Source organism: Mycobacterium sp. E802 (assembly GCF_001666875.1).
GTDB lineage: Bacteria > Actinomycetota > Actinomycetes > Mycobacteriales > Mycobacteriaceae > Mycobacterium.
In genome coordinates this window covers 1-56,876 of the sequence record NZ_LZJD01000067.1, presented here as the reverse complement: position 1 = coordinate 56,876, position 56,876 = coordinate 1, and the positions used below count along the sequence as shown (strand labels likewise).

Here is a 56,876-nt window from a genome sequence, read left to right as displayed (position 1 = left end):
TTGGAACTGACGGGACCGGATGGCACCGCGCTGACCTTTCTCAGCACCGTCACGACCTTCGGCACCGCACTGGACCTGACCGCCGCCGAACTGAGCATCGAGGCGTTCCTGCCCGCCGACGAGACGACCGCCGCCGCCGTGCGCACTGGTCTTACCACTTGACCTCTTACCAATAGCGGTGGCAGCATGGCCCCATGGCGCTACAACCGGTGAGCCGTCGCTCGGTACCGGAGGACGTTTTCGAACAGATCGTCACCGAGGTGCTCAGCGGACAGATGCAACCAGGTGAGCCGCTGCCCAGCGAACGTCGGCTGGCCGAGGTGCTGGGTGTCTCCCGGCCAGCGGTGCGCGAGGCCATCAAACGGCTGACCGAAGCCGGTTTGGTCGAGGTCCGGCAAGGTGACGCCACCACGGTGCGCGACTTCCGCAAGCACGCCGGCCTCGACCTGCTGCCCCGACTGTTGTTGCGTGCGGGTGAGCTCGACGTCAGTGTGGTACGCAGCATCTTGGAAACCCGATTGCACAACGGCCCCAAGGTCGCCGAGTTGGCGGCCCGCCGCGCCGGCCACGAACTGGTGGCCGCGCTCGGCGCGACGGTCGACGCCCTGGCGGCCGAGCCGGACGCCGTCGAACAACAACGCCATGCGCTGGCATTCTGGGATCAGGTGGTCGACGGAGCGGATTCAATCGCATTCCGCTTGATGTACAACACTCTTCGCCAAACTTACGAGCCGGCGCTGCCTGCCCTGGCCACCATGATGGCAGCCGAGGTCGGTCATGCCGAGGCATACCGGCGAGTTGTCGAGGCCATCGCGGCAGCGGACCCGGCGGCGGCTCGGGATGCCGCCGCGGACCTCTTGCAGCCGGCTACCGATGCGCTCCTGACTGCCCTCGACGCGTTGGAGGAAAACCGATGACGCGCAACGTCTTCACGCTCGGTGACGCGGCCCGGGAATTCATCAGGCACCCCTCCCCCTGGATGATCGGCGCCGCATTGGTCACCAGCGTCGGCGCGCGCTGCGCCGTGGGCGATTGGCAGATTTCCGACGCGCTGGTGCCGGTGGCGATGTTGGCGCTGTTCCCGTTCTTCGAATGGACCGTCCACGTGGCGATCCTGCATTGGCGGCCACGCACATTCGCCGGGGTGACCATTGACCCGCTGTTGGCCCGCGACCACCGCCGACACCACGTCAACCCGCGCGACATCGGCCTCATCTTCATTCCATGGCAGGCGTTGCTGTGGATCCTGCCGGTCGCGACAGCGCTCGCCCTACTTGCGTTCCCACGTCCGGGCCTCGGCCTGACGTTCCTGTCGGTCTTGACCGTACTCGGCGTGTGTTACGAATGGTGCCACTATCTGATCCACAGCGATTACACGCCGAAATCCGCGTTGTACCGCGCAGTTTGGCGCAATCACCGGCAGCACCATTACAAAAACGAGCACTACTGGTTCACGGTGACCACCGCCGGAACCGCTGACCGGGCGCTTGGAACCCACCCCGATCCGGCGACAGTGCCCACCTCACCGACGGCCAGGAACCTGCACGGGGCTACGCCTGCACGACGATAGGGTCGCCCAGGTGCACGTTGTTGAAGTACCAGTCGGCGTTGTCCGGGCTGAGGTTGATGCAGCCATGGCTGACGTTGGCATACCCCTGTGAGCCGACCGACCACGGCGCACCGTGTACATAGACGCCGCCCCAGGTCACCCGGACCGCGTCGTAGACGGTGAGCTTGTAGCCCTCGGGATCACTCAGCGGAATGCCGATCGTGCGTGAATCCATCACCACGACAGGCTCTTTGGACAACGCGGTGAAGGATCCGATCGGCGTCGGATGCTTCGGCTTGCCCATCGAGGCCGGCATCGTCCGGACCACCTCACCATCGATACTCACCGTGAACGTGTGCGCGTCGATGTCAGCCACGCCGAGCACCTGCGATCCGGTCTCGAAGCTGGTCTTGGCGCCGCCCGCGGACACCGAGATCGTCGAATGCGCGGGCCAGTACTGGTCGGGCTGCCACTGCATCACATCGTCACTGAGCCAGGTGAAGGTGCCCGTCGGAGTTTGGGGCGAACTGATCCGCAGGCTGCTCTGCGCAGCGGCGCGGTCGGTGACCGGGGCATCGAAGGTCACCGTCAGCGGCATCGCGACCCCGACCACCGACCCGGCGGCCGGCTCGATCGTGGCCCCGGGTTCGGGCGTGCTGACCGCGGCCGTTGCGACGGTGACCGTGCTCGCCGCAGCGAGGGTGGCGACACCGATCGCCGCAAACACTTTCAGTACCGACGCTCGAACGGTTCCGAATGACGACGATGGGGCGCTACGCATTACACCAGTGTAGGTGCTCTCCGAGACTGTCCCCTTGAGGCGCAGCGTGGCGGCGGCCGCCCGGGGTTCGTGGTAGCGCGAGGAGTTGCCCATGGTGAATTCATCGACGCATCAGGTCAGAACGTTTCACCGTGCGCTTCGGCAGGGGTTGACGGGCGCCCAGGAACACGTCAGGGCGCGACGGGAGGGGGCTCTTGGGGCGGCGGCTCAGCGGGTACCGGCTCCGGCGCCGGGGGTGCCGTTTGTGGTTCCGGAGCGACTACTTCCGGCGGCGGCGGGGCAGCGTCCGCCGGCGGCTCCGGCAACGGGGGCGGAGCGACCTCCGGTGCGGGTGGCATCTGGTCCGCAGGCAGCAGATCGGGCGCAGCGGGCACCGGTTCCAGCTCGGGGGGTGGTTCAGCGATGGTTTCGGGCGGCGGCGATTGCCACTCGGGAGGCACCGACTCCACGCCGGGTTCCGATGGCGCAGTCCACAACCCGGTGTCCTCGGGCAGCGCGGTACCGGATTGGTCCAGCACGTACTCGGGTTCCACAGCCTGCTGCTCCACCGGCTCGGACATCGGAGGCGGGTCCGGTGCCGGCGGCGCAGGGGCCGGGACGACAACCGCAGGTGTGGGAGGCACGGAGACCGAGTCGCCCGAGGTGCTCACGACCGGGCGGGTGGTCCGCTGGGGCGTCGGCTCGGCGCCCGGGACCAGCTGCTGACCGATCGCCACGGACAGCGACACCGCGAAGGCCACCACGCCGCCGACCAGGATCGCCAGCGGGGTCAAATGTGTTGCCGCCCAGCGCCGGCCGATCCCGATCACACCGTCGTCACCGAACACCGCACGTCGCTGCGCCGAGGCCAGTGCCGCTCCCCGGGCCAACGGCAAACCGGGTTCCGCCGGCGTGAACACCGGCACGGCAAGTGCGCGTTCCACTTTCGGCAGGACGGAATCGAGGTCCACCGCGGATCCCACCACGACCAACGCATCCGGACGGTGCTCGGCCTCGTCGAACATCACCGACAACCAGTCGGTCAGGCCGGCCACCGTCTCGATTCCACGACTGACCGTGGTCTGCACCTGGTCATCGCCGGTCACCGTCATCGCCTGCACGACATCGGGTTCCAGAACACACACGCCGGTCGTGCCGAATCCGACAATTCCGGCCACCCGCCGCGCAAGAGCATCGGTGGCCTGGGGCAACCGAACCGGAACCACCTCCGCGATCTCGGCCTCCGCCAACTTCGTCAGCAGCACCGCCGCCTCGGCACCCGCCCCGGTACTCCACGTGACACCGACGGCCGCCAACCGCTGACCACGCTCTGCGGCAGCCCGTTCGGCACGCCGCGCCGCAACCACAACCCGGTCGCAGATCTCGGCGGTTGCTGACGACGAATACCCACGGATATCGAAGGCATCGTGATCGACGGTCGCTCCGTCGGCCTCGCAGCCCTCCACCAGGACCAGGCCGACGGTGGACGGTGTCATCGAGACACCGAGCACCACCGCGTCCACATGCACCCCCTCGGAACCGTGGCCGTCGTCAGAATATTTCCGGTGACATTACCGGGTGGCAATATGCCGTTCGACCGCTGTGCCGTCAGCGCCTGCACTACCGGTCGCATCCAAATGTGCTGTGCCGCAAAACAGCCAGTACACGGACGGATAGCGGTTTGCCCCGTTGCATTGAACCGGCGACCCCCGGCCCGCGACGATTACCGACGCGTCAGATCTGACGATCCCGTAGATCGCCGCCGAGAATCTCGGCCAACAACGACGGCTCGATGTTGCCTCCCGAGACGATGGCGACAGCGGGACCCGGCGGTGCGCTCACCTTGCGATACCCGGCCAACGCCACCGCCCCGCTGGGTTCGGCAACCAGGTGGGCCCGGTGCGCCAGTTCGGCTACCGCGGAACGGATCTCACCTTCGGTCACGGTGATGACGTCGTCGATGACCCGCTGCAGGTGCGCGAACGTCAACGCCGACGGGGTGGCCCGCAACCCATCGGCAATCGTTCGATTCCGCTGCGCCGCAGTCCAACTCACCGGGTGGCCGGCGGCCAGGCCGGCCGCGGTGTCGGCGGCGAGTTCCGGCTCCACGCCGAACACCTTTGCCTGCGGACACAACGCCCGGATCGCGGTACCGACACCCGAGGCCAGGCCGCCACCGCTGATCGGGATGAAGACGGCCGCGACGGCCGGCAGGTCCTCGGCGATCTCCAGACCGATCGTGCCCTGCCCGGCGATGATGTCGGCATGGTCGAAGGGCGGCACGAGCACGCCACCGGTGCGCTCGACCAGTTCGGCTGCCACCGACTCCCGCTCACCCGACTCGCACAACACGACATTCGCCCCGTGGTCACGAGTGGCCTGAACTTTGACCGTCGGTGTTTCCGCCGGCATCACGATGTGCGCGGCCACCCCGAACACCGCGGCCGCATACGCCACTGCCTGGGCGTGATTACCGCTGGAGTAGGCCACCACTCCCCTGGCCCGTGTGCTGTGATCGATTCGGCCCAAGGCGTTGAACGCACCTCGAATCTTGAATGCGCCGATCGGTTGCAGGTTCTCCGGTTTGAGCCACAGCGGCCGTTGCGGATCACCCCAACGAGCGGGTAGCAGCGGGGTCCGCACGATGTCCGGCGCGATCCGGCGGGCGGCGGCGTCGATGTCGTCGATGGTCACCAACTTCACGTCCCCCAGTCTCTCCTGCGTTCGACGCCGGCGAAAGCCGAGACTGTGCCACGCCGCTACCGTGGAGCCCGTGAACGAGTAGCTGATCGGTCAGATTTTCCCAGCCGGATCGCCAGCCGCCCGACCATGGCGACCACGACCAACACCACCAGTGCCGACAACCATGGCCACGCCCCGTGCCGGTGCACCCACCCGGCGAACGCACCCTGCAACCGCCCGGCCGCCGTGATCACAGGATCAACGGGATCACCTGCGGCAGTGTACAACTCAATTTCGTACCAGCCGTAATAGGCGACGTAGGCGCCGACGGCGATCAGGAGCGCGCCACCGATTCGGTTGGCGTAGGGCACGAAGCGCCGCAACCGGTCGACGACCACGGCGCCCGCCAGCGCGGCACTGACCGCCAGCACCCCGACCACAAGCGCGAAACCCGCGGCGTACCCGGCGAACACCGCAAACCGGTGCCAGGCGGTGGTGGATTCCAGCGTGGCGCCGGTGACCGCCAGGAACGGGCCCACGGTGCACGACAACGACGCCAACGCGTACCCCACGCCGTAGCCGGCCATCGAACCCAGCCGGGCCGATGGTGCCCAGCCGGCCCGCTGTGTCACCGCACCAGGTAGCCACAGCCCGAACCGGCGGCCGGCAAGCAGCCAACCACCGAGCAGGACCAGCGCTACACCGATGACGAGCGTGACGTAGGGCAGATACCGTTGCACGGTGCCCGCGGCGGCGACCGTCAGCAGCCCGAACATGCCGAACACCGCGACGAAACCCGCCGTCATGACCATCGTGGCCACCAACGCCCGACTCACGGCGTTCACTGGACCGCCTGGCGAGGGGCCGCGTACCACCAAGACGAGATATCCGGGCAACAATGCGAACCCGCAGGGGTTGAGTGCGGCCACCAGTCCGGCGGCCAACGCCAACCCCACCAGGTTGTCTGCCACGTCCGGGGACTAGCTCTGCAGGGCCGCGACCCGATCGGCCAACTCCTGCTCGGGCATGGCCGATGTCGGGTTGTTGACGAACGTCGACGACCCGTCCGAACGGTAGAAGACATAGGCGGGCTGCCACGGCACGTGGTAGCGGGCCCAGATCGACCCGTCGGCGTCGTTGAGATTCGTGAAACCGAGATGGTATTTGTCGATGAAGCCCTGCATCGCCCCGACATCGGCGTGCGCCGCCACACCGACAAAGCTCACCTGCGGGTTCGCCGCGGCGACCTGACTCACCGACGGTGCCTCGGCATTGCAGAACGGACACCACGGCGTCCAGAACCACAACACCGCGGGTCGCCCGGCCAAGCTCGACCCGCTGAACGGGGCGCCTGACACGGTGGTGGCGGTGAACTGCAGGCGATCATCGGCGACCGCGGTCGGTGCGGTGACCAGTGCCAGCAGCATGGCGACCGTGCACAGCACGCCTGCCACGGCAGACTCGAGTCGCATCCTCATGGCATCGTCTCCTTCGCTCAGCACGCAGCGCACGTACGGCGCGTACGTGAGTTGACACGACCGTCGGCGCCTCTGGGTTCACCGGTGGGTGAGGTGCGGGCAAGCGCCCCTCTTGTGCCGGGTCGTCCCGCGGTCCAGAGTGAGAAAATGAGCGAGCAATGGATTCAAGGGTGCTTGGTCCAGCGGATCACGTTTCGTGAAGGCCTGGTGCTCAACCTCAACGACTACAACGAGCTGGTCATCTCGGTGCCACTCGAGCTGACCCTGCCGGCCACCGCGACCGATGAGTCCGAGGTCGTCTCGATCGACCCGCGGGCACTGCGCAACGAGGTGCGCCCGCTGTTCGATTTTGCCGGGCAACGCTGCACGCACGCCGACTGGGAGGACAACGGCAGCCTGCATCTGAGCTTTTCCGACGGTCACCGGATCGATGTCCGCCCCGACGAGCACCGAACGTCGTGGGAGCTGTACGGGAAGTATCACGGCTACGCCGCGTGCCTGGCCCACGGGCGGGTGCGCGTCGTGCGCCACGATCAAGACGATTTCGAACCGGGTGATGACGGCCAACCGACCCGAGAGAGCGGTTGACCGGCACCCGAGGAGGGCCGCCGAACACCGGCGTCAGTTCACGCCGACCCCGATGATCGGGATCCACACCCCGAACAGCCATACGCCCCACTGACGGAACCCATTGTCCCACACGGGGTTCAAGTTGTAGCCCCAGTAGTTCACGGTTCGCGGCAACGGACCGCCACGCCAGTGCAGCGGAGGTGGCGGACCCCAGCCCCACGGCGGTGGCCCGTTGCGGTCGTCCCACCAGTCGTGGCGATTGTTGGCCCACCAGGGCCCCTTGTCGTCCCAATGGTCACGTCGATGATCGAAGTCACGCCCCGGCGGACCACCATCGCAGAACGGGAAACAGTCATCGTGGGCGTGTTGCCCCGGCTTCAACGGAGCCGGCACGGTCGGCATGGTCGGCGTCGCCGCGGCCACCGGTGCCCCCGCACCCAACGCTCCCAGCGTCAACACCGCCGCCACAAACTTGGTCAGTTTCATTCCTGAACCTCCTGAGGTCGTGACCCCGGCGCCGGCCATCCCCCAATGGTCCGGCGCCGCAACGTTTGCCAACCCGCTTGGCTGCGCGTGGCGATACGTAGCACCCCGATGGGGTATCGCGATCGCCGATCCGGGCGTTACCCACTGCCCGGGCCGGTTGCGCTCTACGCTGGCTGAGGTGGGAATTGCAACGCGCGTCAACGGGGCCCCGCCGCCCGACGTATCTCGCGCCGACATCGACCTCGGTTCATGGCGGTTTTGGCGCAACGACGACGATGTCCGGGATGGGGCCTTTGCGACGCTACGGCGCGAAGCACCGATCTCATTTCACCCGGCCTGCGTCGAAGACGGTTTCCCGGAAAGCAATGGGCACTGGGCGGTGACCCGATATGACGACGTGTTCTACGCCAGCCGTCACCCCGATATCTTCAGCTCCGCGTCCGGTATCACGATCGGCGACCAAACCCCGGAGCTGGCCGAGTATTTCGGTTCGATGATCGCCATGGACGATCCCCGTCACACCCGGCTGCGCAACATCGTGCGCAGTGCATTCACTCCGCGGGTGGTGTCCCTGATCGAAGATTCGGTGCGTGACCGCGCCCGCCGGCTGGTGGCCGACATGGTGGCGCGAAATCCGGATCGCTGTGCCGATCTGGTCACCGAGTTCTCCGGGCCGCTTCCCCTACAGATCATCTGCGACATGATGGGTATCCCCGAGGCCGATCATCAACGAATCTTCCATTGGACCAACGTGATCCTGGGTTTCGGTGACCCGGACCTCAGCACCGACTTCGATGAGTTCGTCTCGGTCGCCATGGAGATCGGCGCGTATGCGACCGCACTCGCCGACGAGCGCCGCCGCGCACCGGCCGAGGACCTCACCACCAGCCTGGTGCAGGCCGAGGTGGACGGTGAGCGACTGACCTCGGCCGAGGTGGCCTCCTTCTTCATCCTGTTGGTGGTCGCCGGAAACGAGACCACCCGCAATGCGATCAGTCACGGGGTCTTGGCCTTGACGCGGTACCCCGAGCAGCGCGCGCTGTGGTGGTCACGTTTCGACGAGCTGGCACCGACCGCGGTGGAAGAGATCGTCCGCTGGGCGTCCCCGGTGAGTTACATGCGCCGGACGGTCACGCGCGACACCGTGCTCGGCGGGACGCCATTGCCGGTCGGCGCCAAGGTGACCTTGTGGTACGGATCGGCCAACCGGGACGAGTCGAAGTTCGCCGACCCATGGCTCTTCGACGTCACCCGCACACCCAACCCGCATCTCGGGTTCGGCGGTGGCGGAGCGCACTTCTGCCTGGGGGCGAACCTGGCGCGGCGAGAGATCACCGTGGCCTTCGAGGAGCTGCACCGCCGGCTACCCGACATCACGGTGACCGAGGAGCCCGACCGGTTGCTGTCGTCGTTCATCCACGGCATCAAGCGCATGCCGGTGGCCTGGGGGTAGGTCACCTGACGGTCAGCGTGCCGACCATCGCGGGGTGGTACAGGCAGTAGAACGCGTACTGGCCCGGCTTGTCCGGCGCAGTGAGCGTCGCGCGGCCCTTCCCGTCGACATGGACGTCGAACACCCCCTTGTCGCGGGACGTCACCGAATGTTCGACCTCGTCGTCGTTGACAATGGCGATGTGGGTGCCGGGGGCGACCGTGAGCGCCTTGCTGAAGCCCATTCCGGCGATCGTGATCGTCGGACCGCCCGGCGCGGGCTGGACGGTCGACTGCTGCGGCGCAGCATGGTCGGCTTGGCTGCACGCCACAGTGAGCCAGGCGCCCAGGCACGCCGCCACCACCAACATCGCAAGCCGATTCATCCCTGCCCCCTGCGTTGAGTCCCGACAGGCAATTATCGGTTCTCGGGGCGGGGCGAGGCAGCCGAATCTGCCGATCGGCCCACGAGGACCCCGCCGGCGAAGGCCGCCACGAGCACGCCGATGATCACCCAGGCCAGCACGCTGGAGCCACCGACCAGATCGCTGAGATTCGTCAGGATCAGTGTCAGCGCGCCCAGCAGTCCGACCAGGCCCAGCGCCGGGGCGATCCGGACCCGCCACAGCGACAGGCCATGCCGGTCACCACCGAAGTACACCAGCACCGCGACGCTGGTGGCGATCATCAGGAGCACCACCCCGACTGTGGTCGCACCGGCGAACCAGGTGTAGAACTGCGCGGCCGGATCCAGCCCGAACACCACAGCCGACACGACGCCGACCGCGACCACACCCGAGACCCACAAGGACGCCAGGTGCGGTGAGCCGTGTCGATCGTGCGGCCGGCTGAGCACCGCGGGCAGGACGTCGCGTTGCGACAGCGCGAACACGTACCGCGAGGCCACGTTGTGGAAGGCCAGGATGCAGGCGAACAGACTGGTGAAGTACAGCACCGTGATGAGGTCGGCGCCCGCGGCACCGATGTAGCGACGCGCGGTGTCGCCCAGGAAGGTGGCACCCGAATCCGTGGCCTGCGTGACGGCCTGTTCGTCGCCCCATCCGGAGATCAGCGCCCAGCTGGTGACGGCGTAGAACACGCCGATGAGGACCAATGCCAGGTACGTGGCGCGGGGAATGGTGTGCTCGGGCGTGCGGGCCTCGTCCCGGAAGATCGCGGTGGCTTCGAACCCGACATAGCTGATGATGGCGAACAACAGCCCGATGCCGAGCGACCCGGACAGGACCGCATCCGGATCGACGATGCCCGAAGACAATCCGTGGTCGCCGCCGCGTGCCACGATCACCAGATCGAGCACCAGCACGATCGCGATCTCGGCGGTGAGCAGGACTCCCAGCACGCGACTGGACAATTCGATGTTGCGGTAGCCCAGGTAGGTGGTCACTGCGAACGCCACCGCGGCGAACACCCACCACGGAAGGGCGGGGCCGCCGGCCAGTTCGAGGACACTGGCCCCGGCCGGGCCGAGCAGCCCGTATACGCCGGCCTCCAGCGCCACATAGCTCACCAGCGCGACGAACGCGATCCCGATGCCCGTGGGGAGTCCGAGCGACTGCCGAACATAGGAGAAGAAGGCACCGGCTTCCTCGACATACGGGGTCATCGCGGTGAACCCGACGGCGAACAGCAACAGCACCAGGGTCGCGGCGATGAAGGTAGCGGGAAATCCCGTTCCGTTACCCGAGGCGATACCCAACGGCACGACACCGCCGATCACCCCCAGCGGCGCCGCGGCCGCGACGACCATGAACACGATCGAGGTGACGCCGAGGCTGCCGCGAAGCTGCCGCCCGGTGGCAGACGGTGGCGAGCCCAATGACTCCGGGACTGTGGTGGTTTCGGACATGGGCGACCGTCCTTCAGACAGCGGGTGCGTGGATATGACCCGCGGACCATAGGGTCGCGTCGACCCGGCGCACCAGATCTCGCGTCACCGTGCGCAAAATTCGCCCGGCTACGTGCCGCCGAGGACGGCGAGCATGCCGGCGGCCGCCCGGGGCCAGGTGAACTGCTCGGCACGCCGCCGAGCACTGTGGCGCCGCTGCGTTTCGGGCCGGCTGATCACCGTGGTGACCGCGCGGGCGATGGCGTGCGCGTCGTTGTCCGCGGTGGCCCCGCTGTCGCTGGTGAGGATCTCGGCGAGCGCCGAGGTCCGGGACACCACCGCGGGCGTTCCGCAGGCCAGTGCTTCCAGCGCGGCCAGACCGAACGTCTCGTGCGGGCCCGGGGCAAGGGCGACGTCGGCCGAGGCCAGGATGGTCGCCACGGTGTCGCGGCAGCCGATGTACCCGGTGAACGCCACCGGCAGGCCGTCGGCATGGCGTTGCAGACGTGCCCGCAACGGCCCCTCGCCGACCACCACCAGACGGGCATCCACACCTGAATCCCGAAGGGCGGCGACGGTGTCGATGCTACGGTCGGCATGTTTTTCCACCGACAGCCGACCGCAGTGCACCAGCAGGGTCTGTTGCGGGGCGGCCCACCGGCTGCGCATCCGGACCGAGTGGCGTCGCGGGTGGAACTGTTCGAGGTCCACGCCCAGGGGCACCGTCGCGACATTGTCCGCGCCGATCCGGTCGAACTCCTCGCGTGCGAAGGCCGTCGTGCACACCACCGCGTCGTAGTTCGCCGCGCTGCGCCGATTGGCGAAGTCCGCGACGGCCCGGGCGGCCGACGTCGGCAGCACCTGACCGACCAACCGGTCCAGCCGTTCGTGCGAGATCATCACGGTGGCCACGTCACGGTCACGCCCCCACGGACCCAGCGACCGCAGGGTCAACCGGTCCGACACCTCGATGGCGTCGGGGCGCAGCCGCTGCAGCAGCGCGGTCACCGGCCCCGGAAGCACCGCCCGGTAACCGCCGGTGAACGGGATGAGCCTGGCGGGCAGCGAGATTCGTACGACGCCGCTGGGCAGCACGTGCCGGTCCGGATGCGCACCGGGCACGACGAGGAACACCTCGTGCCCCAACGCCCGGTACTCGGCGCCGAGCCGGTCGACCGCGGTGCGCAGACCGCCCGAGCGCGGGCCGTAGAAGTTGGCGACCTGGACAACCCGCATGCCCCCGATCACAACCGGGTTGCATGTGCGGTCAACAACGCCGTTGCCACCATGACCTGAACAGCCGCTGAACAACCACTGGACGATCAGACGAAATGCCGAATCGCCGCGGTGGAACCGCACGCGGCGGATACTCATCCGATGGGCGGCACACCGGACCCGGAGGCGCTGGCCGGACGCATCGCCGTGGTGGCCGGGGCCACCCGCGGCGCCGGCCGCGGGATCGCCGCGGCGCTCGGTGAAGCGGGCGCGACCGTGGTGTGCACCGGCCGGAGCAGCCGATGCGGAAGTCGCGACTCGGACTACGACCGGCCCGAAACCATCGAGGAAACAGCGGAATTGGTCTCGGAACTCGGTGGCACCGGTATCGCCGTGCAGGTCGACCATCTCGATGTGTCGCAGGTGCGCAAGCTGGCCGGGCGGCTCAAGGCCGATTACACCCACATTGACATCCTCGTCAACGACATCTGGGGCGCCGAGGTGCTCAAAGGACCCCCGGACACCTGGGGCCGGCCGATGTGGCAGCACGACCTCGACGACGGGTTACGGATGATGCGCCTGGGTTTGGACACCCATCTGATCACCTCGCACTCCCTGCTGCCGCTGCTCGCCGACCGACCCGGCGGGCTGCTGGTCGAGATCACCGACGGCACAACCGAATTCAATGCCGCCAACCCGCGCCTCTCGGTCTTCTACGATCTGGTCAAAAATGCGGTGAACCGGCTGGCCTTCAGCCATGGCTACGAGCTCGCGGCGTTCGGTGCCACCGCCGTGGCGGTCACACCGGGATGGCTGCGCTCGGAGATGATGCTCGACAACTATGGCGCCACCGAGGCCAACTGGCGGTGTGCGCTGGATCTGGCGCGCACCGACGGCTACCCGGCCGCACCGCCCGGTTTCGCCGAGTCGGAGTCGCCACGCTTCGTGGGACGCGGGGTTGCCGCGATGGCCGCCGATCCGGACCGGGCCCGCTGGAATCAGCGGTCGGTCAGCTCGTCGGCGTTGGCCCGCCACTACGGATTCACCGACCTCGACGGGCGGCTGCCCGACGTATGGCTGCCGCTGTAAGCGCACGTCAGCGCACAGCATCGGCACCGGTAGACATTTTTTCAAATCTGTTCACCGATTTCGTTGACACCGGCGCAAGCGGATTGTTCTATGGCTGAGTGAGCTTCGACACAATCATCCGGAACGGCCGCTGGTTCGACGGCAGCGGCGCCCCGTCGGCGCTGCGCACCATCGGTATTCGCGACGGGCACGTGGTGGCCATCTCCCCCGACGCCCTCGACGAGACGGACTGCCCACAGATCATCGACGCCACCGGCAAATGGGTGCTACCGGGGATGCTGGACATCCACACGCATTACGACGTCGAGGTGCTGAACGGCCCGTCATTGTCGGAGTCCCTGCGCCACGGCGTGACCACCGCGATGCTCGGCTCGTGCTCGTTGTCGACCGTCCACGTCGGTGGAGTCGACGCGGGTGATCTGTTCGGCCGGGTCGAGGCGATCCCACGCGACCAGGTCATCACCGCGGTCGACGAGCACAAGACCTGGACCAGTTGCGGCGAATACGTGTCGGCATTGGAGTCACTGCCGCTCGGGCCGAATCTGGCCGCCTTCATCGGGCATTCCGACATGCGCACCGCGGTGATGGGCCTGGACCGGGCCACCCGGAAAGACGAACGGCCCACCGCCGCCGAACAGGCCCGTATGGAGCAGATGCTGGCCGAGGCGCTGGACGCCGGGTTCGTCGGAATGTCGTCCCAGCAACTGCTTTTCGACAAGATCGACGGAGACACCTGCCGGTCGCGCACGCTGCCGTCGACCTACGCCCGCTCCCGCGAACTGCGCCGGCTCAAATCGATGCTGCGCCGCGCCGGCCGGGTGCTGCAGTCCGGGCCCGACATCCAGAATCCGCTCAACCTGGCCTCGCAGGTCGCCCAGTCGCTCGGGGTGTTCCGCAAGCCGCTCAAGACCAGCCTGCTCTCGGCCGCCGACGTCAAGGCCAACCCGTACGCGATCTGGATCATGGGACCGCTGGCCCGCGCGGCCAACGCGCTCGGTGGCAACTTCCGCTGGCAACATCTTCCCGTGCCGTTCGAGGTCTACGCCGACGGCATCGACCTGGTGGTGTTCGAGGAGTTCGGGTCCGGGGCGGCCGCACTGCACCTGCGCGACGAGGTGGAGCGCAACGCCCTCCTGCGCGACGAGTCCTACCGGCGCCGGTTCCGCAAGGACTACGACAGCAAGTTCGGTGTACGCGTGTGGCACCGCGACTTCTTCGACGCCGACATCGTGGCGTGCCCGGACGAGTCCGTGGTGGGCAAGTCGTTCGGCCAGGTCGGACAGGACCGCGGCGGGCTGCACCCCGTCGACGCCTTCCTGGACCTGGTGCTCGAGCACGGCACCGCGATCCGCTGGCGGACCACGATCTCCAACCACCGACCCGAAGTGCTCAAGAAGCTGGCGCGCGACCCGGGCATCCAGCTCGGCTTCTCCGATGCCGGTGCCCACCTGCGCAACATGGCCTTCTACAACATGGGGCTGCGGCTCCTGCGCCACGTCCGCGACGCCGAACGGGCGGGCAATCCGTTCATGTCGATCGAACGTGCGGTACACCGACTCACCGGTGAGCTCGCCGACTGGTACCGGATCGACGCCGGACACCTGCGCATCGGGGACCGTGCCGACGTCGTCGTCATCGACCCCGAGCGCCTCGACGACTCTCTCGACGCCTACGCCGAGGAGACCGTCGACCACTACGGCGGCCTGTCGCGCATGGTGAACCGCAACGACGAGACCGTGACCGCGGTACTCGTCGGCGGCCGTACGGTATTCGCCGACGGCGAGCTGACCGCCCTGGTGGGGCACCAACGTACCGGCCGGTTCCTACGAGCCGGCGATCGCGCGTCCGTCGAGAAAGGTCAATTGTCCAGTGCCCGTTGAGGAAACCGTGCGAAGCATGTGGAAAGCCCTGTCGGACCGAAACTGGGAGCTGCTCAAGACCTACCTGTCGGACGACTGCATCTACCTCGACATGCCGGTCGGGCCCGCCGCGGCCGCCAAAGGGCCCGAGGACATCGTCAAGCGCCTCAAGATCGGCTTGGAACCCCTGTCCTCCTATGAGAACTTCTCCGGCCTACTGGTTCACAACGGAGCCGATGCCATGTACGAGCACCACGAGCAATGGCATTGGCCCAGTGGGGAATCCGCGGTGCTGAAGTTCGTCACCGTACACCGGGTGGAAAACGGCAAGGTCACGCTGTGGAAGGACTACTGGGACATGAGCGCGCTGGCCGACCATGCCCCACCGGACTGGATGGAGAATTTCGCCACCGCCGACATGTCGTGGGTGTTCGACGCCACCGGGCTGGTCTGAGCGAGGCCGGCAGCCGGTCAGCCGATATCCCAGACCAGACAGAACGGGTGCCCGGCCGGATCCCGGAACACCCGGAAGTTGTTCTCGCCGACGGCATCGGTGACCCGCGTCGCACCCAGCGCCAGCACCGCGCGCTCGGCCGCGTTCGGATCATCGACCAGGATGTCGAGGTGAATCTGCTGTGACCCCCGCGGATCGGGAAACACCGGCGGCTCGTGCTGCGGTGACTGCTGGCAGGCCACCCGTCGGCCCTCCGGATCCGTCACCACCACCCAGGTCTCGTCCTCGGTGGTGATCTCGCCCCCGAGCAGCCCGGCATAGAACTCGGCCAGCGCCCGCGGATTTCGGGTGTCCAACACGGTGGAGCGGAGTCGTCCGATCATGACGGCTGGATTGCCGTGCCGACGGCTCGACAAACCGGCGCAGGTCAGAGGGTCAGCTTGCAGCTCTGGCCGATGTCGAGGGTGCGCAGCATCCGGCCCATGCCGAGCCACATCGCACACGACAGCGCCAGGTCGGTGAGCAACTCGGCGTCGAAGTGCTCGCCGGCCCGGTCCCAGAAGTCCTCGTCGTCCCGCAATTCGGTGTGGCCGGTGGCGAATCGGTGCGCGAACTCGGCGGCGATCCGCTCCTGGGCGGAATAGCCGGGCCAGGTCCGCCAGTCGGCGGCATGGTCGTAGAGATCCTCGTCCACCCCCGCCGCGGCGCCTTCCGAATCACGGGTGTTCTGGCACACCGTGCATTCGTTGTCGAGCGCGATCACCATCCGGGCCAGTTCGCGAACCCGTAGCGGCAGCCGACCCTTGGTGTACACCGCGTTGGTGAAGTTGGCCATCGCGGTGCCGATGTCAGGCGATGTGAGGATCCAGCCGGCCACGTCGTCGTCGGGGAAGTCTCCGATACGGCTCATGGCCGAATCGTACGCGCGGCCGACCATTTCTGGAACAAGTTCTAATTTGTTGTCTTCGCGCCGGCCAGCGCGGGGGTTCGCTCGTCGTCACCCCAGTCCCGCTGCACAACAACCCGGTGCGCGATGCGCTCGAGGGCGGCCTCGACCTGAGCCCGGTCCGGGCGACCTTCGAAAGACGGTGACTCCCCCAGTTTCTCGACGATTCTTCCCACCAGTGCGGCGGAAACTCCGTCGACCTGACGTAAGCCACTCTGGGTCAGCCACAGACTGTCACCAGTGCGCAGCACGTAACCGTCCTGAACCAGGCGGTTGAACGTCGGTTCCAGCACTTCGTAAGGTACGACGAGCCGATCGGCGATCTCGGTCAGGCGGGCGGAGCCGAACACCTGGCTGTGCCGGTAGATCTTGAGCAGTGCCCACAGTCCGGCCACATCGAGCTCACATCCCGGGCTCCCGGCGACGGTCCGCAATCGGATCTCGGGTGAGCTGCGCATCAACCGACTGATCACGGTCTCCAGCACCTGGTCCGCCGACTCCGCGCTGGGCATGCCGAAGCCTTCGCCCAGATCGGCCGCCAGCGTCGTCTCGGCCTCGAGCAGCGGCACCTCTTTGAGGAACAGGGCCACCACGAAACCCAGCAGGGCCACCGGCGCCGCGCACAGGAACACCAGATCTAGCGCGTCGGCATAGGCGTTGACGATCGGAGCGGCGACCTCTGGCGGCAGCTCGTGCAGGGCCTTGGGTGAGGCGCCCGCGACGGCCGGCGCGCCACTGTCAGCCAGCGCACCGGGCAGCCGGTCGGACAGGAACCCGGCAAACAGCGACCCGAAGATCGCCGCGCCGAACGAACTGCCGATCGTCCGGAAGAACGTCACGCCGGAGGTTGCCACGCCCAGATCGGCGAAACTCGACGTGTTCTGCACGATGAGGACCAGCACCTGCATGCACATGCCGATACCGGCGCCGAGGATCAACAGGTACAGCGACTGCAGCGGGATGGGCGTCGCGGCATTCATCCGGGACAGCAGCACGAAACCGACCAGCATGATCGCCGTTCCGGCGACCGGGTAGATCTTGTAACGCCCGGTGCGGCCCACCAGACTGCCGCTGACGGTCGAGGTGATCAGCAGCCCGAGCACCATCGGCATGGTCCGCAGACCGGACTCTGACGGCGAGACGCCGTCGACGAACTGCATGAAGGTCGGCATGAACGTCAGCGCACCGAGCATCGCGAACCCAACCACCAGCGACAGCACACAGCACATCGAGAACACGGGGTTTCGGAACAGCCGCATCGGCAGGATCGGCTCGGCGGCCCGCAGCTCCACCCGCACGAACATCGCCAGTGCCAGGACAGAACCGATGACCAACCCGATGATGACGGGTGACGTCCAGGCCAGCTCGCCGCCGAGACTGGTCGCCAAGGTGAGACCGGACGCGCCGATCCCGACCCAGACGATGCCGGCGTAATCGATGACCGGTCGGGCAGTCCGGACCGCCAGCGCCGGGATGGTGGCGGCCGAGACCACCAGGACGACAACCCCGACCGGGATGCTGAGCCAGAACGCCCACCGCCAGCCGAGGTGATCGGTGACGAACCCGCCCAGCAGTGGGCCGGCCACGGTGGTGACACCGAACACCGCCCCGAGCGCACCCTGATACCGACCCCGATCACGCAGCGGGATCACCTCGGCGATCAACGCCGACGACGTCACCATGATCGCGCCGCCGCCGATGCCCTGCAGGGCCCGCGCGGCCACCAGCATGGCCATCGAACCCGACAGCCCGCTGAGCACCGAGCCCACGAGAAAACACAGGACGGCGGTCTGATACACCGCTTTGCGCCCGAAGATGTCGCCCACCTTGCCGACGACGGCGGTGACGACTGTCGAAGCCAACAGGTAGCTGGTCACCACCCAGGCCTGATGGCCGGCACCGCCGAGATCGGCCACCACGGTGGGCAGTGCGGTGGCGACGATGGTCTGGTTGAGCGAGGCCAGCAGCATGCCGAGCAGGACGGCGACGAACACCAGGTTGCGTCGGCGCACGCTGAGCAGCGGTGCGCCGCCGGTCGACTGTTCGTCGGTTGTCGTCGGGCTGCTCATGAGATCCTTTCGCCGGCCTGGGGTCAGCACCTATATCGTTAGATAGGCTATGAAAGTTACACCACGAACAAAGCCGCCCCGGGCATCCGGTGGTTCACCGGCTACCCGGGGCAGCCCGAGTTGAAAACGCCCGTCGCTTCTGGTTTCTACTTGGGCGGCCGCGAGACGCACTGCGCGGCGTAGAGCGCGTCGCCCAACTTGTCCATCAGCTCCAGTTGCGTTTCGAGGTAGTCGATGTGACCTTCCTCGTCGGCCAGGATGGTCTCCAGGATGCCCGCCGAGGTGGCGTCCTGCTTCTCCCGGCACATGATGATCCCCGGCTTGAGCCTGGCCACCACCTCGTACTCGATCGCCAGGTCGGCCTCGAACTGCTCCCGCAACGTCTGCCCGACGCGCAGGGAGAACAGCCGCTGATAGTTCGGCAGACCGTCCAACAGCAGGATTCGATCGGTGATGGTCTCCGCGTGCCGCATCTCTTCGAATGATTCGGCGCGGGTGTGTTCCGCCAGTTCGGTAAATCCCCAATTGTCCTGCATCTTCGAATGCAGGAAATATTGGTTAATTGCGGTGAGTTCGCTCGTCAATTGCTCGTTGAGCAATTTCAGAACATCCGGATCGCCTTGCATCGTGACTCCTAAGCACCTTGAGGGCTGGTCAAGTGTTGCCTTTTGCTGCGCCCAACCAATCTAGTGCAGAAAGGGCACTCTAAGGCAACGCTCAACACCGAATTTCGGCGTGTTCTCGCGATATTGCCGGACTCTCGTCCCGCGCGCGGCGCGGTGTGGCCACGATGAGTGGACTGCCTGTCCTAACTAAGGTTAGACTCCGCTAACGTGTCGAACACCCCCGAAAGAAAGGCGATGAAAATGAGTGAGTACGATTTACACTCGCTCATTTTGTCGTGCGATTTCCGGGTCGACGACGTGGAACAGATGTGGAAATGGATGGAGAAACATCGTTCCGGGCTGCAATCGATCGGCGCGCACCATGTGGTGCTTTACAAATCGATTTGGGAGCCGGGCCGGGTACTGGTGACGATCGGCATCCGGCATGCCCGGTCGATCCGTGACGTCCTGCGCTCGCCGGCGATTTTCGAGTGGTTCGATATTTCCGGCGTCGAAGATATTCCACCGGTATTCGGCGGCGAAGTGGTGGAGAAGATCGACCTGACCGAGCCGTCCCCACGCGGGCATGTGGCCGGGGTCATCGTGGGTGCCGTCGCCACCGTCGACGACGTGCCCACCCTGATGCGCAAGGTGCACGACGGCCTCGACCGCTTCGAGCAGGGCGGCATCCGCAAGATCTGGGTGTACCAGGCGCTCGACGACGGCCAGGAAGTGATGATCCTGCAGGAGGTCTCCGACGAGGTCAGCGCCCGCCAGTGGATCGACCACCCCGACGCGGCGGCCGAGTGGATGACCACGGCGGGATTCGGTGCCTACCCGACCCTGTTCGTGGGCAAGTTGGCCCACATCATGAACGTCGACGAGCAGGACTACTGATGTTCGTCTGTCTGTGCACCGGGACGACCAGTCAGGTCGTCAGCGAGATCGTGGCCTCGGGGGCCACCACCTCCAAGGCCGTGGCCGAGGCCTGCGGTGCCGGCGCCGACTGCGGACGCTGCCGGCGTACGATCCGCGCGATCATCGCCGCTCACCTGGCCGAGGACTGCTCCTCTCAGGTCAACGGCTGCCCCTCGCGGGTCACCCGCTAGTTTTCCGATCGGCGAACTGCGCCAGCGCATCTGCGTTGGCCGCCGCGCCCACCAGCTCGACGAACAATGCCTTCTCCCGCTCGACGGCCGCCGAGATGGCCTCGCGGATCGGGGCCACCATGGTCTGCTTGACGGCCATCAGGCTCGAAATCGGCTTGGCGGCAAGAATTTCGGCGTGCTGCCGGGCCTGCGACAGCAGGTCGTCGGGTTCACACACCTGCCACACCAGGCCCATCTGGGCCGCCTGCTGCGCGTCGATCCACTCCGAGGACATCAACAGCCAGGCAGCATTCTGCCTGCCGAGCAATCGCGGCATCAGGTACGAGGATGCTGCTTCCGGCGCCACGCCTAGACTGGTGAACGGGCACTTCAGCCGCGCCGTGGACGACATGAACGCCAGATCGGCGAAGCCCAGGATCGTCGTACCGATACCCACGCCGACCCCGTTCACCGCGCAGATCAACGGTTTCGGGAAATCGGCCAGCACCTCGATCATCCCGTAGAACCCGTGCTCGCCCGGCGTGAAATCCGGGTTGGCGATGCGGTGCTGCATCTCGACGAGATCGTTGCCCGCGCTGAACGCCCGTCCGGCCCCGGTCAGCAGCACCACCGCCACCTCGGGATCCTCGGCTGCGGCGCGAAGTGCCACGGTCACCTCGTCATACAGTGCCTCGTTGAATGCGTTGAGCGCATCAGGACGGTTGAGGGTCAGCGTGCGAACCCGATTGTCGTCCTCGATCAGCAGGGTCAATTTCCACTCCTCGCGTGCGCGCCGTGACCGCTGCAGCCTAACTAGAACACGTTTCACTCTCGGGTGCCGGGTCGGCGAACGGACTCCGGTAGACATAGCGACTGGTCGGCACGGTGTCGATGTTTGTGCTCGCGCCGAAGGCGTCGGTGCTGGCCACCATCCGGCGCATGCGATCGGCCAGATCGTCGTCGTTTGCGGCACCGAAGAACGCGTGCAGATCCGACACCGCCGCCAGTGGGAACAGCTCCTCCACGATGCCGTCGATCGCAGGAGCATCCGCGGTGAGCGCGCGCACCACGGTGTTCTGGGTGTAGCCGAACGTGTCCTGGGTTTCGATGGCCACCGATGTGTGGTCGCGGTGCCAGCGGTGCAGCCAGGTCGCCTCGTCGAGTTCGGCCGGCCGGCGAAGCAGTGCGATGTTGGCCAGCCCATCGGTACGCTCACCCGCCGCCGTCGGCGCAGGCGTCATGGGCACCGATTCGGTGACCAGGTAGGCCGCGATCGAATCGCACTCGGCAGCAAGAACTTTCAATGCACTCTCGACGGGTTCGGCGTAGTACTGCCGGACCCACATGCTGACCACCGCCATCACCGGCGGGTCCAGCGTCGTCAACGTCATCAAGGAGTCACGCACCGCGTCATCACGCACATTGATTGTCAACCCCGGCAGTCCGAGAGCCAGCAGATGATCGCAGACCCGGGTTCGCAATCGGTCACACCACTGCTCATCCGACTGCTCGGCGCGCAACAGAACGATGACTTTCTCCACGTGGGAGAACCTACCGCCGCCTCGATCCGCGCCACGCGCGGGCGGATGTGCCGCCGCAGCCATGAGGCGAGTGAGAATGGTTGGGTGCACACGGGTGGACAGGCAGCCGACGCACTCCGGCTGAGTACCCCCGACGCCGGTGCGGTGGTCCGCAGCCTGATCGGTGTCTTGGCGGTTACTGCCGTCGCGCTGGCCGCTGGGTCCGGGGCGACGGCGATGTGGACGCTCGGCGGCGCCATCATCGCCAGTGCGATCGCGCTGCAGCGCAGTCCCGGCGGCCGGGTTCCCCTGGTGATGGCCGGCTCCGTCGAATTGGCCATCGCGGTGCTGCTCGGCTCCCTCTTCGGGGGCCACAGTGTGGTGTTCATCGTGATCGTGGCGCTCTGGTGCTTTGCCGCGGGCATGCAGTGGTCACTCGGCGCCAACGCCGGGCTGGTGGCCTCGGCCGCCAGCGCGCTGCTGGTGCTCGCCCCGCCGGCCCCGGTCAACCTGGCCCAGTCCGTATTGGCGCCCGCCCTGGTGATCATCGCCGGCGTGGTGCAGGCGGTGCTGATCGCCGTCTGGCCACCGCGGCGTTGGCGCGTCCAGCGCGAGGGACTGACCCGCGCATACCGCTCGTTGGCCGGCGACGCCCGCAACGTCGCCGCCGACTGCACCGCGACCGTCGACGATGCCCCGCTCACCTGGTTGCGGGAGGTCTTCGCCGACAGTCAGGTCAGCCAGCGACCCCGTGCCTACCACGGCGGATACCGGCTCCCGGAGCGCATCGCGGGCACCCTGGCCTCGTTGCGCTCCACCGCCGATCGGGACAACTCGACCGACGGCGGACAGGCATCGGCGGCCGAGGCGGGGTTACCACAGTTGCTCACCGCCGCGGCGGTGCTGCTCGACGCGATCGCCGACCACGGCCACACCGCCCGCCGGGACGCCGAGCACGCACTGGTTCGGGTCCGCACCGCGGCCGCCGCCGTGACCGGACCCGAAGCGGCGCTGGCGCAACGTCTGTGCGAACAGTTGCGCGAGGCCGCGGTGCTGCGGTTCGGCCAGTTGCACCGGCCCGATCTGATCGGCTCCCTGGCCTCGGCGCCCGCGGTGGTCCGCTCGCATCTGAGCTGGACCTCGCCGATCCTGCGGCACGCGATCCGGTTGTCGGTGACGACCGCGCTGGCCGTGGCGGCTGCCCGCTACGGCGGTCTCGAACACGGCTACTGGATGCCGCTGGCCGTGGTCGTGGTGCTGCGGCCCGAGACCGCGCACACCTACACACGCTGCGCCGGGCGGATCGCCGGCCTGGCGGTCGGGATCGTCGTCGCCTCGGTGCTCACCCTGCTGTGGCAGCCGGGCCCGATCGCCTCGACCGTCTGCGCCGTGATGTTCGTCGGGATCGCCTATGCGGTATCTCAATTCGGCTACCTCGCCGTAGGCGCGACGGTGGGTGCGATCGTGATCTTCACCGTCGGGGCCGGCGCCACGGCGCCCTGGGCGGGTCACACCGACCGGCTATTCGCGGTGATGATCGGCGGCGCCTTCGCGGTGATGGCCCATGTGGCGCTGCCCGACCACGCCCTGATCCGGCTGCGCCAGCGCGCCGGTGAATTGCTGATGACCGAGATCGACTATGCCGCACTGGTGATCAAGGCATTCGTGCACGAGATCGACCACCCCGCCGAGGTCCTGTCGGCGGCCTGGCAACGGGCGTTCCGCGCGCGGGCCGCCTTCGAAGCCGCGTGGGGCGCCACCAGCCTGGACCCGCCGATCCTGCGGCGCTGGCTGCGGTCCTACCGCACCGCGCTCAACTCGGTGACCAGCGCCTGCACCACCTTGGAGAACAGCCTGCCGACCCACCCGTCGTCGGCGCTACACGGCGAGTTCGTCGCCGCGGTGGACGATTACGTCGAGGCACTGCGCGGGGCACCACCAAGCCCCGCGGTGCCGTGGAGCCTGGACACCGCCGAGCTGTCGACCGCACTGCGGCGGGTGCACAACGTGGCCTCGACGCTGTCCGCCGACAACGGCGCGGCGCGCATCCTGATCGGCGAGCTCGCCACGATCACCCGCAGCCTCGAAGAGATCGCGATCGACCGGGTGGCCCCGGCCGGTGAATCTCGTTAGTCCTGTCCGCGCGCCCACTTCGGCAGGATGAAGACTCCCTCGGCCTCGGCGGTGATGCCGTGGGCATCTGAAACATGGCCGGAGGCAAACGCTTTGATCCCGTCGGTCCGGGTGATCCGGCCCTCGGCGTGCAGATCGCCCAGTGGGGTGGCCCGCAGATAACGAATGGTCAGGGTGCCGGTGAACCGGGGCCGGTCGGAGTCGCTGGCGGCCACCTCCCCCAGCACGTGGTCGAGCACCATGGCGACCATGCCGCCGTGGACATGCCCGGGCGGTCCTTCGTAGGCCGCGCCGAGGTGAAAGTCCGTCCGCACCCCGCCGTCGGGATCCTTGACGATCACCAACGGCGGCGCCATCGGATTCCGGATGCCGATCGCCGGGTTGCCCCACGGCATCCGGTCGCCGTCGGAGGTGTAGCGGACCCCGAACGGCCCGTCGATCTGTGCGGCCCGCAACCGCGCCGTGGCAGCGTCGATCAGCGCGCGCACCGCGGCGACCTCGTCGGCGTCGACCTCGGAGCGGATGGTGGCGTCGATCAGCGCGCGCACCGATCCGGCCAACGGCTCCCATACCGTCCGCAGACGCTGAACATCCGCGGAGGTGAGCCCCTCGACATGGGTGTAACCCGGCATGCCAGCACTAGACCACGTTCGCCTCGCCGGTGTCGAGTCGTCCGCGTACCGTCACCAAGGTGACGGATCCTGCCCAGACAGAGCCCTATTACCGGCTCGGGTCCTATCACCGGCCGACGGATACCCCCTCACGGCCGGTGCAGGTGTGGTTCGACCGCGGCATGGTCTGGTCGTATGCGTTCAACCACGAAGAAGCGGTCCGGTGCTTCGACCGTGCGCTGGCCCTCGACCCGGATTTCGCGCTCGCTCGCTGGGGTATCGCCTACGCGGTCGGCCCCAATTACAACAAGGCGTGGGAGTCCTTCGACCCAACCGACCTGAGCACCTCGCTCGCGCGGGCCCGGACCGAACTCGAGCGAGCCGCGACAGGCCGTGCCAGCGAGGTGGAACGCGGCCTGATCTCCGCGCTGCACAAGCGATTTCCCAGTGCCGACCCCGAGGACACAGTGACCCTGTCCACTGGCCACACCGCGTACGCCGACGCGATGGCGGCGCTGGCGCGGCGCCATCCCGAGGACCTCGACGTGCAGGCACTGGCCGCCGATGCGCTGCTCAACGTGACGGCGTGGGCCCTGTGGGACGGCCGCACCGGTGAGCCGGCGCCGGGATCCCGTGTGCTGGAGGCGAAACGCATTCTCGATGCGGCCCTGGCCACCGCGGCCGGCCGGCAACACCCCGGCATTCTGCACCTCTATATCCACGCCATGGAGATGTCGACGACGCCGCAGGCAGCCCTTCCGGCCGCCGATCTGCTGCGCGGGCTGGTGCCCGACGCCGGGCACTTGGAGCACATGGCCAGCCACATCGACGTCCTGTGCGGCGATTACCGCAGCTCGGTGACGGCCAATCTGGCTGCGGTGCAAGCGGACCGGAAGTTCGTCGCCCGCGAGGGAGCACTGAACTTCTACTCGCTCTACCGGGCGCACGACCTGCATTTCGTGGTCTACTCGGCGATGTTCGAGGGCAGTTCGCAGATCGCGCTCGACGCGGCCGACGAATTGGCCGCCCAGCTCACCCCTGAGTTGCTCGCCGTTCCGTCCCCACCGATGGCGGACTGGCTCGAGGCATTCGTGCCACTGCGGGTGCACGTCCTGGTGCGGTTCGGCCGGTGGGACGACCTGATCGCCGAGCCGTTGCCCACCGATCCGAATCTGTACTGCACCACCACCGCGACGATCCACTACGGCCGCGGCGTCGCCTATGCGGCCACCGGACAGACCGAACGGGCCCACACCGAGCTCGCGGAGTTCCTCGCCGCCTACCGGCGTATCCCCGCCACGCGCTACCTGTTCAACAACACCAGCCGCGACATCCTCGCCATCGCCGAGCAGATGCTGCGCGGCGAGATCGCCTACCGGGAAGGCGATCATCAGGGCGGCTTCGCCCATCTGCGCCGCGCGATCGAACTCGACGACGCGCTGCCCTACGACGAACCGTGGGGATGGATGCAGCCCACCCGGCACGCGTACGGCGCGCTACTGCTCGAACAGGGCCAGGTCGAACAGGCAGCGCGGGTGTACGCCGCCGATCTGGGTCTGGACCCCACGCTGAGCCGGTCCAGCCAGCATCCCAACAACGTGTGGAGCCTGCACGGCTACCACGAGTGCCTTCGTCGGCTGGGCCGCGACGCCGAGGCCCTCATCATCGGCAGGCAGCTCGAGGTGGCGCTGGCCCGGGCCGATGTCGCCGTGCGGGCCTCCTGCGCCTGCCGTCTGGAGGTCGTCCATCCGTGTTGCGACGACCGATCCTGAGCAGGCCGGCGCGTAAACTCGGCCGAGTGGCCATCAGCGAGAACGACCTCGGTCAGTTGCGCAAATGTGTCGAGTTGGCCCGTGAAGCACTCGACGACGGTGACGAACCGTTCGGATCGATCCTGGTCGACAACGCCGGCACGACGGTGTTCGCCGACCGCAATCGGGTCAAGGACGGCGACGCCACCCAGCATCCCGAATTCGCCATCGCCCGTTGGGCCGCGGCACACATGAGCCCCGGCGAGCGCGCCGGCGCCACGGTGTACACCTCCGGTGAGCACTGTCCGATGTGCGCGGCCGCACATGCCTGGGTGGGTTTGGGCCGCATCGTCTACGCCACGTCCTCGGCCCAGTTGAGCCGGTGGTTGTCGGAATGGAAAGTGGCGGCTGCGCCGGTCGCTGCGCTGCCGATCACGACGGTGGCTCCCGGCATCGAAGTGGACGGGCCGGCCGACGAACTCGTCGCACCGATGAAGGACCTCTACGCGGCGAAGTTCCGTGTCTGAACCGCAGTGGGTGGCGCACGCCATCTGGTGGCACGTCTATCCACTGGGCTTCGTCGGTGCGTTTCCGGCCGAGCCGCCGCCGACATCCGACGAACACCGGCTGCGGCGGATCGTCGGCTGGCTGGATCATGCCGTGCAGCTCGGCGCCTCCGGCATTGCACTCGGTCCGATCTTCGCGTCCCGAACCCACGGCTACGACACCACCGACCACTTCCGCATCGACCCGCGCCTTGGCGACGACGACGATTTCGACCACCTGGTGGCCGAGGCCCGCGACCGTGGTCTGCGCATCCTGCTCGACGGGGTGTTCAACCACGTGGGCACCGACTTCGCCCGCTACCGCGAAGCGCTCGACGGCGGACCGGACCATCCGTCTTCCGCGTGGTTTCGCCGTCGCCCCAACACCTCTCGATTCGACACCTTCGAAGGCCACGACGAGCTGATCGCGTTGAACCACGACAACGCCGAGGTGGTGGATTACACCGCGGCCGTCCTCGCGCACTGGCTCGACCGCGGTGCCGACGGCTGGCGCCTCGACGCCGCCTATGCGGTGCCCGACCGGTTCTGGGCACGGGTCCTGCCGTCGGTGCGCCAGAAGTTTCCGCACGCCTGGTTCGTCGGTGAGGTGATCCACGGTGACTACACCGCGACCGTGCAGGCGTCCACGGTCGATTCGGTGACCCAGTACGAGCTCTGGAAGGCCATCTGGAGCAGCCTCAATGACGAAAACTTCCACGAACTGGACTGGGCGCTCAAGCGGCACAACGACTTTCTGGACACGTTCGTTCCGTTGACCTTCATCGGCAACCACGACGTGACCCGGATCGCCAGCCAGCTGCAGAACCCCACACACGTCGAACATGCGCTCGCGGTGTTGCTGACCACCGGCGGGACCCCCAGCATCTACGCCGGTGACGAATCGGCCTACCGCGGCGTGAAAGAGCAGCGGCGCGGCGGTGACGATGCGGTCAGACCCGAATTCATTGCTCCCCCCGCGGATTCCGATGCCCTACGGCTGCACCGGCACCTGATCGGGCTGCGTCGTCGCCACCCGTGGCTGCACACCGCGACCACCTCACCGTTGTTGCTGACCAACTCGCACTACGTGTACCGGACCAGTGCCGGCGCCGAGTCCCTGATCGTCGCCCTCAATGTCGGCGATACGACGTTGAGGTTGTCGTTGCCCGATCTCGGTGTGCCGTCAGGTGTCGTCATCGCCGGTTCCGGCGCGCCACCGCAGGACGAGATCGGCCAAACGGACGTCGGCCCGCACGGTTGGTTGATCATCCAGCCGCACTGAGCAATTCGACGGTCAGCGGATCAGGTTCACCACCGTAGAACTTGTCCAGCAACGATTCGAAGTCGGCATTGTCCTCGGTGACCGCGGTGAACAACGTCATCGACGACCGCACCTTGAGGTCATCGGGGTGGCCGAACACCTCCCGCGCGGTCCGCCCGTCGATCTGTGCCACCAGCCGGGCACACTCCCGCAGCCGCGGACCCAGTGTCGGGTGGGCCAGATACGCGCTCGCCTCGTCAACAGAGGCAATCCCGTAGTGATGGGCCGTGGAACTGTGGCCCAAACCGCGCAATTGCGGAAAGACGAACCAGATCCAATGGCTGCGCTTGCGGCCGTCCCGCAACTCCCCCACGACCTGTGAATACACCCGATCTTGAGCCGTGACGAACCGGGCGAGGTCATACGGGTCATCGCCGACCATGCCGCCAATATCGCATACCCGCGTTATGTTTGGTTTCAATGTCTATTTTTGAGAAGGCAGCGTCTGAGCGAGCAGCGTCCGAGCCGGTAGCTTCCGCTCAGACCGAGTTCTCCTCGAAATTCCGCCGGCGCAGCACCCTGTCCCGCATCAGCATTCAGTCCAAGCTCCTGGCGATGTTGCTGATCACCAGCATGCTTTCGGCGGCAGTGGTCGGTGTCATCGGCTACCAGTCGGGCCGGAGCTCGCTGCGCGACTCGGTGTTCGACCGGCTGACCGAGACCAGGGCCGCACAGGCACGGCAGCTGGAGTCCGAGTACCGCTACCTGAGGAACTCGCTGGTGGTGTACACCCGGGGAGCCACAGCGGCCGAGGCCACGGCGGCGTTTACGACGGCGTTCGACCAGCTGCGCACAGACCCGGTGACGCCCGAGGAGCAGAAAGCCGTCTCCGGCTACTACCGCAAGCGCTTCTCCCGGAGCACCGACACCGCCTCGGGCAACCAGATCGACGTCGCGGCGCTGATCCCGACATCGAACGCCCAGATCCATCTGCAGGCCGCCTACACCGCGCCGTTCGACGACCGAGCCACGGCGATCACGATCGACGACGCGCGCGACGGCAGCGACTGGTCGGCGGCCAACGCCCGGTTCAACGACTACTTCCGCACGATCGTGACCCGATTCGGGTTCGAGGACGCCTTGCTTCTCGACACCCGCGGCAACGTGGTCTACAGCGCCTACAAGGGGCCCGACCTGGGTACCAACATCTTCCACGGACCGTACAAGAGCACAGCCCTGACACGGACATACCAGCAGGCGATCGAGTCCAACGCCCTCGACTACATCGGCGTCACCGACTTCGGCGCCTATCTGCCCGCGAACGGCCCCACCGCCTGGATGGTCGCCCCGATCCGTACGGGAGACCGCGTGGCCGGCGTCCTGGCCCTGCAGTTCCCGATTCGCGGGGTGAACCGAATAATGACCGCGGGCAGCAAGTGGGAGCGGGTCGGCATGGGTGAGACCGGCGAGTCCTACCTGGTCGGCCCGGACGGGCTGATGCGGTCGAACTCGAGACTGTTCATCGAAGACCCCGAACGCTTCGAACACGAGGTGATCCAGGCGGGAACGGCCCCCGATGTCGCCGAAAAGTCCATTCGCCAGGGCGGCACGACGATGGTGCAACCGGTGGCCAACCAGGCGTCCCGGCTGGCACAGCGCGGCCAATCGGGCACCCTCGTCGATATCGACTATCTGGGTAACGAGACCCTGATGTCCTATGCCCCGGTGCAGTTGCAAGGACTGGACTGGGTGGTGGTGGCCAAGATCGACACCGCCGAGGCCTTCGCCCCGGTCACGTCGTTCACCCGCACCCTGGTGCTGTCCACCGTGGCCATCATCCTGGTGGTGTGTGTCGCCGCGATTCTGTTGGCACGGTTCTTCGTACGCCCGCTGCGCCGCCTGGAAGCCGGGGCCCACCAGATCAGCTCCGGCGAGCTGGGGGTATCCCTGCCGGTCCTGTCCCGCGACGAATTCGGCGACCTGACAATCGCATTCAACGAGATGAGCCGAAATCTGCGGATCAAGGAGGACCTGCTCGAGGAACAGCGGCACGAGAACGACCGGCTGCTGCTGTCGATGATGCCCGAGCCGGTGGTCCAGCGGTACCGCGACGGCGAGGAGAACATCGCCCAGGACCACCAGAACGTCACCGTCGTCTTCGCCGACCTGCTCGGGCTCGAGGAGCTGTCAGCCGATCTGTGCGCCGACGACCTGCTGGCGATGGTCAACAATCTGATCCGCGAATTCGACTCGGCAGCAGAGAATCTCGGTGTCGAACCGGTCCGCACGTTGCACAACGGCTATCTGGCCAGCTGCGGGTTGACGGTGCCCCGACTCGACAACATCCGCCGCACTGTGGACTTCACCGTCGAGATGCAGCGCGTCGTCGACCGGTATCGCAACGAGTCCGGGTACGACGTACGGCTGCGGGCCGGTATCGACACCGGCACCGTGGGCAGCGGCCTGATCGGCCGATCCAACCTGGCCTATGACATGTGGGGATCCGCGGTCGATCTCGCCTACCAGGTGCAGAGCGGGGCACCCCAGGCCGGCGTGTACGTCACCGACCGGGTACGTGAGGCCACCCAGGACGCCCGGCAGTACACCGCCGTGGGATCGGTGACAGTCAACGACGTCGAAGTGCCGATCTGGCGATTGGCGGACCGTCAGTCATGAGAAGTGTGCTGGACACCGACTGGTTCTACTGGGCGTTGACGGTGGCCATCGGGCTGCCGGTCGGCCTGGTGGTGCTCACCGAACTGCACAACGCCCTGACCCGACGCGGCAGCTACCTGGCCCGGCCGATCGGCCTGCTACGCAACTACATTCTCCCGCTGGCCGCACTGCTGATCCTGCTGATCAAAGGTGGCGAGATCTCGGCAGAGACCACTCCCGTCCGTGTCGTTGCCACCGTCCTCGGTCTCGTGGTGATGATCCTGCTGCTGTCCGGTCTCAACGCGACCCTGTTCCAGGGCGCGCCAGAAGGCAGCTGGCGCAAGCGGATTCCGTCGATCTTCCTCGATGTGGCCCGGTTCGCGCTGATCGCCGTCGGGGTCGGCATGATCTTCGCGTACGTCTGGGGCGCCAACGTCGGCGGACTGTTCACCGCACTCGGGGTGAGCTCCATCGTGCTGGGCCTGGCCTTGCAGAACTCGGTGGGCCAGATCATCTCCGGTCTACTCCTGCTGTTCGAGCAGCCGTTCGAGCTCGGCGACTGGCTGGACACCCCCTCGGCGCGCGGACGTGTGGTCGAAGTCAACTGGCGCGCCACCCACATCGACACGGGCAGCGGCATGCAGGTGATGCCCAACTCGGTGCTGGCCGGCGCCTCGTTCACCAACCTGAGCCGCCCGGCCTCGTCGCATTCCATCTCGGTCACCACGGTGTTCGGCACGTCAGACTCCCCCGACGAAGTATGCCGACTCCTCACCCAGATCGGCAGTCGGCTGCCACAGCGGCGGCCCGGCGCCGCGCCCACCTCAGTAGCGTTGGGCCGCAATGAATATCGAACGTCGATACCACTGCGCTCACCGGTGGACGACGGCGCGGCCCGATCAACGTTTCTTCGCTGGGTCTGGTACGCGGCAAGGCGGGCCGAGTTGCATCTGGATCAGGCAGTCGACGATTTCAGCACCCCGGAACGGATGGACAAGGCAGTACGCGAGATTGCGCCGGCGCTGCGGTTGAGTTACACCGAACAGCAGGATCTGCTCACGCATTGCCGCCTGAGCCGGTTCGGCGCCGGTGAACAGGTGCAGTTCGCCGGGGAGGTCCCGAGCCGAATGAGTTTCATCGTCGAGGGCCGGATTCAGATGACGGTTGCCAGCCGAGACGGCTCGATCGCACCGGTACGCACACTCGGCAGCGGCGACTTCCTCGGCCAGTCGACGTTGATCCGCCAGAAGGCACTCGCGGACGGCCATGCCACCGTGGAAACCACACTCCTACAGGTGGAGCGCGAGTTCCTGGAGCGGCTGGTATTGCGGAATCCGTTGCTGCTTCAGGACATCAGCCGAATGATCGAGGAGCGTCGATCAACTGCTCAGCAGGTGTCGACCGCCGGCCCGCGGCCGGCTACGGTCTCGGCGCCGAGTTCCAATCGTTAGCCAACCGCGATCTGGTCGCACGGCGCTGTTACGGGTGTGACTGGTGTGGCCCGTGATTCACTTTGCTTACAAAGCGACGGCAAACGCTTGTGGCGAAGAAAGGTGGGTTGGTTGCCGTTATGAAGTTCCTCAGAAACATGCGTGGCACAGCGGAGTCTGCGCCGAAGATGTGGCTGCGCCGGTTGATGGTTGGAGCCGTTACGGCACTGGCCCTGCCCGGATTGGTCGGGCTCGTCGGCGGGTCGGCCAGCGCCGGCGCGTTCTCCCGGCCGGGGTTGCCGGTGGAGTATCTCGACGTGTTCTCCCCGTCGATGAACCGCGATATCCGCGTGCAGTTCCAGGGCGGCGGACCACATGCGGTCTACCTGCTCGACGGCCTGCGGGCGCAGGACGATTACAACGGCTGGGACATCAACACACCGGCATTCGAGTGGTACAACGATTCCGGCCTGTCGGTGGTCATGCCGGTCGGCGGGCAGTCGAGCTTCTACACCGACTGGTACCAGCCGTCGAAAGGCAATGGCCAGGACTACACGTACAAGTGGGAGACCTTCCTGACCCAGGAACTGCCCACCTGGCTGGCCGCCAACCGAGGTGTCTCCCAGACCGGTAACGCGGTCGTCGGCCTGTCGATGGCGGGCAGTGCCGCACTGACCTACGCGATCTACCACCCGCAGCAGTTCATCTATGCCGGAACACTTTCGGGCTTCTTGAACCCGTCCGAAGGCTGGTGGCCGATGCTGATCGGTCTGGCGATGAATGATGCGGGCGGGTACAACGCCGAGAGCATGTGGGGCCCGTCGACCGATCCGGCCTGGAAGCGCAACGACCCGATGGTCAACATCAACCAGCTGGTCGCCAACAACACCCGCGTCTGGATTTACTGCGGTACCGGCACCCCGTCCGATCTCGACGCCGGCACCAACGGCGGCAATCTGATGGCGGCGCAGTTCCTCGAAGGTCTCACGCTGCGGACCAACATCACGTTCCGGGACAACTACATTGCGGCCGGCGGCACCAACGGGGTGTTCAACTTCCCCGCCAACGGCACCCACTCCTGGGGCTACTGGGGCCAACAGCTGCAGCAGATGAAGCCCGACATCCAACGGGTGCTCGGCGCACAGTCGGCCACCTAGATCCATCACCACAGGGAGCCTGCCGTAACCCCCAGCGGCAGGCTCTCTGCTGTGTGCGGGAGTAGTTTGTGGAGGATGGTCGAGACCTCGTCGACACCCACGGCGAACGCTCGGATGCTAGGCGGGGTTGCCGCCGCCGCGGTGGCGCTCGGCGTGGCGCAACTCGTCGGCATCGGGTTCTCGCCGCAGGCCGATCCACGCGACGCGGTCGGCGCGGCGATCGTCGACCTCACACCGGGGCCGGTCAAAGAGTGGGCAATTCAGACCCTCGGCACGTTGGACAAACTGTTTCTGTCCGTGGTCGTGCTGGTGGTGATCGCCACCGTCGCCGCCCTCGCCGCGACCTACGAAACCCGCCGCCGGCCGGTGGGCAGCGCGATCTTCGTCGTCGCCGGAATCCTCGGATGCGCGGCCGTGCTCTCGCGGCCGGACTCGTCTGCGCTCGACGTGGTGCCCACGGTGATCGGCACCGCGGCCGGCGTGGCCGCGCTGCGGTGGCTTGCCGGCCGGCTGTGGACTGAACCGGCCGGCTCCCCCGGCTCCCCCGACGACGTCGACGACGTCGACGCCGGCCGGCGCGGCTGGCTGATCACCGCCGGGTTGCTCGGTGTCGGCATTGCCGGCGGAATCGTCGGCACCGTGATCGGCAGGCTGGCCAGTTCGGTGGCGGCAGAACGTGACAGCGCGGTGATCCCGACTCCGCGCGTACCGGCTCGGCCGGTCCCGGCAGAGGTCCAACCCGCCGGGGTGACCCTGCCGAGTTTCCTCACCGACAACGCCGACTTCTACCGGGTGGACGTCGCCCTGAGCGTCCCGCAGCTCAGCCGTCAGGATTGGCGGCTGCACATCCACGGCATGGTGGACCGCGAAGTCACCTATAGTTTCGCCGACCTGGACCGGTTCGAGGCCGTCGAAAAGGTCATCACGCTGACGTGTGTATCGAATCCCGTTGGTGGAGACCTGATCTCGAACGGCGTGTGGACCGGCTACCGCCTGACCGACCTGTTGGACGAGGCCGGAGTTCACCCCGACGCAGACATGCTGCTGTCGACGTCGGTCGACGGCTTCACCGTCGGCACCCCGGTGCAGGCCCTCACCGACGGGCGCGACGCCCTGCTCGCGGTGGGCCTCAACGGCCGGCCGCTACCGGTCGAACATGGTTATCCGGCCCGGCTGGTGGTGGCCGGCCTCTACGGTTACGTGTCTGCCACCAAGTGGGTCACCGACTTGGAACTCACCCGGTTCGACCGGGCCGAGGCGTATTGGACCAGGCAGGGCTGGGCGCCGCGGGGCCCGATCAAGACCGAGTCCCGCATCGACGTGCCGAGACCGCGGCAGAAGGTGCCGGCCGGACCGACGACCTTCGGTGGTGTCGCCTGGGCACAGAATCGCGGCGTGCGCGCCGTCGAGGTCCGCATCGACGACGGCCCATGGGTCCCGGCCCATCTGGGTGCGGCGTACTCCGATCAGACGTGGCGGCTGTGGAGCCTGCCGTGGCAGGCGAGCGACCCGGGCGACCACACGATCACGGTGCGCGCCATCGACAACACCGGCGTGGTCCAGACCGCGCAGGAAGCGCCGCCGGTGCCCGACGGGGCGACCGGTTGGCATTCGGTGACGTTCACCGTGGCTTAACGCCTGAGTCTGCGCCAGCTGACGACCGCGACCACGACACCGATCACCGCGGTGATCGGACCGATGATCGACCAGGTGGTGGTGTTGCTCATCGGGCTGCCCTGCAGCACACCGAATCCTTGCAGGGCCCAGATTGCCCCGAACAACGCCACGATCACACCGATCGCAAGCGTCACGATGAATCCCCGGTTCATGGAGTCGGATGCTACGCGCCGGTGGTCGCGTTCACCCACGGCGAACCCGTCCGCCAGTCGAACCGGGAACAAACCCATCACCGACAAGGTTGAGCGCATCAGACTGAACTTTGGAGGTTCGATGCCTGAACACACAACGCCGAATGCGTTGCCGGTCCTGTTCCTGAGCGAGCCGATCGTGCTGCCCGGAATGGTGGTGCCCGTCGAACTCGACGACGCCGCCCGCACCGCGGTGGCCGCAGCCCAGGCCAGCGAGGCCGGGAAACTGCTGATCGCCCCGCGGTTGGACGACCGGTACCCCACCCACGGTGTGATCGCCTCGATCGTGCAGACCGGTCGCATGCCCGGCGGCGTGGAAGCCGCCGTCGTCCGTGGTGAACGCCGTGCCCACATCGGGTCCGGCACCACCGGCCCCGGCACCGCGCTGTGGGTCGAGGTCGACGAGGTCGCCGATATCGAGTCGAGCGATGCCACCTTGGCCTTGGCAGCCGAGTACAAGAAGCTGCTGCTGGCCATGCTGCAGCGTCGCGAGGCGTGGCAGATCGTGGACGTGGTCAACAAGATCACCGATCCCTCGGCCCTGGCCGACACGGCCGGGTACGCCTCATATCTGACCGACGTGCAGAAGCGCGAGCTGTTGGAGACCGAAGACGTCGGCCGTCGCCTGAGCCTGCTCGTGGAATGGACCGGCGAACACCTGGCCGAGGTCGAGGTGAACGACAAGATCGCCGAGGACGTCCGGGCCGGCATGGACAAACAGCAGAAGGAATTCCTGCTGCGCCAGCAACTGGCCGCGATCCGCAAGGAGCTCGGCGAGTTGGGACCTGATGGCCAGGAAGGAGAAGCGGATTACCGGGCCCGCGTCGAGGCTGCCGATCTGCCCGAGAAGGTCCGGGAAGCGGCGCTTCGTGAGGTCGGCAAGCTGGAACGCTCCAGCGAGCAGAGCCCCGAAGGCGGCTGGATCCGCACCTGGCTCGACACTGTCCTGGACCTGCCGTGGAACGAGCGCACCGAGGACTCGACCGACCTCAAGGGAGCGCGGGAAATTCTGGACGCCGACCACCATGGGCTGGACGACGTCAAAGACCGCATCGTCGAGTACCTGGCCGTGCGGGCTCGTCGCGCCCAACGGGGCCTGGCCGTCGTCGGCGGTCGCGGATCGGGCGCGGTGATGGTGCTGACCGGTCCACCTGGGGTCGGCAAGACCTCGCTGGGCGAGTCCGTGGCGCGGGCGCTGGGCCGAAAATTTGTGCGCGTCGCCCTGGGCGGTGTGCGCGACGAGGCCGAGATCCGCGGTCACCGGCGCACCTACGTCGGTGCGCTGCCGGGTCGCATCGTGCGGGCCATCGGCGAGGCGGGTTCGATGAATCCCGTTGTGCTGCTGGACGAGATCGACAAGGTGGGTTCGGATTACCGGGGCGATCCGTCGGCCGCGCTGCTGGAGGTGCTGGACCCGGCGCAGAACCACACGTTCCGGGACCATTACCTTGATCTGGATCTGGACCTGTCCGACGTGGTGTTCCTGGCGACGGCCAACGTCATCGAGAACATCCCGTCCGCCCTGCTGGACCGGATGGAGCTGGTGCAGATCGACGGCTACACCGAGGACGACAAGGTCGCCATCGCGCGGGACTATTTGTTGCCACGGCAGGCCGAGAAAGCGGCGTTGACCGACTCCGAGGTGACGGTGACGGACGCGGCCCTGCGCAAGATCGCCGCGGACTACACCCGCGAGCCGGGTGTGCGGCAGTTCGAACGGCTGCTGGCCAAGGCACTGCGCAAGGTCACCACGAAGCTCGACTCGACGTCGGCTCCGATCACGATCGATGAGCCGGATCTGGTCGGATACCTGGGCCGTCCCAGGTTCACCCCCGAATCCGACGAACGCACCGCGGTGCCGGGGGTGGCGACCGGTCTGGCCGTCACCGGCCTGGGTGGCGATGTGCTCTACATCGAGGCCAGCGCGAACGACGGTGAAGCCGGACTGGCGCTCACCGGTCAGCTGGGTGACGTGATGAAGGAATCGGCGCAGATCGCGCTGTCCTACGTGCGCGCCCACGCCGAGCAGTTGGGCGTCGACCCGAAAGCGCTGGACCGCCGCATCCACGTGCACGTGCCGGCCGGCGCGGTGCCCAAGGACGGCCCGTCGGCCGGCGTCACGATGGTCACCGCCCTGGTGTCGATGGCCACCGGACGGCAGGTCCGCGGCGACGTCGGGATGACCGGCGAGGTCACCCTCAACGGCCGGGCGCTACCGATCGGCGGGGTCAAGCAGAAGCTGCTGGCCGCGCAGCGGGCCGGGCTGAAGACGGTGTTCATCCCGGCGCGCAACGAGCCCGATCTGGACGACGTCCCGGCCGAGGTGCTCGACGCCCTGGAGGTCAAACCGATGACCGACGTGGCCGACATCGTCGCCGAGGCGCTCGAGCCGATCCAAGAGGCGGCATCGGTCGCCGCGTAGGTGGGTATCCCGTCTGCAACCAACGGCGGGGAGGGACGATGGACGACACTGAACTCGATCAATGGGATCCGATCGTCACCCGGCAGGCGGAGTCGGTGGCCGCCCCGATCGCCAAATGGTGGTTTCGTTCCGAGGTCCGTGGCCTGGAGAACATTCCAGGCCACGGCGGGGCGCTCGTGGTCGCCAATCACTCCGGCGGGATGCTGACTCCTGACGTCCTGGTCTTCGCCCCGGCGTTCTACCGGCATTTCGGATATGGCCGCCCGCTCTACACCCTGGCCCACTACGGCGTGCTGCTCGGACCGACCGGCACACTGTTCCGGCGGCTCGGGGTGATCCACGCCAGCCGCGAGAACGCCGCGGCCGCCCTGCACTCGGGCGCGGTTGTGCTGGTGTTCCCCGGCGGCGATTACGACGCCTACCGGCCGAGCGCCGAGGCCAACACGATCGACTTCAACGGCCGCACCGGCTACGTGCGCACCGCGCTCGCGGTCGGCGTCCCGATCGTGCCGACGGTGTCGATCGGGGCCCAGGAAAGCCAGTTGTTCCTCACCCGGGGCAATTGGCTGGCCAAGCGGCTGGGCCTGCCCCGCTTTCGGCTGGAGATCCTGCCGGTGAGCGTCGGCCTGCCGTTCGGGCTCAGCGTCATCGTGCCGCCCAACCTGCCGCTGCCCACCACGGTCGTCACCGAGGTCCTGCCGCCCATCGACATCACGGCCCGCTTCGGCTCCGACCCCGATGTCGCCGAGGTCGACGCGCACATCCGCGGGGTGATGCAGACCGCGCTGGATCGACTGGCGGCGAAACGGCGGTTCCCGGTGCTGGGCTGAGGCCGGGCGCATGGAATCCTGTCGGGCGTGACGTCAGAAGCAACCACGGGCGAACGGCACCTGTCCCGCCAGCTGTCCAACCGGCACATCCAGCTCATCGCAATCGGTGGCGCGATCGGAACCGGCCTGTTCATGGGCTCGGGCAAGACGGTGTCGCTGGCCGGGCCCTCGGTGATCTTCGTCTACATGATCATCGGCTTCATGCTCTTCTTCGTGATGCGGGCGATGGGCGAACTGCTGTTGTCCAACCTGCATTACAAGTCGTTCGCCGACTTCGCCGCCGACCTGCTCGGCCCGTGGGCCGGCTTCTTCACCGGCTGGACGTACTGGTTCTGCTGGATCGTCACCGGCGTGGCCGACGTGGTGGCGATCTCGGGGTACGTCGCCTACTGGTGGCCCGATCTACAGCTGTGGATCCCGGCGCTGGCGACGGTGGTGGTGCTGATCGCGTTGAACCTGCCGACCGTGCGGGCGTTCGGCGAAACCGAATTCTGGTTCGCCCTGATCAAGATCATCGCCATCGTGGCGCTGATCGTCGTCGGCCTGGTGATGGTGTTCACCCACTTCGAGTCCCCCGGCGGCTCGCACGCCAGCTTCGCCAACCTGTGGAACGACGGCGGCTTCTTCCCCACCGGCCCGATGGGGTTCGTGGCCGGATTCCAGATCGCCACCTTCGCGTTCGTCGGCATCGAACTCGTCGGCACCACCGCAGCCGAGGCCAAGAACCCCGAACGCAACCTGCCCAAGGCGATCAACTCGATCCCCGTGCGCGTCATGCTGTTCTACGTCGCGGCCCTGATCGTCATCATCTCGGTCACGCCGTGGCGGATGATCGACCCGCAGCACAGCCCGTTCGTGGCGATGTTCACGCTCGCCGGCCTCGGCATCGCTGCCTCGGTCGTCAATTTCGTGGTGCTGACCTCGGCAGCGTCGTCGGCCAACTCCGGCATCTATTCCACCTCGCGGATGGTCTACGGTCTGGCCGCCGAGGGGGACGCCCCGACCCCGTTCGGCCGGCTCACCAACCGGCGCGTGCCGGCCAACGCGCTGTTCCTGTCCGGGGTGTTCCTGCTGTCGGGTGTGGTGATGGTGGCCGTCGGCGATTCGATCATCGAAGCCTTCACGATCGTCACCACCATCTCGTCGCTGTGCTTCATGTTCGTGTGGACGATCATCCTGTCCAGCTACCTCGTCTACCGCAAACGCCGGCCGCACCTGCACGAGACGTCGAAGTTCAAGATGCCCGGCGGTGTCGCGATGTGCTACGTCGTCCTGGGGTTCTTCGTCTTCCTGATCGTGGCCTTCACGCTCAAGGAAGACACCAGGCAGGCCCTGCTGGTCACCCCGATCTGGTTCATCGTGCTCGCGGTCGCCTGGGCTGTGCTGCGCCGCCGGCCCAGGCATCTCGCCCGCGAAGCCGCGTTCCGTGCCGATCTGGAGTCCCCGGATTCCGACTAAGGTGATCCCATGGTGGATCTTGGTGATCTCAAGCGTCGCATCGTCCACGGCGCCCAGCGCCTCGTCGTCAACCCGGTGGGCCGGCAACTACCCATCACCATGCTGGAGACCACCGGCCGCAAGACCGGCCAACCGCGGCGCACCGCCGTCGGTGGCCGGGTCGTCGACGGACAGTTCTGGATGGTCTCCGAACACGGCGACCGCGCGCACTACGTACTGAACATCAAGGCGAATCCCGCTGTGCGGGTACGGATCAACGGCACCTGGCGCACCGGCACGGCGCACCTGCTGCCCGACGACGACCCGGTCGCCCGATTGAGAGAACTACCGGCGCTCAACAGCGCGGTGGTTCGGGTCATGGGCAGCGACCTGCTCACCATCCGGATCGACCTCGACTGATGCCTGTTTCGCCATAACGGCCGAGAATGGCCGTTAACATAGGGGCTGCCTGACAACGACGGGGGCCCAACGAATGTTGACCGCAGTACGCAAGATCCTCGAGTTCCAGATGACGATCGCGGAGTGGATCGGTACGGCGATCATCCTCGCCGTCCCCTATCTGCTGATCGGCCTGATCTGGTCGCTCACCCATACCAGCCACCTGGCCGGTATGCACGGCGCCGATGCGGTGGTGTCCTTCCTGGGCTCCATCGTGTCGTGGCCAGTGCTGCTGTTCACCAACGTGTGCATGAGCTGAGGAGGAACGGCGAATGCCTGTCGAGAACCGGATCTCGGTCACCCGGCGCACCGCGCGGTGGTCCGAGCACGACGTCACCATCGCCGACGCGATGGACCTGTGGGGCTTCGCGGCCGGCGCAGCCAACGTGATCATGCAACTGTCCCGGCCCGGCGTCGGTTACGGGGTCGTGGAGAGCACCGTGGATTCCGGCAACCTGCTCAAGCACCCGTGGAAACGGGCGCGCACCACGCTCAGCTATCTGGCCGTGGCCATCCTCGGCACTCCCGGGGACCGGGCCGCCTTCCGCGATGCCGTCGACGTGGCCCACCGCCAGGTCCGGTCCGGGCCGTCAAGTCCCGTGCCCTACAACGCTTTTGACCGCGACCTACAACTGTGGGTGGCAGCCTGCCTGTTCGTCGGCTTGGAAGACGTCTATCAACTGCTGCGTGGCGAGATGACCGAGGTCCAGGCCGAGCAGTTCTACCACTCGGCGGCCACCCTGGGCACCACGTTGCAGGTCAGTCCCGAGCAGTGGCCGGCGACCCGGGCGGAATTCGACACCTACTGGGATCAGGCCTGCGCGCAGGTCGCCATGGACGACGTCGTCCGGCAGTACTTGCACGATCTCGTGAACCTGCGGATGATCACCCCGCTGCTGCGAATTCCCTTCCGGCCACTGCTGAAATTCCTCACCGCGGGGTTCTTGGCGCCAGTGTTCCGCGATGCCGTCGGCTTCACGTGGGGTCCGGGCCGGCAACAACTGTTCGAGTGGCTCTTTCTTCTCGTGGCTTTCGGCAACCGGTTCCTGCCGGTGTTCATCCGCCAGGGCGGCAGCTACCTGTTGCTGGCCGACGTGCGCCGACGGGTGGCGGCCGACAAGGCACTGATCTGATGACCCGGCTGCGCCGGATTTTGAGCTACCAGGCCAGCGTCGAGCAGGTGCTGGAGACGTTGATGTGGCTGTCGCTGCCCTATCTCACGATCGGCCTGGTGTTCACGTTCTTTCATCCCGAGCAGGTACAGCTGATCGAAACGAGCCTGCTGACCAAGTTCCCGGCCGGCGCCGACCTGGTCGCGTTCGGCCAGGTGACCTTGCTGTGGCCGTTCCTGTTACTCGGCGCCGACATCTGCATCGCGGCGTGAGCGCCCGCTAGGGTCTTGCCTCGTGAAGGCCTGCCTCGTCGTCTGTGCACTCTTCGGCGCCGCCGCGCTTGCCGGCTGCGCTTCGGAAACCGTCATCAACACCGACGATGCCGCACCGCCCCCGGCGGTGAGCACCACGGCGGCGCCACCGGTGTTCAGCACCGCGCACCTGGTCAACGCGGCCGACTACGCGCTCGAGGTCGACGGCCGCAAAGGCTATTACTTCAGCACCCCCAGCGGGCGGTGGCGCTGCGCGATCCTGCCCCGAGACCGCGCCGGTTGCCAGCAGGCGAACGGCACGTCGGCCATCGGGGTGACCGGGGCGCCCACGGAGGTGCCCGACCCGACCGGCGGCACCGCCGTACCGAACGCCCTCGTCCTCGGCCAGGACACCGACGCCTATTTCGCGGCCCTGACCGAGCCGGACTTCGCCCAAAGCGAGGCCGTGGTGCTGCCGTTCGGCAAGGTGTTGGCAGTGGCCGGGTTTCGGTGCAATGTCCAGGAGCAGTCCGGGGTGTCGTGCGTGCGGGAGTTGACCGGCCGAGGTTTCACCTTCTCCGCCGAGGGCTACACCCAGCACTACACAGACGTCCCCTAGCGATGGCAGATGATCAGGATCGGCACCTCGGGTTGGTCATACGACCACTGGACCGGGGTGCTCTATCCACGCGGGACCCCCGCGAAGGCGAGGCTGGGCCTCTACGTCGGCGAGTTCGACACCGTGGAGCTCAACGGCAGCTTCTACCGCTGGCCCGCTGACACCACGTTCACCGGCTGGCGCGATCAGCTACCCGACGGCTTCACGATGTCGGTCAAGGCCCACCGGGGCCTGACCCACTTTCGGCGGCTGCGCTCACCGGAACCCTGGACGCCGCGGTTCGAGCAGTACTGGCACCTGCTCGGGGACCACAACGAGGCCCTGCTGGTGCAGCTGCACCCGGCGATCGAACGCGACGACGAACTGCTCGACGCCTTCCTGGCGCAGCTGCCCCGCCACATCCGGGTGGCGATGGAATTGCGTCACCCGTCCTGGCACGATCCCGCCGTGTTCGCGGTGTTGGAGCGTCACCACGCCGCCTATGTGGTGATGAGCGGACCGGGACTGGTGTGCCGGCCGGTGGCCACCGCCGAACTGGTGTATGTCCGTATGCACGGTCCGGGCGACGTACAACACCACATGTACGCCGAGCCCTACTCCGACGACGAACTTGCCCAGTGGGCGCAACAGATTCTGCGGTGGGACCGCGACGGTCACCGCGTCGTCGTGTACTTCAACAACGATCTGGGTGGTCACGCCGTACGCAATGCTCGAAAACTCAAGCAGTTGGTGTCGGGCGAGTACGCTGAATCGACATGACGACGTCGCCCACATTCGTGATCGTCGGTGGCGGCCTATCCGGCGCCAAGGCCGCTGAAGCACTGCGCGACAACGACTTTGACGGCCACGTCGTGTTGTTCGCCGCTGAGGATCACCTGCCGTACGAGCGCCCACCGCTGTCCAAGGAATACCTGGCCGGCACAAAGACCCTCGACGACTTCACCGTCGACACCCGCGCCTGGTACCGCGACCACAACGTCGACCTGAGATTGGGCACCGAGGTCACCGCCGTCAACGCCGCCGAGCACACCGTGGCGTTGCCCGACGGGACCACCGTCGGCTACGACAAACTGCTGCTGGCCACCGGGTCGGCCTCCCGGCGTCCACCGATTCCCGGTGCGGACGCGGCCGGGGTGCACTATCTGCGCACGATCGACGAGGCCGTGGCACTGAGCGCGGCGTTGACCCCGGGCGCGACGCTGGCCGTCGTGGGCGCCGGATGGATCGGGCTGGAGGTCACCGCCGGCGCGCGCGAGCGCGGCGTGGACGTCACCGTCGTCGAGGCGGCATCTCAACCGCTCCTGGCGGCGTTGGGCCCCGAGCTGGGCGAGGTGTTCGCGCGGCTGCACCGCGAGCACGGAGTCGACCTGCGGCTGGGCCAGTCGGTGCAGGAGATCACCAGCGCCGACGGCACCGCCACCGGACTGCGGCTCGGCGACGGATCCAGCGTCACCGCCGATGCCGTGTTGGTCGCCGTGGGCGCGGCGCCGAACATCGGGCTGGCCGAGCAGGCCGGACTGGACGTCGGTGCCGGCGGCGTGGTCGTCGACGCCGGTCTGCGCACCAGCGACCCGGACATCTTCGCCGTCGGAGACATCGCCGCCGCGCAGCATCCGCTGTTCGGGGTGCGGATCCGCACCGAACACTGGGCCAACGCGCTCAAACAGCCCGCGGTGGCGGCCGCGGGGATGTTGGGCCGAAGCGTCGAATACTCAGAGCTGCCCTATTTCTTCACCGATCAGTACGACCTCGGCATGGAGTACGTCGGACATGCACCCGAATATGAGCGTGTGGTGTTCCGTGGCGACGTTGCTGGGCGGGAATTCGTCGCGTTCTGGCTCGACGCCGACAACCGTGTCCTGGCCGGGATGAACGTCAACGTGTGGGACGTCCTTGACGACGTCAAGGCAATGATCCGGGCGCGCACTGCGGTCGATCCGCAACGTATCGCCGACCCGGCACAGCCGCTGTCGGCCGGATAGCTGCGCGCCCCGCACCCGCCGGCCGGGCGAAGTCGGTGCGGCGCAACGACATTCTCGTCGGGTCGGGGGTACGCGCTAACGTGCAGGAGTCACTCGGCAGGAAGGGGATTTGACCGGTGAATGTCGCGCCCGACGAGCTGACCGGCTCCGAGCAGGCAGTCCTGCTGGTACTGATGGCCGAGTCTCGGCCGGTGCCCAACCCTGAGCTGGAACGGCTGGGGCCCAAGCTCGACAAGCCCCGCCGTGACCGGCTCAACCGGCTGGGGTTGATCGAGTCCACCGGTACCCGCCCGCTCGTCCACGAACTGACCGATGCCGGTTGGGCCCTGTGCCGGGCCCTGTTCGGCGCGGACGCGCCGCCCCGATCCACCGGACAGGGCAAGGCGTTGTACACCCTGCTTGGCGCGTTGCACCGTTATTTCGAGCAGTCCGAGCTCGTACCCGCCGACGTGTTCCTCCCGGCCGAGCCGGAGTCGCCCGAGCCGGAGTCGCCCGAGCCGGTTGCCGCCGACCCGGAGGTCCGGCTGCGAACCGCCTACACCGGGCTCGCTGCCCGGCCGGGCGGCTGGGTGAGCCTGCTGCGCCTGCGCCAGGCCGTCCCCGAGCTGCCCCGTCCCACCGTCGACGCCGCGCTGATCAGCCTCTACCAGCAACCCGGCGTCAGCCTGATCCCCGAGGAGAACCAGAAGGTGCTCACCCCTGCCGATCGCGACGCCGCAGTGGAAATAGGTAACCAGGACAAACACCTGATCGCGATCGAGTCCTGATGGAACTCTCACACCGCGAAGCGCTCAGCGCGCTTCGCCTGACTTGGGCGCCCACCGCCGACGACCTGTGGCATTCACAGGGCGCGCTGCATGTCCGCGGCCTGCACGACCGGGCGATGTCCGATGTCATGGCCGCGTTCGGGGATGCCGAACGGGAAACCGACTCCAGCCCATTGGGTGTGGTGGTGCGCGGTCCGGCCGGCTCCGGCAAGACCCACCTGCTCGGCCAGGTACGCGAACAGATCCAGACCGGCGGCGGCTACTTCTTCCTCGTCGAACTGCTCGACGCGGCCGGCTTCTGGCAGTCCACCCGGGCCGGCATCCTGGAAAGCCTGGGCCGCCCCGGCAGTGAGCGTGAGACCCAACTCAAAGACCTGTTGTGGGAGCTGTCCTCGGTGGCCCACATCTCCCGGGCCAACCGCCGGGCAGTGATCGGCGACGACGACCTGACGCCTGAGATCCTCACCGACTTCGTCAACGCACTGCACAAGGTGCACCGGCACACCGTCCGACGCGCACACCACACGCTGCGCGCCCTGGTCCTGCTGGGCGCCGGTGACCTCGAGCTGCAGGACATCGGCGAGGCGTTCCTGACCGGCAGCAGCGCGAACGAAACCTGGGGCCTGCCGGCACCGACACTCACCGCACAGGAATCCGTGCGCGACATCTCGCGGCTCGTCGCCCTGGCCGGACCGTCGGTGCTGGCGCTGGACCAGATCGACACCTTGCTGGCCCAGTCGGTCGACCGCACCGACGGGGCCTCAGGCACCGGGGCATCGGGTGCCGGCGACCTCGAACACATCGCCCACGGCCTGATGGCGATCCGGCAGACCATGCGACGCACCGTCGGGGTGGTGGCCTGCCTTCCCGCGGCGTGGGAGGCGATCCAGGACCGGGCCACCGCCACCGTCCAGGATCGCTTCCGGACCACCGCGATGTTGCAGGGCCTGCCGACCCCGGAAGTCGGCCGCGCCATCCTGGAACGGCGTTTCACCGCCAGCTACGCAGCGATCGGTTTCACCGCGCCGTACCCGAGTTGGCCGATCCTGCCGTCAGCGTTCGACGAGGCCACCCAGTACACCCCGCGCCAACTGCTCAAGCGCGCCGACACCCACGTCCGACGCTGCCTGGACCGCGACACGATCGAGGAACTGGCTCACCTCACCGGCGAGGTGAGCCGGCCCCACGAACCCACGGGCGAGACCGTGCACGGCGACACCGGCGAAATCGACCGGCGCTTCCTCGAGTACCGCCGCCGGGCGGTCACCGTCGCCGCGCGCGACCCAGACGGCGAGGACACCACGATGCCCGGCCTGCTGTCGGCGGCCCTCGATGCGTGGATCACCGAACTCGGTGAGGCCGGGCAGGCGTTCCGTCCCGATCCGCTCCCGGGCCAACGGGTGGTGCTGCACGGCCGGCTGCGCCAGACCCTCGACGCCACCACCGACGACGAGCGGCACTGGGCATTTCGCGCCATCGCCTCGGGCAATGCCGTCGCGGTGCAGAACCGGATCCGGAAGGCGTGGGAGGCCACCGGTTTCAATCCCGACCGGCGCCAACTGTTCCTGTTGCGCAACACGCCGTGGCCGAAGGGCGCCAAGACCGCGGTGGTGATCGCTGAGTTCGAGGCGGCCGGCGGCCGGGTACTGCCGATGAGCGAAGACGACATCCGCACCATGACCGCGCTGCGCGACCTGATCGACGACAACCACCCGGACCTGCCCGAGTGGCTTCGCCGGCGCCGCCCGGCCCACGGGATCGGCTGGCTGCGCGCCGCCCTCGGTGACATCGCGGGTGATCCGCCACCAGACCGGATCACCGTCGAGGTCGAACCCGAGGTCGAAACCGGTCCGATCCGAATCAACCCACCGGTGATCGAGCATTCGGCCACCGCGGTCACCCTGGGGGTGGACAGCGCCGGCGGGCGCGCCGTATCGGTCGACCTGGCCGCGCTGCGCAAGCACACCGCGATCTTCGCCGGTTCCGGCTCGGGCAAAACCGTGCTGATCCGTCGTCTGGTCGAGGAGTGCGCGCTGCGGGGCGTGTCGTCGATCGTGCTGGATCCGAACAACGATCTGTCCCGCCTCGGTGAACCCTGGCCCGAGCCGCCCCCGGGCTGGACCCCGGCCGACGATGCGCGTGCCGACGAATACTTCGACAACACCGAGGTGGTCGTCTGGACCCCGCGCCGATCGACGGGGCGTCCGTTGTCCTTCCAGCCGCTTCCCGATTTCGCCAGCGTGATCGACGACGACGACGAGTTCTCCGACGCCGTCGAATCCGCCGTCGCCGCGCTGGAACCGCGGGCCCTGATCGCCGGCAACACCGCCAAGGCCGAACGGTCCCGGGCAGTGCTGCGCGAGGCGTTGCGGTTCTACGGCGCCGGTCCTTCGGTGAGCCTGGGCGGCTTCATCGACCTGCTGGCCAATCTGCCCATCGAGGTAAGCGCGTTGGGTGGGGCGCACAAGCTGGCCGCGGAACTGGCCCAGAACCTGCGTGCGGCCACCGTGAACGACCCGCTGTTCGGCGGGGCCGGCACCGCCGCCGATCCCGGGACGCTGTTGACCCCATCGCCCGGCCACCGGGCCCGGGTGTCGGTGATCAGCATGGTCGGGCTCACCAACGACCAGCAGCGCGAAGGATTCGTCAACCAGCTTCAGATGGCGCTGTTCGCCTGGATCAAGCGCAACCCGGCCGGCGACCGCCCGCTGGGCGGGCTGTTGGTGATGGACGAGGCGCAGAACTTCGCCCCGTCCGGCCATCTCACCGCGTGCACACACAGCACCCTGGCGCTGTCCGCGCAGGCCCGCAAGTACGGGCTGGGACTGGTGTTCGCCACGCAGTCCCCCCGCGGTCTGCACAACCACATCCCCGGCAACGCCACCACACAGTTCTACGGCCTGCTGAACTCCCCCGCGCAGATCGCGGTGGCCAGGGAGATGGCCCGGGTCAAGGGCGGCAACGTGCCCGACATCAGCAAGTTGCGGTCGGGCCAGTTCTATCTGGCATTGGAAGGCAACGCCTTTCACAAGATCCAGACGCCCTGGTGCCTGTCGCACCATCCGCCCAGCCCGCCGACCACCGACGAGGTGCTGACGCTGGCACAGCGGGAGCTGGTGTCCCGCTAAAGCAGCGTGGCGCTGCCGTCGGGGTGTACCTGCACCGCGGCCCCGGCGATGTCCTGCGACATGGTGGCCGCGGCCTGCGACTCGTCGACGATGCGGGCCAGGGTGCGGCCACCGTCGGGGGTACGTACCGCCAGGAAGGCCCGCTCGGCGCCACCGTCACGACCGACCGGCGTGGTCCAGGACTCCACCGTCCCGGTGCCGGTGAAGTCCACCCGCAGTTGGCGCGTCGGCTCGGCATCGACCTCGGATTGCACATCCTGCCAACGGAATTCGTGAGTCGGCGGCTCGGTTCCATACACCCCGAAGCTGTGTTTGGTGAGATAGCCGCCGTTGGCGGTGATCAGGCCCCGCGTTCCCGGCGCGGACACCAGCCGCTCGGCCATGGTGGCGATCGAGTGCGACACATAGTTGTTCCACGGACCCCCGGCGAAGGTCAACCCGCCGGTGACCGTGAGCGGCCGGGACGGATCGTCCAGCGGCAGGCCGATCTCGGCCGCGGCCACCTGCACCGCCGAGGGAAAACACGAGTACACGTCGACGAAGTCGACGTCGTCGGCGGCCACCCCGGCCAGCTCCAGAACCCGCCGCCCGGCGATCCGGATCGCCGGTGACCGGTAGAGCTCGGCCCGCTCACCGATGGCGTAGGTGTCGTGCGAATCCGTCCCGGCATACGGGAAAACCCAACGGTCGCTGGGAATCTGCAGCGACGTCGCCTTCCCGACGGTGGTCAGGATCAACACCGCACCCTGGTCGACCATGTTGTTGGAGTTCATCAGCTTGGTGTAGGGCCAGCTGATCATCCGATTGTCCGGGCCGGGCTGCCAGATCTGCTCGGCGGGCAGTTCATCGCGGCTCCAGGCGTGCGGGTTGGCGGCGGCCACCGCGCTGAACCGCGACCACAGCGCACCGATCCGGCGACGATGGGCATCGCTGGTCTCCCCCGCCGCGATCCGCAGCGCCTGTTCGAACATCGGATACACATATGCCGGGCGGTCCAGGCCGATGCGCAGCTCGGCCTCGCCCGCCATCGGCACGCCCTCGTGCGCGCCCGGCGCTTCGGGCACCGATTCGTCCTGACGGGTCCAGTCGGGTTTGGCCCCGGCGGCGCGCAGCCGGCTGCGGGTGCGCCAGGTTTCGGCGCCGGCGATCAGCACCACCTCGGCCCGGTCGCCCAACAGGTCCCGGCACGCCTCGTTCACCAGCGTCTGTGGCACGTTGCCGCCCACCCCGGTGTAGCGGGTCACCGCCTTGTCGGCCCGGATCCGTTGCGCCAGCAGCAAACCTGGGTCCCGGTAATGCCAGGACAGCAGATTGACGATCCGCACCGAGTCGACGGCTTCCAGAACCCGCGGGTCGGCGGCGGTCCGGGCCGCCGCCACCATGAGGTCGACGGGTTCGACCGCCGGATCATCCTGGTGCTGGTTGACCTGGCCGTAGCCGACGAGGACGGGGGTTCGCGGGTCGAGGCTTCTGGGCACCGGCATGCCCACGAACCTAGCCGTTGGTTGACCGGTCCCGATTCGGGTACCCGGCTTCCGAGCGCCATTCACCCGAACCGACCACCATGGAGACATGAGCGACGCGACCCTCTCACCGGCCTTGACCGACACGGAACTCGAAAAGCTCGATGAATACTGGCGAGCGGCGAACTATCTGTCGGTCGGACAGATCTATCTGCTGGACAATCCGCTCCTTCAACAGCCCCTGGTGGCCGACCACATCAAGCCGCGGCTGTTGGGGCACTGGGGCACCACGCCCGGGCTGAACCTGCTGTACGCGCATCTGAACCGGATCATCCGCGAGCGCGACGCCAACGTCATCTACATCACCGGACCGGGTCACGGCGGTCCGGGTCTGGTAGCCAACGCCTACCTGGAAGGGACGTACAGCGAGATCTACACCGGCATCGGGCAGGACACCGATGGTTTGCGAAAACTGTTCCGGCAGTTCTCTTTTCCTGGTGGCATCCCCAGTCATGTGGCAGCCGAGACACCCGGATCGATCCACGAGGGCGGCGAGCTGGGCTATGCCCTGGTGCATGCCTACGGTGCAGCGTTCGACAATCCGGACCTGGTGGTCGCGTGTGTGGTCGGTGACGGCGAGGCCGAGACCGGCCCGCTGGCCGCCAGCTGGCATTCCAACAAGTTCCTCAACCCCGTGGTCGACGGCGCGGTCCTGCCGATCCTGCACCTCAACGGCTACAAGATCGCCAATCCGACAGTGCTGTCCCGGATTCCGCAAGAAGAGCTCGAATCGCTGTTCTACGGCTACGGCTACCGGCCCATCACCGTGGCCGGCGACGACCCGGCCAACGTGCACCAGCAGCTGGCGGCGGCCATGGACGAGGCGTTCGACCAGATCGCCGCGATCCAGCGCGCGGCCCGCCTCGACGGCGAGCCGGGCCGTCCGCTGTGGCCGATGATCATCATGCGCACCCCGAAGGGCTGGACCGGCCCGCACGAGGTGGACGGCAAAATGGTCGAAGGCACCTGGCGGTCCCATCAGGTGCCGCTGTCAGAGACCAGGACCAACCCCGCGCACATGGTTCAACTCGAGGCATGGCTGCGCAGCTACCGGCCCGAGGAACTCTTCGACGCCGAGGGTGCGCTGCGGCCGGATCTGCGCGCGCTGGCCCCGAGCGGGACTCGGCGGATGAGTGCCAATCCGCACGCCAACGGCGGGTTGCTGCTGCGCGACCTCGACCTCCCGGACTTCACCGACTATGCGGTCACCGTGCAGCGACCGGCGGCCGAAACCGCAGAGGCGACGAAGGTGCTCGGCACGTTCCTGCGCGATGTCATCGCCCGCAACCCCGACCGCTTCCGGCTGATGGGTCCGGACGAGACGGCGTCGAATCGGCTCTCGGCGGTGTTCGAGAAGACCGACAAGATTTGGCAGGCCGAGACGCTGCCGGTCGACGAGAACCTCTCGCCCGAAGGCCGGGTGATGGAAGTGCTGTCCGAGCACCTCTGCCAGGGCTGGCTGGAGGGCTACCTGCTGACCGGTCGCCACGGGTTGTTCAACTGCTACGAGGCGTTCGTCCACATCGTCGATTCGATGCTCAACCAGCACGCCAAATGGTTGTCCAGCAGCGCGCACCTGTCCTGGCGGAGGCCGATCGCGTCACTGAACTATCTGTTGACCTCGCATGTGTGGCGTCAAGACCACAACGGCGCATCCCACCAGGACCCGGGCTTCATCGACCACGTCGCCAACAAACGTCCCGAGGTGGTCCGGGTGTACCTGCCGCCGGACGCCAACACTCTGCTTTCGGTGGCCGACCACTGCCTGCGCAGCAGGCAGTACGTCAACGTCGTCGTCGCCGGAAAGCAACCTGCGCTCACCTATTTGACGATGGACGAGGCCGTTGCCCACTGCACGCGCGGACTCGGCATCTGGGAGTGGGCGAGCAACACCACGGGCGAACCGGATGTGGTGCTGGCGTGCGCCGGCGACATTCCCACACTCGAAACGCTGGCTGCCGCGGACATCCTGCGCCGCAAGCTGCCCGACGTGTTGGTGCGGGTCGTCAACGTGGTCGACATCATGCGCCTGCAGCCGGAGTCCGAACATCCGCACGGGTTGCCCGAGCGCGAGTTCGACTCGATCTTCACCACCGACAAGCCGATCATCTTCGCCTATCACGGCTACCCGTGGCTGATCCACCGGCTGACCTATCGGCACACCAACCACGACCAGCTCCACGTGCGCGGGTTCAAGGAGCGCGGCACCACGACAACACCCTTCGACATGGTGATGCTCAACGACCTGGACCGCTTCCATCTGGTCATGGACGTCATCGACCGGGTGGACAGGCTCGGCGCCCACGCCGCCGGGTTGCGCCAGGAGATGGTCGATGCCCGCCTGGCCGCCCGCAGCTACACCCGCGAACACGGTGAGGATGACCCCGCCATCGCCAATTGGACCTGGACCACGTTGTGACCTGGCTAATTGCGCCGCGCCGGTACGATTAGCGAGTTATGTCTGATTCGAGCGCCACGGCTGCGGCCCCCCACCCGGTGATGGCTCAGCTTTCTGCGCTGCATCATTTCCGGATCTACGCCGACATCGGCATCGTCGTCGTCATCCTGACGTTGACCAACCTCATCGCGCACTTCACCACCCCGTGGGCCAGTGTCGCCACCGTCCCGGCCGCCGCAATCGGTCTGCTGATTCTGGTCCGGGCCCGCGGCCTGGGCTGGGCCGAGCTGGGATTGGGCCGGGAACACTGGCGCGCCGGTGTCGGGTACGCGCTGGCGGCGGTGGCGCTGGTGGTCTCGGTGATCGCCGTCGGGACGATGCTGCCCTGGACGCGGCCGATGTTCATGAACGACAACTACGCCACCATCTCGGGTGCGCTGCTGGCCTCGATGGTCATCATCCCGTTGCAGACCGTCATCCCCGAGGAGTTGGCGTTTCGCGGGGTGCTGCACGGAGCGCTGAACCGCGCCTGGGGTTTCCGCGGCGTCGCAGCCGGGGGCTCACTGCTGTTCGGCCTCTGGCACATCGCCAGCTCGCTGGGGCTGACGAGCGAGAACGTCGGCTTCACGCGGCTGTTCGGCGGGGGTGTGTTCGGCATGGTCGCCGGGGTGGTGTTGGCGGTCGTGGCCACTGGTGCCGCCGGCTTCATCTTCACCTGGCTGCGCCGACGCAGCGGCAGCCTGATCGCACCGATCGCGCTGCACTGGTCGCTCAACGGGGTGGGCGCACTGGCCGCCGCCCTGGTATGGCACCTGTCGACTTAACCTCCGGCGCGCGCCCGGTTTCGCGCCCGGAACTCACGGTTCTTCAATTTGTTGCCGCACTCGGACATCACGCACCACGTGCCGCCATGGTTGCGCGAGCGGTCGTAGAACGCCCACCTACAGTCGGCGTTCGCACACGCTTTCAGCCGGGTCCAGGTGCCGTCGCGCTGCGCATCGCGCATCACCAGCAGCAGCTCGAGCAGCCGTTCCCTGACGCTGTCGCCGGCGGCTGACAACTCGATCTGCCCGTCGGATGCCAGTTTGACCCTCGCGGTGGCCGCCTCCGTCAGCGCTCGTAGTTCGGCATGGTGTTCAGGTTGCGGCGGTGGCCCACCGGTGTTGTGGACCAGCAGGGCGCGCAACGCTTCACGGACCCGGCGCACCTGTTCCAGCTGGCCCGGCGTGGGCCGATCACCATCTGCGAGCCAGCCGTGGGCCCTCAGCCACGGCACAGCGGCACTCGGGTCGGCGAGCCGATCGGCGCCTGACGGTAATTCGAGGGTGTTGACCAAGGCCTGGATCCGGGCCAGCGGCTCGGGCGCGGGTTTGGTCTCGGCATCACCGAGCCAGGTTCTCGTCACCTTTCCACCGTACCGCCGTGACCGCTTAAATGGTTTGACTAGTCATTCATGACCAGCGTAGGTTTTTAGATAGTCACGCATTGACGGCCCGACACCACGGAAGCTACGAGGGATCGCCGTGAACGACAATCGAATTTCCGCCCCGCCGAGGCGCACGGCCGGTTTGTCACCGGAACACTGCCGCCCGACCCTGCGGGCCCGCCTCACCGCCCGCGTGCGCGCGCCACGACTCGACGCCCTGCTGGCCGTCGGTGCGCCGACGCCACCGGGAAGTGCCATCGCGCTCCGCGCCGCCCGTCTGACGTCAGCCTCGGAGCGGGAGGCGATGGCCCGGGTATTGCGTCGTTGCGTGCGCGAGGCCACGAGCGACAGCATCTTCTTGTCGTCGCGAATCCCGTTGCACCGCAAGAATATCGCTGCAGCTCAGCCGATCATCGAGACGATCACCTTGCGTCTGCATTCACCGTCGGCGGTGGAGGCCCGCGAGATGGCGCGCTTGTCCCGGCTGATCCATGACGGGCTCGGACCGATGTACGCCTTCGGCCATGGCGATCTGGCCGGCAGGTTGGGTGCTGCGCTGGCCGCGCTCTGAGTTATAGCCGCAGCACCGCCGCACCGGCGATGCGCCCGGCACTGAGATCGAGCAGCGCCTCGTCGGCACGGTCCAGCGGATAGACCGGTCCGCTGACCGCCAACCGGTGTTCGCCCGCGAACGCCAGGAAATCGCGGGCATCGGCCCTTGTGTTGGCGGTGACCGAGCGAATCTCGCGTTCTTCGAACAGATGTCGCCGGTAGTTCAGGGCCGGGATGTCGCTCAGATGAATGCCCGCGATCGCCAGCACACCGCCGCGGTCCAGGGCCGCCAGCGCGGGCAACACCAGATCACCCACCGGGGCGAACAGGATTGCCGCATCCAAGGGTTCGGGCGGCAGGTCGGCACTCCCCTGCACCGACGACGCACCCAACGTCAGCGCGAGTTCGCGGGCCCGCTCACCGCGGGTCATCACGTGCACGCGGGCACCGCGCGCCAGCGCCACCTGTGCCGTCAGGTGCGCGCTACCCCCGAAACCGTAGAGACCCAGGCGGCCGCCGGCCGGCAGATCGGTACGCCACAGCGCCCGATAGCCGATGATTCCCGCGCACAACAACGGCGCGAGCTCGACGTCTGAGTACCCGACCGGCAACCGGAGCGCGAATGCACTGGGCACGGTGGTGAATTCGGCATACCCGCCGTCGGCATCCCACCCGGTGTAGCGCGACGACGGACACAGATTCTCCCGTCCGCGCAGACAGTGCCTGCACTGTCCGCAGGTATGGCGCAGCCAGGCGACGCCCACGCGGTCGCCGCAGCTGAAGCCGACGGTATCCGCGCCGACTGCGACCACCTCACCGACGACCTCGTGCCCGGGGATGACGTGCGGCCGGTGTACCGGCAGATCCCCTTCGGCCACGTGCAGGTCGGTGCGGCACACCCCGCAGGCCCGTACCTTGACGAGCAGCTCCCCGGCTCCGGGCTGCGAGATTCCCACGCTGACCCGGTGCAGCGGTCGCGAGCCCATCGGTCCGGGATCGACCACCTGCCAGGCGGTCATCGCCCGGGTGGGCATCGCGGTACCGGTCAGCTGTCCCGGCGCACCATCCCGACGATCCACAACAGGATCACCGAACCGAGGATCGCGGTGAACAGCGTGAACCACCAGCCACCGCCGGCCGTGTCGAGGAAGAAGCTGAGCAGGAATCCGCCGATGAGCGCACCGATCACACCGATGACGATGTTCATCAGGATGCCGGCGCCACCACCTTTGACGATCTTGCCCGCGATCCACCCGGCGATCGCGCCGATGATGATGTAACCGATCCAGCCGACACTCGTCAGCGTGGAGGAACGAGCCAGGATTTCGGTAGCCGCCATTACGTCCATTGCAGATCTCCTGCCTGTCACTGGCTATGCCCAGCGGGCTCGCTGAGCCACACCCAAGGTGTACCCGCAGAACGTAACAATTCAGCTGGTCAATTGGGAACGATCAGGCTCGACCGCCGCCCGGCACAGCCGGACATCGACGGCGAAGACGCGAACGGGCAAACGCAGATCACATTGTCGCCGCCCGCGGACGTGATTACCGTTGTCTTCATCTGGCAACGCGCTGTGAAGGCAGACCGGCCCCGACCCAGAACGTCCACCAGCACGCTCTCCCCGGCCCCACCGATCACTTCCACCGCACCGCGCGGTGCCGGCAAACATCGGCCCGGCGATGGGGACGGAGGAAGAATCATGAGGACATTTATCGGCTTGACCGCGTGTGCGCTGGCCGCCGGCGGCATCGCACTGGCCGACGCCGCCCCGGCCGACGCCGGCTGCCAGGGTGGTTGGACGCCGTGGGGCGGCGGGACCACGTGTGACGGCCCGATCGGACAGGACGGAAGCTTTCAGCGCTGCGTGACCGCCGGGGCCATGGGCTTCGGTGGCACGAACTGCTATCTGATGAACGTCAACAACCTCGAAGGAAATGTGCCGTACGTCGGCCCCTGATCGAGGTGCGACGTACGGCAGCCGGGCCGTGATCAGGCTGGCGGCATCATCTCCGGCGGGGCGTTGGTGACCGGCACCGGCACCCCGACACCCGGGTGGGCCGGATCAGCCGGTGGTGGCGGCGCATTGGGATCGGGCTGGGCCGCCGGCGGCGGAGTCCACGGGCGGATCGAGTTGGCCAGCGCCACGGCTGCGGCCTTGTCCACCGGATGGTTGGCCGACCCGAGCCACACCACGAACCAGCGTTCCGGGGCCCGCTGTCCGCGCGGGGTGCCCGGAGGCGGCGGCGCACCGACCACACCGGCCCAGATCTGACCGTTGGGCTTGTTGGCGTCGGTGAACTTCACCTCGTAGTACGACGCCACACCCGTGAGGCCGTTGGCGTCCAGCGGCACCGTCTCCTGATTCACCCGGGTTCCGGGGAACGGCATGAAGAACTCGCCCATGTCGGAGGCCAACCGGACCGCAGCCTTGGCATTGTCTGCCTCGGCGCCCGCGAACAGCTTGAGGTCGAGGCGCCCCAGCAGCACGCTGGTGTCATTCGGCGGCTCGGGTGTGCCTTCCGGCGGAATCTTGGTCAGCAGCGCCTGTCCATAGGACAGTTGGGTCGCGTCGGACACCTTCCAGCCGCCGGGCACGACATAGCTGAATCCACCCGCGGCGTTGTCCACCCGGCCCGGCTCGGGGGCGGGAGGCGCCGGAGCAGGCGCGTTCGGGTCCGCAGGGGCCGGCGCCGGAGCATTGGGGTCGGCGGGCGGCGGAGGTGGTACCGGAGCACCTGGCGCGGGGGCCCGCGCCGGCACCTGCTCCAGGCGCACCTGCGCCCGCACCGGCTCCAGCCCCCGCGCCGGCTCCTGCGCCAGGTGCACCCGCCCCGACGGGCCTTCAACAGATGAGTCGGACCCACCCCGCACGGCGCGCGTAACGCCGGCGGGGCGGCCCCCCCCCTCTTGGG

The 56,876-nt window shown here is 67.5% G+C and carries 57 protein-coding genes (1 of these 57 running past the window's edge); 34 read left to right on the top strand and 23 right to left on the bottom strand.

Annotation, left to right across the window (positions count from 1 at the left end; genetic code table 11):
* The 3 genes in view from A5699_RS10210 to A5699_RS10200 are tightly spaced (at most 32 nt apart) and all read left to right on the top strand, a layout consistent with a single transcriptional unit that may run on beyond the window.
* Window positions 1-162, top strand: the 3' portion of a protein-coding gene (locus A5699_RS10210; protein ID WP_067768851.1) for a helix-turn-helix domain-containing protein. It extends 627 nt beyond the left edge of the window; 162 of the gene's 789 nt are visible here — the last part of the coding sequence; the start codon falls outside the window, past its left edge; it ends in the stop codon at window positions 160-162.
* A 32-nt stretch (window positions 163-194) separates the two neighbouring features.
* The gene (locus A5699_RS10205; protein WP_067768789.1) at window positions 195-917 is read left to right on the top strand and encodes a FadR/GntR family transcriptional regulator; all 723 of its coding nucleotides are present in this window, start codon (window positions 195-197) and stop codon (window positions 915-917) included.
* Window positions 914-1,570 carry a sterol desaturase family protein gene (locus A5699_RS10200; protein ID WP_067768787.1) on the top strand — a complete coding sequence of 219 codons (657 nt, stop codon included), beginning with the start codon at window positions 914-916 and terminating at the stop codon, window positions 1,568-1,570. The genes A5699_RS10205 and A5699_RS10200 overlap by 4 nt, the downstream gene beginning before the upstream one ends.
* Here A5699_RS10200 and A5699_RS10195 read toward each other — a convergent pair.
* From A5699_RS10195 to A5699_RS10175, 5 genes are all read right to left on the bottom strand, one after another.
* Window positions 1,551-2,330 carry a L,D-transpeptidase family protein gene (locus A5699_RS10195; RefSeq protein ID WP_067768849.1) on the bottom strand — a complete coding sequence of 260 codons (780 nt, stop codon included), beginning with the start codon at window positions 2,328-2,330 and terminating at the stop codon, window positions 1,551-1,553. The two genes, A5699_RS10200 and A5699_RS10195, sit on opposite strands and share 20 nt — an antisense overlap.
* A 170-nt stretch (window positions 2,331-2,500) precedes the next feature.
* On the bottom strand, window positions 2,501-3,832 hold the full coding sequence (locus tag A5699_RS10190) for a hypothetical protein (protein ID WP_067768785.1): 1,332 nt from the start codon (window positions 3,830-3,832) through the stop codon (window positions 2,501-2,503).
* A gap of 211 nt (window positions 3,833-4,043) precedes the next feature.
* Complete coding sequence (locus tag A5699_RS10185; RefSeq protein ID WP_067768783.1) at window positions 4,044-5,012, bottom strand: threonine/serine dehydratase; 969 nt, start codon at window positions 5,010-5,012, stop codon at window positions 4,044-4,046.
* 56 nt (window positions 5,013-5,068) lie between these two features.
* Window positions 5,069-5,962: a cytochrome c biogenesis CcdA family protein gene (locus A5699_RS10180; protein WP_067768781.1), complete on the bottom strand. Its 894-nt coding sequence runs from the start codon at window positions 5,960-5,962 to the stop codon at window positions 5,069-5,071.
* Between the two features lie 9 nt (window positions 5,963-5,971).
* Window positions 5,972-6,418 carry a protein disulfide oxidoreductase gene (locus A5699_RS10175; RefSeq protein WP_369806683.1) on the bottom strand — a complete coding sequence of 149 codons (447 nt, stop codon included), beginning with the start codon at window positions 6,416-6,418 and terminating at the stop codon, window positions 5,972-5,974.
* Window positions 6,419-6,616: 198 nt separating this feature from the next.
* On the opposite strand from A5699_RS10175, the gene A5699_RS10170 reads away from it, so the two are divergent.
* Entirely contained in the window at window positions 6,617-7,057 is a 441-nt protein-coding gene (locus A5699_RS10170) for a DUF6188 family protein (RefSeq protein ID WP_067768779.1), read from the top strand.
* A 33-nt stretch (window positions 7,058-7,090) separates the two neighbouring features.
* Here the strand turns inward: A5699_RS10170 and A5699_RS10165 are convergent, their stop codons facing one another.
* On the bottom strand, window positions 7,091-7,525 hold the full coding sequence (locus A5699_RS10165; protein ID WP_067768776.1) for a hypothetical protein: 435 nt from the start codon (window positions 7,523-7,525) through the stop codon (window positions 7,091-7,093).
* A 178-nt stretch (window positions 7,526-7,703) separates the two neighbouring features.
* On the opposite strand from A5699_RS10165, the gene A5699_RS10160 reads away from it, so the two are divergent.
* On the top strand, window positions 7,704-8,978 hold the full coding sequence (locus A5699_RS10160) for a cytochrome P450 (RefSeq protein ID WP_067768774.1): 1,275 nt from the start codon (window positions 7,704-7,706) through the stop codon (window positions 8,976-8,978).
* 1 nt (window position 8,979) lies between these two features.
* Here A5699_RS10160 and A5699_RS10155 read toward each other — a convergent pair whose 3' ends face one another.
* From A5699_RS10155 to A5699_RS10145, 3 genes are all read right to left on the bottom strand, one after another.
* Complete coding sequence (locus A5699_RS10155) at window positions 8,980-9,342, bottom strand: cupredoxin domain-containing protein (protein ID WP_067768772.1); 363 nt, start codon at window positions 9,340-9,342, stop codon at window positions 8,980-8,982.
* A gap of 32 nt (window positions 9,343-9,374) precedes the next feature.
* Window positions 9,375-10,823 (bottom strand): APC family permease, encoded by a 1,449-nt coding sequence (locus A5699_RS10150; RefSeq protein WP_067768770.1) that lies wholly within the window; start codon window positions 10,821-10,823, stop codon window positions 9,375-9,377.
* Window positions 10,824-10,931: 108 nt separating this feature from the next.
* On the bottom strand, window positions 10,932-12,038 hold the full coding sequence (locus A5699_RS10145) for a glycosyltransferase (protein WP_067768845.1): 1,107 nt from the start codon (window positions 12,036-12,038) through the stop codon (window positions 10,932-10,934).
* Window positions 12,039-12,179: 141 nt separating this feature from the next.
* Here A5699_RS10145 and A5699_RS10140 point away from each other — a divergent pair, with 141 nt between their 5' ends.
* From A5699_RS10140 to A5699_RS10130, 3 genes are all read left to right on the top strand, one after another.
* The gene (locus tag A5699_RS10140) at window positions 12,180-13,106 is read left to right on the top strand and encodes an SDR family oxidoreductase (protein ID WP_067768768.1); all 927 of its coding nucleotides are present in this window, start codon (window positions 12,180-12,182) and stop codon (window positions 13,104-13,106) included.
* A 98-nt stretch (window positions 13,107-13,204) separates the two neighbouring features.
* The gene (locus A5699_RS10135; RefSeq protein WP_067768766.1) at window positions 13,205-14,986 is read left to right on the top strand and encodes an amidohydrolase family protein; all 1,782 of its coding nucleotides are present in this window, start codon (window positions 13,205-13,207) and stop codon (window positions 14,984-14,986) included.
* On the top strand, window positions 14,976-15,419 hold the full coding sequence (locus tag A5699_RS10130; protein ID WP_067768764.1) for a nuclear transport factor 2 family protein: 444 nt from the start codon (window positions 14,976-14,978) through the stop codon (window positions 15,417-15,419). Before A5699_RS10135 ends, A5699_RS10130 begins: the two co-directional genes overlap by 11 nt.
* Before the next feature lie 17 nt (window positions 15,420-15,436).
* On the opposite strand, the gene A5699_RS10125 is transcribed toward A5699_RS10130, so the two are convergent.
* The 4 genes from A5699_RS10125 to bfr form a co-directional block, all read right to left on the bottom strand.
* A complete protein-coding gene (locus A5699_RS10125; RefSeq protein WP_067768762.1) occupies window positions 15,437-15,802 on the bottom strand; it encodes a VOC family protein in 366 nt (121 codons plus the stop codon).
* A gap of 44 nt (window positions 15,803-15,846) precedes the next feature.
* Window positions 15,847-16,329: a carboxymuconolactone decarboxylase family protein gene (locus A5699_RS10120; RefSeq protein WP_067768843.1), complete on the bottom strand. Its 483-nt coding sequence runs from the start codon at window positions 16,327-16,329 to the stop codon at window positions 15,847-15,849.
* Window positions 16,330-16,370: 41 nt separating this feature from the next.
* A complete protein-coding gene (locus tag A5699_RS10115; RefSeq protein ID WP_067768760.1) occupies window positions 16,371-18,434 on the bottom strand; it encodes an MDR family MFS transporter in 2,064 nt (687 codons plus the stop codon).
* Between the two features lie 146 nt (window positions 18,435-18,580).
* The gene (gene bfr, locus A5699_RS10110) at window positions 18,581-19,060 is read right to left on the bottom strand and encodes a bacterioferritin (protein WP_067768758.1); all 480 of its coding nucleotides are present in this window, start codon (window positions 19,058-19,060) and stop codon (window positions 18,581-18,583) included.
* Window positions 19,061-19,300: 240 nt separating this feature from the next.
* Here bfr and A5699_RS10105 point away from each other — a divergent pair, with 240 nt between their 5' ends.
* Both A5699_RS10105 and A5699_RS10100 read left to right on the top strand, forming a co-directional pair.
* Window positions 19,301-19,936, top strand: a complete 636-nt coding sequence (locus A5699_RS10105) for a fatty-acid--CoA ligase (RefSeq protein WP_067768756.1) — start codon at window positions 19,301-19,303, stop codon at window positions 19,934-19,936.
* A complete protein-coding gene (locus A5699_RS10100; protein WP_067768754.1) occupies window positions 19,936-20,148 on the top strand; it encodes a bacterioferritin-associated ferredoxin in 213 nt (70 codons plus the stop codon). Before A5699_RS10105 ends, A5699_RS10100 begins: the two co-directional genes overlap by 1 nt.
* Here A5699_RS10100 and A5699_RS10095 read toward each other — a convergent pair.
* Both A5699_RS10095 and A5699_RS10090 read right to left on the bottom strand, forming a co-directional pair.
* Complete coding sequence (locus A5699_RS10095; RefSeq protein WP_067768751.1) at window positions 20,138-20,899, bottom strand: enoyl-CoA hydratase/isomerase family protein; 762 nt, start codon at window positions 20,897-20,899, stop codon at window positions 20,138-20,140. The two genes, A5699_RS10100 and A5699_RS10095, sit on opposite strands and share 11 nt — an antisense overlap.
* Before the next feature lie 37 nt (window positions 20,900-20,936).
* A complete protein-coding gene (locus A5699_RS10090; protein WP_067768749.1) occupies window positions 20,937-21,668 on the bottom strand; it encodes an EthD domain-containing protein in 732 nt (243 codons plus the stop codon).
* Between the two features lie 84 nt (window positions 21,669-21,752).
* On the opposite strand from A5699_RS10090, the gene A5699_RS10085 reads away from it, so the two are divergent.
* On the top strand, window positions 21,753-23,780 hold the full coding sequence (locus A5699_RS10085; protein WP_067768838.1) for an FUSC family protein: 2,028 nt from the start codon (window positions 21,753-21,755) through the stop codon (window positions 23,778-23,780).
* Here the strand turns inward: A5699_RS10085 and A5699_RS10080 are convergent.
* A complete protein-coding gene (locus A5699_RS10080; RefSeq protein ID WP_067768748.1) occupies window positions 23,777-24,412 on the bottom strand; it encodes a PaaI family thioesterase in 636 nt (211 codons plus the stop codon). The two genes, A5699_RS10085 and A5699_RS10080, sit on opposite strands and share 4 nt — an antisense overlap.
* Before the next feature lie 59 nt (window positions 24,413-24,471).
* Between A5699_RS10080 and A5699_RS10075 the strand changes: the two genes are divergently transcribed.
* From A5699_RS10075 to A5699_RS10065, 3 genes are read left to right on the top strand one after another with little or no spacing between them, the layout of a single operon-like run.
* A complete protein-coding gene (locus A5699_RS10075; RefSeq protein ID WP_067768840.1) occupies window positions 24,472-26,163 on the top strand; it encodes a tetratricopeptide repeat protein in 1,692 nt (563 codons plus the stop codon).
* A 26-nt stretch (window positions 26,164-26,189) separates the two neighbouring features.
* Entirely contained in the window at window positions 26,190-26,669 is a 480-nt protein-coding gene (locus tag A5699_RS10070; RefSeq protein ID WP_067768746.1) for a nucleoside deaminase, read from the top strand.
* Complete coding sequence (locus A5699_RS10065) at window positions 26,662-27,969, top strand: alpha-amylase family protein (protein WP_067768744.1); 1,308 nt, start codon at window positions 26,662-26,664, stop codon at window positions 27,967-27,969. The genes A5699_RS10070 and A5699_RS10065 overlap by 8 nt, the downstream gene beginning before the upstream one ends.
* On the opposite strand, the gene A5699_RS10060 is transcribed toward A5699_RS10065, so the two are convergent.
* A complete protein-coding gene (locus tag A5699_RS10060; protein WP_067768742.1) occupies window positions 27,953-28,390 on the bottom strand; it encodes a DUF1810 domain-containing protein in 438 nt (145 codons plus the stop codon). The two genes, A5699_RS10065 and A5699_RS10060, sit on opposite strands and share 17 nt — an antisense overlap.
* Before the next feature lie 38 nt (window positions 28,391-28,428).
* Between A5699_RS10060 and A5699_RS10055 the strand changes: the two genes are divergently transcribed.
* The 4 genes from A5699_RS10055 (at window position 28,429) to A5699_RS10040 (ending at window position 34,825) form a co-directional block, all read left to right on the top strand.
* Window positions 28,429-30,624 carry an adenylate/guanylate cyclase domain-containing protein gene (locus A5699_RS10055; protein ID WP_082957649.1) on the top strand — a complete coding sequence of 732 codons (2,196 nt, stop codon included), beginning with the start codon at window positions 28,429-28,431 and terminating at the stop codon, window positions 30,622-30,624.
* Window positions 30,621-32,054, top strand: coding sequence for a mechanosensitive ion channel domain-containing protein (locus tag A5699_RS10050; protein ID WP_067768740.1), 1,434 nt, complete (start codon window positions 30,621-30,623; stop codon window positions 32,052-32,054). Before A5699_RS10055 ends, A5699_RS10050 begins: the two co-directional genes overlap by 4 nt.
* A 137-nt stretch (window positions 32,055-32,191) precedes the next feature.
* A complete protein-coding gene (locus tag A5699_RS10045) occupies window positions 32,192-33,190 on the top strand; it encodes an esterase family protein (protein ID WP_076240515.1) in 999 nt (332 codons plus the stop codon).
* Between the two features lie 75 nt (window positions 33,191-33,265).
* Window positions 33,266-34,825, top strand: a complete 1,560-nt coding sequence (locus A5699_RS10040) for a molybdopterin-dependent oxidoreductase (protein ID WP_231965670.1) — start codon at window positions 33,266-33,268, stop codon at window positions 34,823-34,825.
* Here the strand turns inward: A5699_RS10040 and A5699_RS10035 are convergent.
* Window positions 34,822-35,019, bottom strand: a complete 198-nt coding sequence (locus A5699_RS10035) for a hypothetical protein (RefSeq protein ID WP_067768834.1) — start codon at window positions 35,017-35,019, stop codon at window positions 34,822-34,824. The genes A5699_RS10040 and A5699_RS10035 overlap by 4 nt on opposite strands.
* Before the next feature lie 121 nt (window positions 35,020-35,140).
* Here A5699_RS10035 and lon point away from each other — a divergent pair, with 121 nt between their 5' ends.
* The 12 genes from lon (at window position 35,141) to A5699_RS09975 (ending at window position 48,065) form a co-directional block, all read left to right on the top strand.
* Complete coding sequence (lon, locus tag A5699_RS10030; protein WP_067768734.1) at window positions 35,141-37,480, top strand: endopeptidase La; 2,340 nt, start codon at window positions 35,141-35,143, stop codon at window positions 37,478-37,480.
* A 38-nt stretch (window positions 37,481-37,518) separates the two neighbouring features.
* The gene (locus A5699_RS10025) at window positions 37,519-38,310 is read left to right on the top strand and encodes a lysophospholipid acyltransferase family protein (protein WP_067768732.1); all 792 of its coding nucleotides are present in this window, start codon (window positions 37,519-37,521) and stop codon (window positions 38,308-38,310) included.
* Between the two features lie 27 nt (window positions 38,311-38,337).
* A complete protein-coding gene (cycA, locus tag A5699_RS10020) occupies window positions 38,338-39,768 on the top strand; it encodes a D-serine/D-alanine/glycine transporter (RefSeq protein ID WP_067768730.1) in 1,431 nt (476 codons plus the stop codon).
* 9 nt (window positions 39,769-39,777) lie between these two features.
* Window positions 39,778-40,167 carry a nitroreductase/quinone reductase family protein gene (locus A5699_RS10015; RefSeq protein WP_067768728.1) on the top strand — a complete coding sequence of 130 codons (390 nt, stop codon included), beginning with the start codon at window positions 39,778-39,780 and terminating at the stop codon, window positions 40,165-40,167.
* 73 nt (window positions 40,168-40,240) lie between these two features.
* A complete protein-coding gene (locus A5699_RS10010) occupies window positions 40,241-40,465 on the top strand; it encodes a hypothetical protein (protein WP_067768726.1) in 225 nt (74 codons plus the stop codon).
* 13 nt (window positions 40,466-40,478) lie between these two features.
* On the top strand, window positions 40,479-41,339 hold the full coding sequence (locus A5699_RS10005) for an oxygenase MpaB family protein (protein WP_067768724.1): 861 nt from the start codon (window positions 40,479-40,481) through the stop codon (window positions 41,337-41,339).
* Complete coding sequence (locus A5699_RS10000) at window positions 41,339-41,590, top strand: hypothetical protein (RefSeq protein ID WP_067768722.1); 252 nt, start codon at window positions 41,339-41,341, stop codon at window positions 41,588-41,590. Before A5699_RS10005 ends, A5699_RS10000 begins: the two co-directional genes overlap by 1 nt.
* Before the next feature lie 22 nt (window positions 41,591-41,612).
* Window positions 41,613-42,188, top strand: coding sequence for a hypothetical protein (locus A5699_RS09995; RefSeq protein ID WP_067768720.1), 576 nt, complete (start codon window positions 41,613-41,615; stop codon window positions 42,186-42,188).
* 9 nt (window positions 42,189-42,197) lie between these two features.
* Entirely contained in the window at window positions 42,198-42,947 is a 750-nt protein-coding gene (locus A5699_RS09990; protein WP_067768718.1) for a DUF72 domain-containing protein, read from the top strand.
* Window positions 42,944-44,170 (top strand): NAD(P)/FAD-dependent oxidoreductase, encoded by a 1,227-nt coding sequence (locus A5699_RS09985; RefSeq protein WP_067768716.1) that lies wholly within the window; start codon window positions 42,944-42,946, stop codon window positions 44,168-44,170. Before A5699_RS09990 ends, A5699_RS09985 begins: the two co-directional genes overlap by 4 nt.
* A gap of 116 nt (window positions 44,171-44,286) precedes the next feature.
* On the top strand, window positions 44,287-44,937 hold the full coding sequence (locus tag A5699_RS09980; RefSeq protein ID WP_067768714.1) for a hypothetical protein: 651 nt from the start codon (window positions 44,287-44,289) through the stop codon (window positions 44,935-44,937).
* Window positions 44,937-48,065, top strand: coding sequence for a helicase HerA domain-containing protein (locus A5699_RS09975; RefSeq protein ID WP_067768712.1), 3,129 nt, complete (start codon window positions 44,937-44,939; stop codon window positions 48,063-48,065). Before A5699_RS09980 ends, A5699_RS09975 begins: the two co-directional genes overlap by 1 nt.
* On the opposite strand, the gene A5699_RS09970 is transcribed toward A5699_RS09975, so the two are convergent.
* Window positions 48,062-49,549 (bottom strand): acetyl-CoA acetyltransferase, encoded by a 1,488-nt coding sequence (locus tag A5699_RS09970; protein ID WP_067768710.1) that lies wholly within the window; start codon window positions 49,547-49,549, stop codon window positions 48,062-48,064. The genes A5699_RS09975 and A5699_RS09970 overlap by 4 nt on opposite strands.
* Before the next feature lie 88 nt (window positions 49,550-49,637).
* Here A5699_RS09970 and A5699_RS09965 point away from each other — a divergent pair, with 88 nt between their 5' ends.
* Both A5699_RS09965 and A5699_RS09960 read left to right on the top strand, forming a co-directional pair.
* The gene (locus tag A5699_RS09965; protein WP_067768708.1) at window positions 49,638-52,007 is read left to right on the top strand and encodes a phosphoketolase; all 2,370 of its coding nucleotides are present in this window, start codon (window positions 49,638-49,640) and stop codon (window positions 52,005-52,007) included.
* A 38-nt stretch (window positions 52,008-52,045) separates the two neighbouring features.
* Window positions 52,046-52,810, top strand: a complete 765-nt coding sequence (locus A5699_RS09960; protein WP_067768706.1) for a CPBP family intramembrane glutamic endopeptidase — start codon at window positions 52,046-52,048, stop codon at window positions 52,808-52,810.
* Here A5699_RS09960 and A5699_RS09955 read toward each other — a convergent pair.
* Window positions 52,807-53,391, bottom strand: coding sequence for a CGNR zinc finger domain-containing protein (locus tag A5699_RS09955; protein ID WP_067768704.1), 585 nt, complete (start codon window positions 53,389-53,391; stop codon window positions 52,807-52,809). The two genes, A5699_RS09960 and A5699_RS09955, sit on opposite strands and share 4 nt — an antisense overlap.
* A 118-nt stretch (window positions 53,392-53,509) precedes the next feature.
* Between A5699_RS09955 and A5699_RS09950 the strand changes: the two genes are divergently transcribed.
* Window positions 53,510-53,983 (top strand): hypothetical protein, encoded by a 474-nt coding sequence (locus A5699_RS09950; protein ID WP_082957648.1) that lies wholly within the window; start codon window positions 53,510-53,512, stop codon window positions 53,981-53,983.
* Window position 53,984: 1 nt separating this feature from the next.
* On the opposite strand, the gene A5699_RS09945 is transcribed toward A5699_RS09950, so the two are convergent.
* Entirely contained in the window at window positions 53,985-54,998 is a 1,014-nt protein-coding gene (locus A5699_RS09945) for a zinc-binding alcohol dehydrogenase family protein (RefSeq protein WP_157561184.1), read from the bottom strand.
* Window positions 54,999-55,009: 11 nt separating this feature from the next.
* Window positions 55,010-55,312, bottom strand: coding sequence for a GlsB/YeaQ/YmgE family stress response membrane protein (locus tag A5699_RS09940; protein WP_067768702.1), 303 nt, complete (start codon window positions 55,310-55,312; stop codon window positions 55,010-55,012).
* Between the two features lie 351 nt (window positions 55,313-55,663).
* On the opposite strand from A5699_RS09940, the gene A5699_RS09935 reads away from it, so the two are divergent.
* Complete coding sequence (locus A5699_RS09935; protein ID WP_067768700.1) at window positions 55,664-55,921, top strand: hypothetical protein; 258 nt, start codon at window positions 55,664-55,666, stop codon at window positions 55,919-55,921.
* Between the two features lie 32 nt (window positions 55,922-55,953).
* Here the strand turns inward: A5699_RS09935 and A5699_RS09930 are convergent, their stop codons facing one another.
* Window positions 55,954-56,760, bottom strand: coding sequence for an APA family fibronectin-binding glycoprotein (locus A5699_RS09930; RefSeq protein WP_369806682.1), 807 nt, complete (start codon window positions 56,758-56,760; stop codon window positions 55,954-55,956).
* Window positions 56,761-56,876: the final 116 nt, after the last annotated feature.

Bases quoted from the DNA above. Each gene is read 5' to 3' on its own strand.
- lon (WP_067768734.1), top strand. From the start codon at position 35,141: ATGCCTGAACACACAACGCCGAATGCGTTGCCGGTCCTGTTCCTGAGC.
- A5699_RS09935 (WP_067768700.1), top strand. From the start codon at position 55,664: ATGAGGACATTTATCGGCTTGACCGCGTGTGCGCTGGCCGCCGGCGGC.
- A5699_RS10155 (WP_067768772.1), bottom strand. From the start codon at position 9,342: ATGAATCGGCTTGCGATGTTGGTGGTGGCGGCGTGCCTGGGCGCCTGG.
- A5699_RS10200 (WP_067768787.1), top strand. From the start codon at position 914: ATGACGCGCAACGTCTTCACGCTCGGTGACGCGGCCCGGGAATTCATC.
- A5699_RS09965 (WP_067768708.1), top strand. From the start codon at position 49,638: ATGAGCGACGCGACCCTCTCACCGGCCTTGACCGACACGGAACTCGAA.
- A5699_RS10165 (WP_067768776.1), bottom strand. From the start codon at position 7,525: ATGAAACTGACCAAGTTTGTGGCGGCGGTGTTGACGCTGGGAGCGTTG.
- A5699_RS09940 (WP_067768702.1), bottom strand. From the start codon at position 55,312: ATGGACGTAATGGCGGCTACCGAAATCCTGGCTCGTTCCTCCACGCTG.
- A5699_RS10005 (WP_067768724.1), top strand. From the start codon at position 40,479: ATGCCTGTCGAGAACCGGATCTCGGTCACCCGGCGCACCGCGCGGTGG.
- A5699_RS09990 (WP_067768718.1), top strand. From the start codon at position 42,198: ATGATCAGGATCGGCACCTCGGGTTGGTCATACGACCACTGGACCGGG.
- A5699_RS10045 (WP_076240515.1), top strand. From the start codon at position 32,192: ATGCGTGGCACAGCGGAGTCTGCGCCGAAGATGTGGCTGCGCCGGTTG.
- A5699_RS09970 (WP_067768710.1), bottom strand. From the start codon at position 49,549: ATGCCGGTGCCCAGAAGCCTCGACCCGCGAACCCCCGTCCTCGTCGGC.
- A5699_RS09960 (WP_067768706.1), top strand. From the start codon at position 52,046: ATGTCTGATTCGAGCGCCACGGCTGCGGCCCCCCACCCGGTGATGGCT.
- A5699_RS10125 (WP_067768762.1), bottom strand. From the start codon at position 15,802: ATGATCGGACGACTCCGCTCCACCGTGTTGGACACCCGAAATCCGCGG.
- A5699_RS10195 (WP_067768849.1), bottom strand. From the start codon at position 2,330: ATGCGTAGCGCCCCATCGTCGTCATTCGGAACCGTTCGAGCGTCGGTA.
- A5699_RS10105 (WP_067768756.1), top strand. From the start codon at position 19,301: ATGAGTGAGTACGATTTACACTCGCTCATTTTGTCGTGCGATTTCCGG.
- A5699_RS10010 (WP_067768726.1), top strand. From the start codon at position 40,241: ATGTTGACCGCAGTACGCAAGATCCTCGAGTTCCAGATGACGATCGCG.
- A5699_RS10170 (WP_067768779.1), top strand. From the start codon at position 6,617: ATGAGCGAGCAATGGATTCAAGGGTGCTTGGTCCAGCGGATCACGTTT.
- A5699_RS10050 (WP_067768740.1), top strand. From the start codon at position 30,621: ATGAGAAGTGTGCTGGACACCGACTGGTTCTACTGGGCGTTGACGGTG.
- A5699_RS10140 (WP_067768768.1), top strand. From the start codon at position 12,180: ATGGGCGGCACACCGGACCCGGAGGCGCTGGCCGGACGCATCGCCGTG.
- A5699_RS10000 (WP_067768722.1), top strand. From the start codon at position 41,339: ATGACCCGGCTGCGCCGGATTTTGAGCTACCAGGCCAGCGTCGAGCAG.
- A5699_RS09985 (WP_067768716.1), top strand. From the start codon at position 42,944: ATGACGACGTCGCCCACATTCGTGATCGTCGGTGGCGGCCTATCCGGC.
- A5699_RS10025 (WP_067768732.1), top strand. From the start codon at position 37,519: ATGGACGACACTGAACTCGATCAATGGGATCCGATCGTCACCCGGCAG.
- A5699_RS09945 (WP_157561184.1), bottom strand. From the start codon at position 54,998: ATGCCCACCCGGGCGATGACCGCCTGGCAGGTGGTCGATCCCGGACCG.
- bfr (WP_067768758.1), bottom strand. From the start codon at position 19,060: ATGCAAGGCGATCCGGATGTTCTGAAATTGCTCAACGAGCAATTGACG.
- A5699_RS10080 (WP_067768748.1), bottom strand. From the start codon at position 24,412: ATGCCGGGTTACACCCATGTCGAGGGGCTCACCTCCGCGGATGTTCAG.
- A5699_RS10055 (WP_082957649.1), top strand. From the start codon at position 28,429: ATGTCTATTTTTGAGAAGGCAGCGTCTGAGCGAGCAGCGTCCGAGCCG.
- A5699_RS10015 (WP_067768728.1), top strand. From the start codon at position 39,778: ATGGTGGATCTTGGTGATCTCAAGCGTCGCATCGTCCACGGCGCCCAG.
- A5699_RS10040 (WP_231965670.1), top strand. From the start codon at position 33,266: ATGGTCGAGACCTCGTCGACACCCACGGCGAACGCTCGGATGCTAGGC.
- A5699_RS10175 (WP_369806683.1), bottom strand. From the start codon at position 6,418: ATGCTGCTGGCACTGGTCACCGCACCGACCGCGGTCGCCGATGATCGC.
- A5699_RS10035 (WP_067768834.1), bottom strand. From the start codon at position 35,019: ATGAACCGGGGATTCATCGTGACGCTTGCGATCGGTGTGATCGTGGCG.
- A5699_RS10115 (WP_067768760.1), bottom strand. From the start codon at position 18,434: ATGAGCAGCCCGACGACAACCGACGAACAGTCGACCGGCGGCGCACCG.
- A5699_RS10100 (WP_067768754.1), top strand. From the start codon at position 19,936: ATGTTCGTCTGTCTGTGCACCGGGACGACCAGTCAGGTCGTCAGCGAG.
- A5699_RS10150 (WP_067768770.1), bottom strand. From the start codon at position 10,823: ATGTCCGAAACCACCACAGTCCCGGAGTCATTGGGCTCGCCACCGTCT.
- A5699_RS10145 (WP_067768845.1), bottom strand. From the start codon at position 12,038: ATGCGGGTTGTCCAGGTCGCCAACTTCTACGGCCCGCGCTCGGGCGGT.
- A5699_RS09975 (WP_067768712.1), top strand. From the start codon at position 44,937: ATGGAACTCTCACACCGCGAAGCGCTCAGCGCGCTTCGCCTGACTTGG.
- A5699_RS10060 (WP_067768742.1), bottom strand. From the start codon at position 28,390: ATGGTCGGCGATGACCCGTATGACCTCGCCCGGTTCGTCACGGCTCAA.
- A5699_RS10120 (WP_067768843.1), bottom strand. From the start codon at position 16,329: ATGAGCCGTATCGGAGACTTCCCCGACGACGACGTGGCCGGCTGGATC.
- A5699_RS10205 (WP_067768789.1), top strand. From the start codon at position 195: ATGGCGCTACAACCGGTGAGCCGTCGCTCGGTACCGGAGGACGTTTTC.